34 protein-coding genes and 1 pseudogene are annotated in these 44,444 nt (G+C 72.0%); 14 read left to right on the top strand and 21 right to left on the bottom strand.

Translation table 11 applies throughout. The features are described 5' to 3' along the window. The first annotated feature begins 306 nt into the window (after positions 1-306). Both M3U25_RS20365 and M3U25_RS20360 read left to right on the top strand, forming a co-directional pair. Entirely contained in the window at positions 307-2,316 is a 2,010-nt protein-coding gene (locus M3U25_RS20365; RefSeq protein WP_355503761.1) for an acetyl/propionyl/methylcrotonyl-CoA carboxylase subunit alpha, read from the top strand. A gap of 77 nt (positions 2,317-2,393) precedes the next feature. Then, the gene (locus tag M3U25_RS20360) at positions 2,394-3,134 is read left to right on the top strand and encodes a DUF6065 family protein (protein WP_355503763.1); all 741 of its coding nucleotides are present in this window, start codon (positions 2,394-2,396) and stop codon (positions 3,132-3,134) included. A 7-nt stretch (positions 3,135-3,141) separates the two neighbouring features. On the opposite strand, the gene M3U25_RS20355 is transcribed toward M3U25_RS20360, so the two are convergent. Together M3U25_RS20355 and M3U25_RS20350 are read right to left on the bottom strand one after the other, a co-directional pair. Next, a complete protein-coding gene (locus M3U25_RS20355) occupies positions 3,142-3,522 on the bottom strand; it encodes a hypothetical protein (protein ID WP_355503765.1) in 381 nt (126 codons plus the stop codon). 87 nt (positions 3,523-3,609) lie between these two features. Further along, positions 3,610-4,173 (bottom strand): excalibur calcium-binding domain-containing protein, encoded by a 564-nt coding sequence (locus tag M3U25_RS20350; RefSeq protein ID WP_355503767.1) that lies wholly within the window; start codon positions 4,171-4,173, stop codon positions 3,610-3,612. 748 nt (positions 4,174-4,921) lie between these two features. On the opposite strand from M3U25_RS20350, the gene M3U25_RS20345 reads away from it, so the two are divergent. Then, positions 4,922-6,268, top strand: coding sequence for a hypothetical protein (locus M3U25_RS20345; protein WP_355503769.1), 1,347 nt, complete (start codon positions 4,922-4,924; stop codon positions 6,266-6,268). A gap of 119 nt (positions 6,269-6,387) precedes the next feature. On the opposite strand, the gene M3U25_RS20340 is transcribed toward M3U25_RS20345, so the two are convergent. The 5 genes from M3U25_RS20340 to M3U25_RS20320 form a co-directional block, all read right to left on the bottom strand. Then, a complete protein-coding gene (locus M3U25_RS20340; protein WP_355503771.1) occupies positions 6,388-6,768 on the bottom strand; it encodes a VOC family protein in 381 nt (126 codons plus the stop codon). 58 nt (positions 6,769-6,826) lie between these two features. Further along, a complete protein-coding gene (locus tag M3U25_RS20335; RefSeq protein ID WP_355503773.1) occupies positions 6,827-7,015 on the bottom strand; it encodes a hypothetical protein in 189 nt (62 codons plus the stop codon). Between the two features lie 131 nt (positions 7,016-7,146). Beyond that, positions 7,147-7,485, bottom strand: a complete 339-nt coding sequence (locus tag M3U25_RS20330; RefSeq protein WP_355503775.1) for a hypothetical protein — start codon at positions 7,483-7,485, stop codon at positions 7,147-7,149. Positions 7,486-7,549: 64 nt separating this feature from the next. Next, a complete protein-coding gene (locus tag M3U25_RS20325; RefSeq protein ID WP_355503777.1) occupies positions 7,550-7,960 on the bottom strand; it encodes a hypothetical protein in 411 nt (136 codons plus the stop codon). 14 nt (positions 7,961-7,974) lie between these two features. Beyond that, entirely contained in the window at positions 7,975-10,671 is a 2,697-nt protein-coding gene (locus tag M3U25_RS20320) for a bifunctional acetate--CoA ligase family protein/GNAT family N-acetyltransferase (RefSeq protein WP_355503779.1), read from the bottom strand. Between the two features lie 611 nt (positions 10,672-11,282). Between M3U25_RS20320 and M3U25_RS20315 the strand changes: the two genes are divergently transcribed. Next, on the top strand, positions 11,283-13,121 hold the full coding sequence (locus tag M3U25_RS20315) for a monovalent cation:proton antiporter-2 (CPA2) family protein (protein WP_355503781.1): 1,839 nt from the start codon (positions 11,283-11,285) through the stop codon (positions 13,119-13,121). A gap of 415 nt (positions 13,122-13,536) precedes the next feature. On the opposite strand, the pseudogene zwf reads toward M3U25_RS20315, so the two are convergent. Next, a pseudogene (gene zwf / locus M3U25_RS20310) lies at positions 13,537-15,399 on the bottom strand (glucose-6-phosphate dehydrogenase); the annotation flags it as partial. Next, a complete protein-coding gene (locus M3U25_RS20305; RefSeq protein ID WP_355503783.1) occupies positions 15,396-17,186 on the bottom strand; it encodes a glycoside hydrolase family 15 protein in 1,791 nt (596 codons plus the stop codon). The pseudogene zwf and the gene M3U25_RS20305, both read right to left, overlap by 4 nt. 121 nt (positions 17,187-17,307) lie before the next feature. Between M3U25_RS20305 and M3U25_RS20300 the strand changes: the two genes are divergently transcribed. Beyond that, on the top strand, positions 17,308-18,018 hold the full coding sequence (locus M3U25_RS20300) for a response regulator transcription factor (protein WP_242157083.1): 711 nt from the start codon (positions 17,308-17,310) through the stop codon (positions 18,016-18,018). A gap of 48 nt (positions 18,019-18,066) precedes the next feature. On the opposite strand, the gene M3U25_RS20295 is transcribed toward M3U25_RS20300, so the two are convergent. Further along, on the bottom strand, positions 18,067-19,443 hold the full coding sequence (locus tag M3U25_RS20295; protein ID WP_355503785.1) for an ATP-binding protein: 1,377 nt from the start codon (positions 19,441-19,443) through the stop codon (positions 18,067-18,069). Positions 19,444-19,700: 257 nt separating this feature from the next. On the opposite strand from M3U25_RS20295, the gene M3U25_RS20290 reads away from it, so the two are divergent. Continuing rightward, positions 19,701-21,989, top strand: a complete 2,289-nt coding sequence (locus M3U25_RS20290) for a YadA-like family protein (RefSeq protein WP_355503787.1) — start codon at positions 19,701-19,703, stop codon at positions 21,987-21,989. A 64-nt stretch (positions 21,990-22,053) separates the two neighbouring features. Then, on the top strand, positions 22,054-23,940 hold the full coding sequence (locus M3U25_RS20285) for a S8 family peptidase (RefSeq protein WP_355503789.1): 1,887 nt from the start codon (positions 22,054-22,056) through the stop codon (positions 23,938-23,940). A gap of 293 nt (positions 23,941-24,233) precedes the next feature. On the opposite strand, the gene M3U25_RS20280 is transcribed toward M3U25_RS20285, so the two are convergent. After that, a complete protein-coding gene (locus tag M3U25_RS20280; RefSeq protein ID WP_355503791.1) occupies positions 24,234-27,551 on the bottom strand; it encodes an ankyrin repeat domain-containing protein in 3,318 nt (1,105 codons plus the stop codon). Then, a complete protein-coding gene (locus tag M3U25_RS20275; RefSeq protein ID WP_017909431.1) occupies positions 27,544-27,804 on the bottom strand; it encodes a YcgL domain-containing protein in 261 nt (86 codons plus the stop codon). Before M3U25_RS20275 ends, M3U25_RS20280 begins: the two co-directional genes overlap by 8 nt. Before the next feature lie 218 nt (positions 27,805-28,022). Here M3U25_RS20275 and M3U25_RS20270 point away from each other — a divergent pair, with 218 nt between their 5' ends. The 5 genes from M3U25_RS20270 (at position 28,023) to M3U25_RS20250 (ending at position 34,336) form a co-directional block, all read left to right on the top strand. Continuing rightward, entirely contained in the window at positions 28,023-29,222 is a 1,200-nt protein-coding gene (locus tag M3U25_RS20270) for a beta-ketoacyl-[acyl-carrier-protein] synthase family protein (RefSeq protein WP_242157103.1), read from the top strand. An 8-nt stretch (positions 29,223-29,230) separates the two neighbouring features. Continuing rightward, positions 29,231-30,007 (top strand): beta-ketoacyl synthase chain length factor, encoded by a 777-nt coding sequence (locus M3U25_RS20265; RefSeq protein WP_355503813.1) that lies wholly within the window; start codon positions 29,231-29,233, stop codon positions 30,005-30,007. Then, entirely contained in the window at positions 30,004-30,825 is an 822-nt protein-coding gene (locus M3U25_RS20260) for a glycosyltransferase family 2 protein (protein ID WP_355503794.1), read from the top strand. Before M3U25_RS20265 ends, M3U25_RS20260 begins: the two co-directional genes overlap by 4 nt. Continuing rightward, on the top strand, positions 30,822-32,447 hold the full coding sequence (locus tag M3U25_RS20255) for a tryptophan 7-halogenase (RefSeq protein WP_355503796.1): 1,626 nt from the start codon (positions 30,822-30,824) through the stop codon (positions 32,445-32,447). The genes M3U25_RS20260 and M3U25_RS20255 overlap by 4 nt, the downstream gene beginning before the upstream one ends. A gap of 209 nt (positions 32,448-32,656) precedes the next feature. After that, positions 32,657-34,336 (top strand): tannase/feruloyl esterase family alpha/beta hydrolase, encoded by a 1,680-nt coding sequence (locus M3U25_RS20250; RefSeq protein WP_355503798.1) that lies wholly within the window; start codon positions 32,657-32,659, stop codon positions 34,334-34,336. A 61-nt stretch (positions 34,337-34,397) separates the two neighbouring features. Here M3U25_RS20250 and fabG read toward each other — a convergent pair whose 3' ends face one another. The 9 genes from fabG to xanC form a co-directional block, all read right to left on the bottom strand. After that, the gene (gene fabG, locus M3U25_RS20245) at positions 34,398-35,135 is read right to left on the bottom strand and encodes a 3-oxoacyl-ACP reductase FabG (RefSeq protein WP_355503800.1); all 738 of its coding nucleotides are present in this window, start codon (positions 35,133-35,135) and stop codon (positions 34,398-34,400) included. Between the two features lie 150 nt (positions 35,136-35,285). Further along, a complete protein-coding gene (locus M3U25_RS20240) occupies positions 35,286-35,717 on the bottom strand; it encodes a phosphotransferase (RefSeq protein WP_355503815.1) in 432 nt (143 codons plus the stop codon). A gap of 4 nt (positions 35,718-35,721) precedes the next feature. After that, positions 35,722-38,079 (bottom strand): MMPL family transporter, encoded by a 2,358-nt coding sequence (locus tag M3U25_RS20235; protein WP_355503802.1) that lies wholly within the window; start codon positions 38,077-38,079, stop codon positions 35,722-35,724. A 100-nt stretch (positions 38,080-38,179) separates the two neighbouring features. Further along, on the bottom strand, positions 38,180-38,827 hold the full coding sequence (locus M3U25_RS20230; RefSeq protein WP_355503804.1) for a LolA-related protein: 648 nt from the start codon (positions 38,825-38,827) through the stop codon (positions 38,180-38,182). Then, positions 38,751-39,725, bottom strand: coding sequence for an acyltransferase (locus M3U25_RS20225; protein ID WP_160946961.1), 975 nt, complete (start codon positions 39,723-39,725; stop codon positions 38,751-38,753). Before M3U25_RS20225 ends, M3U25_RS20230 begins: the two co-directional genes overlap by 77 nt. Then, positions 39,722-40,009 (bottom strand): hypothetical protein, encoded by a 288-nt coding sequence (locus tag M3U25_RS20220; protein WP_355503806.1) that lies wholly within the window; start codon positions 40,007-40,009, stop codon positions 39,722-39,724. The genes M3U25_RS20225 and M3U25_RS20220 overlap by 4 nt, the downstream gene beginning before the upstream one ends. 9 nt (positions 40,010-40,018) lie before the next feature. After that, positions 40,019-40,768 (bottom strand): lysophospholipid acyltransferase family protein, encoded by a 750-nt coding sequence (locus M3U25_RS20215; protein ID WP_355503817.1) that lies wholly within the window; start codon positions 40,766-40,768, stop codon positions 40,019-40,021. 55 nt (positions 40,769-40,823) lie between these two features. Next, a complete protein-coding gene (locus M3U25_RS20210) occupies positions 40,824-41,555 on the bottom strand; it encodes a ketosynthase (protein WP_160946959.1) in 732 nt (243 codons plus the stop codon). Beyond that, positions 41,530-41,799, bottom strand: a complete 270-nt coding sequence (gene xanC / locus M3U25_RS20205; protein WP_003470209.1) for a xanthomonadin biosynthesis acyl carrier protein XanC — start codon at positions 41,797-41,799, stop codon at positions 41,530-41,532. The genes M3U25_RS20210 and xanC overlap by 26 nt, the downstream gene beginning before the upstream one ends. 132 nt (positions 41,800-41,931) lie before the next feature. Here xanC and M3U25_RS20200 point away from each other — a divergent pair, with 132 nt between their 5' ends. Continuing rightward, a complete protein-coding gene (locus M3U25_RS20200; RefSeq protein WP_355503809.1) occupies positions 41,932-43,290 on the top strand; it encodes an NAD(P)/FAD-dependent oxidoreductase in 1,359 nt (452 codons plus the stop codon). After that, positions 43,287-44,303: a pteridine-dependent deoxygenase gene (locus M3U25_RS20195; RefSeq protein ID WP_355503811.1), complete on the top strand. Its 1,017-nt coding sequence runs from the start codon at positions 43,287-43,289 to the stop codon at positions 44,301-44,303. The genes M3U25_RS20200 and M3U25_RS20195 overlap by 4 nt, the downstream gene beginning before the upstream one ends. Positions 44,304-44,444 lie beyond the last annotated feature (141 nt).

Here is a 44,444-nt window from a genome sequence, read left to right as displayed (position 1 = left end):
TCCGCGCTGCGCGCTCCGGGTCCGCGTCCATCGCGGGGATCCGCGGAAGGGGCATCCTGCCCCTGCCGCGGACGGCGTACATCCATGTACGCCGCCCTTCGGGTTTTTCCCCGCGACGGCCGCCGCTACGGAAGGGAACCCGGTAAAGCAAAAGCCTGAGCAAAAGCCAAAGCACAGCAACAGCGAAGGCCACGGCAACGGCAACGGCAACGGCAACGGTGGGAGCCTCGCATGCAGCAGCGTGCGTCTCGCCCATCTTCGCTCAGCAACCGCAGCACCCCTGACCTAATTTCCAGGCATCCGACCATGGCCACCCCCGACCTGCCGACCTTCGACAAGATCCTGATCGCCAATCGCGGCGAGATCGCCTGCCGGGTGATCGCCACCTGCCGCACGCTCGGCATCGCCACCGTGGCCGTGTACTCCGATGCCGATCGCGACGCCCGCCACGTGCGCCTGGCCGACGAGGCCGTGTATATCGGCGCCGCGCCGGCACGCGAGAGCTACCTGCGCGTTGAGCGCATCCTCGACGCCGCGCAACACAGTGGCGCGCAGGCCATCCATCCCGGGTACGGCTTCCTGTCCGAGAACGCCGAATTCGCCGAGGCCTGCGCCGCGCGTGGCCTGGTGTTCATCGGCCCGCCGCCAACGGCGATCCGCGCGATGGGCGACAAGAGCGCGGCCAAGGCGCTGATGCAGGCAGCCGGGGTGCCGCTGACGCCCGGCTACCACGGCGAGCGCCAGGATCCGCAATTCCTGCGCGAACAAGCCGCGGCCATCGGCTATCCGGTGCTGATCAAGGCCAGCGCCGGTGGCGGCGGCAAGGGCATGCGCCGGGTCGATGACGACGCCGACTTCGACGCCGCGCTCGCCGCCTGCCAGCGCGAGGCGCAGGCCGCATTCGGCAACGCGCACGTGCTGGTGGAGAAGTACGTGCTGCGGCCGCGGCACATCGAGATCCAGGTGTTCGGCGACACGCATGGCGAACTGGTCTACCTGTTCGAGCGCGACTGCTCGGTGCAGCGCCGCCACCAGAAGGTGCTGGAGGAAGCGCCCGCCCCTGGCATGGATGAGGCGCGGCGTGCGGCGATGGGCCAGGCCGCGGTGGAGGCGGCGCGCGCGGTCGGCTATGTCGGCGCCGGCACCGTGGAGTTCATCGTCGCGCCCGATGGCGCGTTCTACTTCATGGAAATGAACACCCGCCTGCAGGTGGAGCACCCGGTCACCGAGTGCATCACCGGCACCGACCTGGTGGAGTGGCAGTTGCGCGTGGCGGCCGGGCAGCCGCTGCCGCAGCGCCAGCACGAGCTGGCGATCCGCGGCCATGCGCTGGAAGCGCGGCTGTACGCCGAAGATCCGGCGCGCGGCTTCCTGCCCTCGATCGGCACGCTGCAGCACCTGCGCCTGCCTGCCGCCGATGCGCATACCCGGGTCGATGCCGGTGTCGAACAGGGTGATGTGATCAGCCCGCATTACGATCCGATGATCGCCAAGCTGATCGTCTGGGATGTGACCCGCGAGCGCGCACTGCGGCGCATGCAGGCGGCGCTGGCCGCGTGCCAGGTGGTCGGCGTGTCGACCAATGCCGCGTTCCTGCAGCGCCTGGTCGGCACCGCCGCGTTCGCGCAGGCGGATCTGGACACCGCGCTGATCGAGCGTGAGCACGCCGCGCTGTTCGACACCCCCGCGCCGACCACCGACGCGCTGTGGAGCCTGGCGGCGCTGGCCTGGCAGTTGCACGAGCACGCGCCGGCCGCGCACGCCGACGATCCGCACTCGCCGTGGGACCTGCGCGACGGCTGGCGGCTGGGTGCGCCGGCGCCGCGTGCGCTGACCTTGCAGCAGGGCGACACGCAACGCACGTTGCACCTGGCCGCGCACGCCGGCGGCTGGCGGATCCACGCCGCGCAGGCGCAGGACGCGCTGGAGGCGAGCGGCCAGTTGCGCGACGGGCGCCTGTCCGCGTTCCTCGGCACGCAGCGGGTGCAGGCCGATGCGGTGTTCGCCGGCACGCAGTTGCATCTGTTCGTCGACGGCCACGGCTACCTGTTCGAGCGCCACGACCCGGTCGCCGATGCCGACCAGCCGGCGGTGGAAGGCGGCGGCCTGACCGCGCCGATGCCGGGACGCATCGTCGCCCTGCTGGTCGCGCCCGGCACCCAGGTGACCCGCGGCACGCCGCTGCTGGTGCTGGAGGCGATGAAGATGGAGCACACCCTGCAGGCGCCGGCCGACGGCACCGTGCAGGGCTTTCGCGTGCGCGAAGGCGAGCTGGTCGGCGACGGCGTGGCGTTGCTGGATTTCGAAGCGGCGTGAGCGGCGCGCCTCGCCGCGGTCGCCAAGACCGTGGCGAGGCGTCACACTCGGCGCTGGTCCATCGTCCTGCCTGCGCCATGAAGCTCACTGCCCACGTTCTCGACGGCCACACCCTCGACGTGCGCCCGGCACCGCGCGAGCGGCCGTGGATGGACCGCACCGCCGAGCGCTATGCCTACCGCTGCCTGCCGCTGGACATCGCCAATGCGCACGGCTGGGAACTGCTGTGCCAGACCGCGTTCGAGGCCGAGTGGAACGGCGGCAACGCGCTGGACGACCTGCGCGTGCAGCCGGCGCCAGGCACGCACGCGCCGGCGGTCAGCCACTTCGGCTACGGCGTGCTCACCTTCCACGTGCCGTGCCTGTTCCGCACCGAAGCCGGCGTGGACCTGTACGTCACCGCGCCGGTGAACCGGCCCAAGGACGGCATCGCCGGGCTCACCGGGCTGATCGAGACCGACTGGAGCCCGTATACCTTCACCATGAACTGGCAGTTCACCCGGCCCGGCCGGGTGCGGTTCGAGGCCGGCGAGCCGTTCTGCCATTTCTTCCCGGTGCAGCGGCGGGTGCTGGCCGAGACCGAGCCGCGCTGGCAGCCGCTGTCGCAGACGCCGGAACTGGAGCGCGAACACCAGGCGTGGATACACAGCCGCGGGCAGTTCCTGCACGACCTGGAACAGCCCGACTCCGACGCCACCCGCGCAGGCTGGCAGCGCAGCTACTTCCGCGGGCCGGCGCCGGGGCAGTGCCCTGCCGGTGTGGAGCACAGGGTGAAACTGCGGCTGGCGCCGTTCACTCGCAGCGAGGACGCGGAGTGAACGTGACTCAGCGCGCGTGGCGCTGGCGCACGCGGGTGGACAGGCGGAACACGCCGTAGGCCAGCAGCATGCCCAGCATCCCGGCGACGGCATGCGCCCAGTCGAACACGCGCGGGCCGATACCGCCGACCTGGTCGCCCCACAGGTTGAACAGCACCAGGACGATGGCGGTGAGCCCCAGCCCGGCCAGGAACGCGGCGCGGTTGGCGCCCAGTGCGTAGAACAGGAACGGCAGCCCCAGCCCGACCAGGAAATGCACCGGGAAGAAGTACACCGAACCGTAGGGCCGCAGCAGCGACCAGACGATGGCAGCGAACACCGCGACGAAGGCGAACAGGCCCAGCGACAGCGCGCGGGTCTTGGCGGGGGGAAGGCGTGGCTCGGTCATGCGTCACCTGCAGGCAATCGCTGACCCTAGCCGAGGCCGGATCACGGTCCGGTCAAGATCCTGCGCAGCGCACGCGGCTGCCGGTCCTCAGCGCGCGCGCCGGCACCACTGCCGTTCGCACGGCACGCCGTCGTGGTTGCCGTCCATCTCCACGCCCGGGCAGTGCTGCAGGAAGTACACCGCTTCGGCGCACGAGGTCATCTGCGCGCAATGGGTGCGGCCGTCGCACTGGAACGTGGGCGCCGTCGCGGGCGTGACCGGTGCGGTAGCCGTGCGCGAAGTGGGCGATGGCGCCGCCGCCGGGGTGGCGTGCGGTGCCGACACGAAGCGCAGCGCCGCATAGCCGGCGAGCGCGAGCACCGCCAACAGCATCAGCACGCCGCGCCAGCGGCCGCGACGCGCGCGTGATGGGGCGGCCGCGCGTACCGGCGTGTCCGGTGCGCGACCAGGCCGCATCACCCGCAAGGCCCGCGGCCGTCCCTGCCCGTCGGGCTCCAGGTCGAAGGAGATCAGCTCGCCCACGCGCGGCGGCACGCCGTCTGCCGGGAACGCCGCGCGTTGCACTTCCACTTCGGTCTCGCGATGGGCCAGGCGCACCCGGCCGCAGCCGCGCGCTTCGTCCCACTGAATCAAGGTCCCGTGCGTGCGCATGGCGTCACCGCAAGAAGTGCATCGCCGCAGTGGACGCCGCCGTGCCCGGTGCGTCCCACCGTCCCTACCGCGCCTGCCTGCTCCCGCCAGGCGCAGCCCGACGCGCAGCATGCCATGGCCGCGCTGTCCGCGCCGGCCGGTCGCCACCGCGGCATGCAGGAGGCGGGCTACGTCGGCATGCCGCGTCGTCCGCTCACCGCTGCAGCGCCGGCGCGCGCAACTGTCTACCACCGGCTGCGCGGCGCTCGCTAGAGTCCGAAGCGTCGAGCAACGCCGACGCCCGCACACCGCGCGGCGCTGGCGATCGGCGCGCAACCCGGCATCGCGGCCGCCGCATGGCGCCGCCCCTGCAGCATTCGTCCCCCGATGCTGCCTGCCGGGCTCGCGCGTTTCCCCCACGTTCGACGCAACGGGGTCGTTCAACGCAGTTGCCTTCCACACGGGGTCAGGAGAGCGACATGGACATGTCTTCGGTCCGCTAGGCCGTTTTCGCCGCATCGCCGCTTCCACCGCATCGCGTTCGCGCGGCGGCGGTGGACGCTGCACCTCCCACCGCGTCTCCCGCTTCGTCTGCGCGTGCAGGCGGATGCGGACGCCCGTGCCTGCGGCGTGGCCCTGGCGCGGCGGGAGTCCTTTCATCGCGGTCGCGCAGCAGCGCGGGCGTGCGACCGGTCCGGGGCCCGGGGATGTCCGGACACAGGACGCGGCATCGCCCGCACGCATCGACGCACACGACCGGAGGTCCATCATGCATCCGTCCCACACGCGCACCCTCGCCATCGCCGTCGCGCTGACCCTCGCCAGCGGCGCCGCCTCGGCCGGCCGGTTTCCCGATTTCGGCTACGCGCCGCCGTCCACCTACAAGGGGCCGCTGTTCCAGCTCAGCCAGGACTACCCGCAGCAGCCGCCCAGCGGCCCCTTGCCGGCCTTCTTCCAGAAATTGCCCAAGCCGCTGACCAACAACTTCGAGGTCTGGCGCGGCTATGCCGACGCGGTGAAGGCCTACTGCCTGGAAGGCAACGTCGAAAGCGACTGGTACGTGCAGAACAACAAGGTGCGGCGCTGGTACCACGCGCCCTGGCAGCACTATGGCCCGCTCGGGCGCGAAGGCGTGCATGGGCTGACCAAGGAAGCGCAGATCCAGGTCAAGCAACTGGCCCCGACCCAGCTCACCACCGGGCAGACCTTCGCGGTCGGCATCTACAACGACGTGGGCGCCTACACCTTCGGCCAGGTGTGGAAGGATCCGCAGAACCCGGATCCGAGCTTCACCACCAAGCCCAACACCTTCCGCGACGGCACCGTGGTGTGCAAGGCGCTGTTCGCCGACGTGGATCTGAGCCAGGTGCCGTTCCTGCAGAACCCGGTGCTGTGGAACGCCTGGGTCACCAACAACTTCAAGTCCGCCGATCGCGCGTTCAAGCAGGTGGCGCTGATCCAGATGGACTTCGCCGTACGCGACAGCCGCGTGCCCGGCACCGGCTGGATCTTCGGCACCTTCCAGTACAACGGCGCGGTCAGCGGCAAGCCCGGCTGGCAGAACCTGGTGCCGGTGGGCGTCATGTTTGGCAACGACCCGCAGAACACCGGCGACACCTACACCAACAAGCGACCGACCCAGACCCGGATCAACCCGAACATCCTGCAGTCGGCGATCAACGCCAACGTGAAAGAACTGCCGCCGACCCACCTCGGCTGGAACGGCCGCCTCAACGGACCGGTGGACAACCCGATCAGCTCCTGCATGAGCTGCCACATGACCGCCGAATCGCCGCAGCTCTCGCCGATGAATCCGACCTTCCAGGCGCCGGACAAGGTGCCGCCGGTCGGGTCCAAGGAATGGATGCGCTGGTTCCAGAACGTCCCGGCCGGGCAGCCCTTCGACGCGGCCGCCAAGAGCACCGACTACAGCCTGCAGCTGGCCGGCGGCATCGCCAACTTCTACGACTGGAAGTGCACCCAGGACGGGGTGTTCGTCAGCGGCGGCAACCTGTGCGAGCAGAGCAAGACGTCGCTGAAGCTGATGCGCTCCACCACGCCGCCGCCGACCGTGTACCCGATCGAGCGCGGGGTGAGCAACCAGGAACTGGAGTAACCGTCCCCACGCCTTGCCTGTCGCGCGCCGCTCGACGGCGCCGGCAGGCGCGGCCTGCGCAGAGCGCGGCGAAGGACGCAGGGATGCGTGGCGTCGGACGTGACGGCGCGTGCACTCGCTCAGCCGACCTGCTGCCCCACCCACCAGGTCGTGCCGCCGGCATCGCGAAAGCCGCCGCGCCGGTCCGGATCGTCCTTCTGCATCGGCGCCTGCACCGCCGTGGCACCGGCCGCCAGCGCACGCTGGTAGGTGGCATCCACGTCGCGCACGTAGACGTGCACATGCGCCGGTAGCGCCGGCCAGCCCTCCACCGCATCGCAGAACATCACCACCGTGTCGTCGATGCGCACCTCGCCGTGGGCAAGCAGGCCGCCCTCGCCGGGAATCTGCCGCAGGGGTTCGGCATCGAACACAGCGACCAGGAAATCGAGGGTGCGCTGCGCACCGTCGACGATCAGATACGGCGAGACCGAGGTGTAGCGTTCGGGCTTGAACGACATAAAGGACTCCTGAAGTCGGGTGTGGGAGGCGGCACAGCGCGTGCCGTGCGCAAGCGTCTCATGCGACGGGCAGCCACGGTGTCCTTGGGCAATCGACGACGACACCAGGCTTCGGCTTGCCATCCAACCGGAACGGGCCTTCGACGATCTGACCCGGCGCATGGCAGCCCGCGACGCACAGACACAGCGCCCGCAGGCTCAAGACGAGATTGGCCATGATGCGATAGATCCGCTTTTCGTCCCTCATGCGTGCATCCGTGTGTCGGCACGTGCAACGTGTATGACCGAGCAGATCAATCGAAGCCAGTGCCACCACGCACGTAGGAATGTTGCTGAGTTTTCCAGTTTTTCATGAATCGGTCCGCATGCCGTGGCGGCTCATGCATAGCGCCAGAGCAGATAGATCAAGGCGCATAACAGCGGGACTGCGATCAGGAACGCGATGCTGGCGTAACGGGTGAGCAGACGCAGATCGGCGGTCGCCGTGCGCTGCTCGAACGCTGCCACATCGATCCTGGTTGCCGGTTGGTGCCTTGGATCGTGCAGGACCCGCAGCGCGTCCTCGGCCTGGGCGTTGAAACAGACGAAAAGCGCCCATTGCTCGCCCAACCTTCGCGACTCCTCCTGCACGACGTGCGTGGCGATCCCCTTCTCGCGTAGCAATTGACGCGCGCGCAGCAGCGTATCGCCGTCGTAGTACCGCGCGATGTACTTCATGATCGCCACCGAACCCGTGGGGAGCGGTGCCGATGAGCGCCGGGGCCTGCGCGGCCTGCGCCACTTACATCGCGCACGAACTCACCCGCGCCGCCAGGGTGAAGGGCACCTTGCCCAGGCCGTCGAGGCCCTCGACATCGAACGCATACACGCCCTTGGCCACGAGCGTCAGGTGCCCGTCGCGCGCGAGGTTGAAGGTCAGCATGTCGACGTCGACCGGATGGTGCGCGCCGTCCAGGTTGAGCGCGCCGTCGATGTAGCCGTCGTGCGGGTTGCGCGGGAAATCAAAGCGCTGGCCGGCCAGATCGCCGAGCCGGAGCGACGGCAGCGCGATGCCATCCAGGCGGATCGCGGTATCCACGATCTCGCCGTCACGCAGGAACGGGCGCAGCAGGATCTCCAGCGCGGCATCGCCCGGCCCGCCGGACAGGATCGCGTGGCGCGGCTGCAGGACGCTGGGCGAGAACGTCGACATCGTGGCGGCACCCGTCAGTGTTGCGCCACCGGCAACACCACGTCCATCAGCGTGGCGTCGTCCGGATCCGGCGTGGCCTTGAAACCGAGCTGCTGGCACATCGCCAGCATGGTGCGGTTCTCGCGCAGCACCTGGCCTTCGACCACCTTGAGGCCCAGCCAGCCGGCGTACTCGATCATGATCCGCATCAATTGCCAGCCGATGCCGTGGCCCTTGAGGTCGGAGCGGATCAGGATGCCGTATTCGCCGCGATCGTAGTCGGCATCGGCGTGCAGGCGCACCGCGCCGAGCATGTCGCCGCTGCGCGGTTCGATCGCCACCAGCGCGATCGAGCGTGCGTAGTCGAGCTGGGTCAGGCGCGCGATGAACTCGTGGCTGAAATGCTTGACCGCCTGGAAGAAGCGCAGGCGCAGGTCCTCGTCGGTGACGCGGGCGAAGAAGCTGCGGAACAGCGCGTCGTCCTCCGGTCGCACCGGGCGCACCAACGCGGTGCTGCCGTCGTTGAGCACGATGCGCCGCTCCCACTCCTTGGGATACGGGAAGATCGCGAAACGCGGATGGCCGCGGCCCTTGTGCAGGCGCCGCGACGGCGCCACCGCCACCCGCGCATCGACCGCGACCACGCCGTCGCGGTCGGCCAGCAGCGGGTTGATGTCCAGTTCGCGGATCTCCGGCAGATCGGCAGCCAGTTGCGCCAGCTTGACCAGCACCATCGCCACCGCGCGCTCGTCGGCGGCGGGCACGTCGCGGTAGGCCTTGAGGATGCGGCTGACGCGGGTGCGGCCGATCAGTTCGTGGGCCAGGCGCAGGTCCAGCGGCGGCAGCGCCAGCGCCTTGTCGTCGATCACCTCCACCGCGGTGCCGCCGCGGCCGAACACGATCACCGGGCCGAAGGTCGGATCGTCGGCGATGCCGGCGATCAGTTCGCGCGCCTTCGGCCGCAGCAGCGAGGGCTGCACCAGCACGCCGTCGATGCGCGCATCCGGTCGCGCGGCGCGCGCGCGGGCAAGGATGCCCTCGGCCGCATCGCGTACCGCCTCCACGCTGACCAGGTTGAGGCGTACGCCGTCCACGTCGGACTTGTGCGGGATGTCGGCCGAATGGATCTTCACCGCCACTGCCGAGCCCTGCGCCAGCATCGGCGCGGCCACCTGCGCCGCGGCCTCGGCATCGGCGGCGTGCGCCACCGCCGCGGTGGGAATGCCGTAGGCGGCCAGCAGCCGCGTGGTCGCCAGCGGGTCCAGCCAGGTCTGCCCGGCGGCGAGCGCGGCATCGACGATGCCGCGGGCGGCGGCGGCGTCGAAGGTGAAATCGTCGGGCAGGCTCGGCGGCGTTTCCATCAGCGCCGCCTGCGCCTCGCGGTAGCGCACCAGGTGCATGAAGCCGCGCACCGCGTCGGCCTCGGTGGCGTAGGTGGGGATGCGCGCGGCATTGAGCGTGGCGGTGGCGCTCTCGTCGTTGCCCAGCCATACCGCGAACACCGGCTTGTCGCGGTGGTGGCGCGGGCGCTGGCCGAGGATGCGGGTCAGCGCCTGCGCCGCATCGGCCGAGGACGTGAACGCGGTCGGCACGTTGACCACCAGCACCGCGTCGTTCTCCGGATCGTCCAGCAGCGCGCCGGCGGCCGCGGCATAGCGCTCGCCGTCGGCGTCCACCACGATGTCCACCGGATTACGGTGCGACCACTCCTGCGGCAGCGCCGCGTCCAGCCGCTGCTGGATGGGCGCCGACAGCGCGGCCAGGGTGCCGCCGAGATCGGCCAGGGTATCCACCGCCAGGCGGCCGACGCCGCCGCCGTTGCTGAGGATGGCCAGGCGCCGCCCCGGGAAGGTGCTGAGCCGGCCCAGCGTCTCGGCCGCGGCGAACAGTTCGTCCAGCGCGCGTACCCGCAGCAGGCCGGCACGGGCGAACGCGGCGCCGTACACCGCATCGGAACTGGCCAGCGCCTGCACGTGGGTGTCGGCGTTGGGATCGATGCGCAGCTGCCGGCCCGACTTCACCACCACCACGGGTTTGGCGCGGGCGGCGGCGCGCGCGGCGGACATGAACTTGCGCGCGTCGCGGATGTGTTCGACGTAGAGCAGGATCGCGCGGGTGCGGTAGTCGGTGGCGAAGTAGTCGAGCAGGTCGGCGAAGTCCACGTCCAGCGCGTCGCCCAGCGAGACCACCGCCGAGAAGCCGACCGCGCGCGCCACGCCCCATTCCACCAGCGCCGCGGCGATGGCGCTGGATTCGGAGATCAGCGCCAGGTCGCCCGGCTGCGGACAGTGCGCGGCGATGCTGGCGTTGAGCCGCGCATGCGGGGCGATCACGCCCAGGCAGTGCGGTCCGAGGATGCGCAGGCCCTTGGCGCGCGCGGCGCTCTCCACCCGCGCCGCGGCCGAGCCCGGCCTGCTGCCGAGTCCGGCGGTGAGGATGATCGCCGCGGCCACGCCGCGCCGGGCCGCGATCGACACGATGCGCGGCACCATCCGCGCCGGCGCGGTGATCACCACCAGGTCCGGCACCCAGGGCAGATCGGTGAGGCGGCGCACGGTGGGCACGCCATCGATCTCGCGGTAGCGCGGGCTGACCCAGCCGATCTGGCCAGGAAACCCGGCCGCGCGCAGGCTGCGCACCACCGCGCGACCGGCCGAGCGCTCGCGCGGGCTGCCGCCGACGATGGCGACCGAGGCGGGGCGGAACACGGACTGCAGGTGATAGGTGCTCATGGCGGCGGCAGAGGCGAGCGAATGCGCTAACGGTACACGGCTGGCCGCGGCGCGGGGATGATCCGGGTCATCGATGCGGTGGTGCAGCCGATGCAGCGTCTGCGGCGACAGGGGTCGCTGTCGCGATACCGGCATCCGCGCGTCGGGGCCGAAGCCCCTCCCACAAGGTCTCCGGTCGGTCGCTTGGTGCTCACTGCTCACTTGTGTTGCCAGAGCAGGGGCGGCACCGACCGCAGCGCAGCTTTCTTGTGGGAGCGCTTCAGGTCCATCGAATCACCCGTTTCCGGCGCGCTGTCGCGTAGGAGCGGCTCAGCCGCGACGAGGCTCTACCGGTCAGGCACGGTCGCGGCTGAAGCCGCTCCTACGCGTATGCCTCTCGTCCTTGTTAGAGGCGTCCTTCAGCCGCGACGCGACCACGCCACCCGGCCAGGCAACAGGGCGGACCCGGCGCCCCGCTCCGGGGGGCGATCCCCTCCCCCCCACAGGAAGACACGCAGCGCCGTCTCACACTCGCCCGACCCAAGGATTCGCCATGCAGCGGGCCCCCACCTGCCTGCGCGTCAGCAGACGGTCGCCTTGGCGGCCGCATAATGCGCCGATGGAGACGACTCGTGCATAGCGGCGGCCTGGAACTGGCGCTGGTGCTGCTGCTGGCCGCGGTGATCGCGGTACCGGTGTTCAAGCGGCTGGGCCTGGGCGCGGTGCTGGCCTACCTGGCCGCGGGCGTGGTGCTGGGGCCGGACGGGCTGGGCTTCGTGCAGGACACCGAGCGCATCCTCAACGCCGCCGAGATCGGCGTGGTGATGCTGCTGTTCCTGATCGGCCTGGAATTGTCGCCGGCGCGCTTGAAGGTGATGCGGCATGCGGTGTTCGGCGCGGGCTCGGCGCAGGTGGCGCTGACCGCGCTGCCGCTGGGCGCGCTGGCGCTGTGCATGGGCCTGAACTGGAAGAGCGCGCTGGTGATCGGCCTGGCGCTGGCGCTGTCGTCCACCGCGGTGGGCCTGCAATTGCTGGCGGAGCGCAAGGCGCTCAACAGCGACTACGGCCGGCTCGGCTTCGCCATCCTGCTGTTCCAGGACCTGATCGCGATCCCGCTGCTGGCCGCGGTGCCGCTGCTCGGCGGCGCCAAGAACGACACCCTGACCTGGTCGGAAGTGGGCCAGGCGCTGGGCGCACTGGCGGTGGTGGTGCTGTGCGGACGCTTCGTGCTGCGCCATCTGTTCCGCACGGTGGCGCGCACGCGCATGCCCGAGGTGTTCACCGCCAGCGCGCTGCTGGTGGTGCTGGGCAACGCCTGGTTCCTGCAGAAGGCCGGGCTCAGCCCCAGCCTGGGCGCGTTCCTGGCCGGCGTGCTGCTGGCCGATTCGGAGTTCCGCCACGAACTGGAGGCGCAGATCGAGCCGTTCCAGGGCCTGTTGCTGGGCGTGTTCTTCATCGCCGTGGGCATGGGCATCGACCTGGACCGTATCGTCGCCGAGCCGTGGCTGATCGCCGGCGCCGTGGCCACGCTGCTGCTGGTCAAATTTGCGCTGCTCGCAGGCATCGCCCGCGTGCTGCGCCTGCCCTGGCGCAGTGCGCTGTTGCTGGGCAGCCTGCTGTGGCTGGGCGGCGAGTTCGCCTTCGTGGTGTTCACCGAGGCGCAGCGCGTGCGGCTGCTCGACGATGCCACCCATGGCCGCCTGGTCGCGGTGGTCGGCGTGTCGATGGCGCTGACGCCGCTGCTGCTGCTCGGCATGCAGCGCCTGCTCGGCGGCAACGAGGCCGGCAAGGGCAAGCAGCCGCCAACGCCGGCGGCGCAGTACGACACGGTGGAGACGCAGCGCGCGCAGGTGCTGATCGCCGGCATGGGCCGCTTCGGCCAGATCGTGGCGCGCCTGCTGACCGCGCAGCGCATCCCGTTCGTGGCGCTGGAACACAATCCGGACACGGTGGAGGACCTGCGCCGCTTCGGCAACAAGCTCTATTACGGCGACCCCAGCCGCCCGGACCTGCTGCGCGCGGCCGGCAGCGACGGCATCCGCATCTTCGTGGTGGCGATGGACGACCCGGAGACCAACATCAAGACCACGCGGCTGATCCGCCGGCTCTACCCCACCGCCAAGGTGCTGGCGCGCGCGCGCAACCGCCAGCACGCCTGGCGGTTGATGGACCTGGGCGCCGAACCGTTCCGCGAGGTGTTCGCCTCCAGCCTGGAACTGAGCGAGCAGGTGCTGCTCGGCCTGGGCCTGGACGCGGCCACCGCGCGCGACCGCATCGCCCGCTTCCGCGAGCACGACACGCAACTGCTGCGCGCCCAGCACCTGGTCTACGACGACGACGCGGCGGTGGTGCAGACCGCGCGCGCGGCGCGTGCCGATCTGACCCAGCTGTTCGAGGCCGACGTCAACGATCCAACGGCCGGGCCGGCGGAGACGACGGGTGCGACGGGCGCGGAACAGCAGCGCAGTTGATGCGGCTGGGTTGGATGCTGCGGCCGGAGCCACGCGGCCAGCGGTGTCGCAGGCGTGCGCTGCATGATGTGCGCGCGTCGTTGCCGACGACGGCGGTCACGGTGGGTACGCCGTTGCCACGCACGGCGGAACGCGATGGGGACGCCGACGAGTCGCCGAGGCACCTGCCCACTGCAGCGTGGTGCGCGTGCAGTCGGGCGTGGTCGCGTCGGGGCTGAAGCCCTCCCACAATTGCGATCGAAAGCTTCCGGCGCGGTGACGCCTGCTGGCTTCGACAACAGGGAACGATGGAACTCCCATGACCTGCCGGTTCGCCAAAGCCAATGCTCGGCAAGCGCGCTGTATCCGCACGCCATCAAGCCTTGCATTGTGGGAGGGGCTTCAGCCCCGACTGCAGGAGCCAGCCGCCATCGCTGCGCCGCTCCTGCGACATGGAAGCATTTCCCCGAGCACTGGCGCCCACGCCAGCGCCCGGGGCGCCGCTTCAGCGCTTGCTTCAGCGCTTTCGTGCGGGACGCTTCGCGGCGCTGCCGGCCGCACGCTTGACGGCCTTCTTCGCGGTGGGCTTGGCGACCTTCTTCGCTGCCGATGGCTTTGCTGGCGCCGCGGCGGGCTTGGCCCTGGTCGACGTGCGTGCCTTGGGCGAAGCGGAAGCATCGGCCGCCTTGGCCCCGCTGCGCTTCGGCGCCGGCGTCACCGGCCGGGTCTCGGTCGTGGCGGTGGCCTCCGGCGGACGCCGCGGCGGCGGGCGGCGCCCGGCGGTCAGGGTGCGCCAGGTGTGGCCGCCGTTGAGCGCCAGCAGCGCGTCGGCCGCCGCCGGGCCGGCGCTGCCGGCCGGGTACTGCGGGGTTTCGTCGGCCGAGGTCTGCCAAGCGTCGAGGATCGGCTGCACGATGGTCCAGGCCGCCTCGACCATGGTCGCGTCCTGGAACAGGCCGGCCTCGCCGTGCATGCAGTCCTGCAGCAGGCGTTCGTAGCCCACCGTGTATTCCTTGGGGAACCAGTCGCGGTAGCGGAAGTCCATGCGCACCGGCGCCAGGCTGACCCGCGCGCCCGGGCGCTTGACGTCGAACTGCAGCGAGATGCCCTCGTCGGGCTGGATGTGCAGCACCAGCCAGTCCGGGCCGTAGCCGCCGATCTCGGCGCTGCGCAGCGGCGCCAGCGGCGCCGGCTTGAAGCGGATCGCGATCTCGGTGGTGCGCTCGCGCAGGCGCTTGCCGGTGCGCAGGTAGAACGGCACGCCGGCCCAGCGCCAGGTATCGACCTGCAGCTTCATCGCCACGTAGGTCTCGGTGTTGGAATCCGGCGGCACGGTGTCTTCCTCGCGGTAGCCGGGCACCGCGTTGCGGCCGATCGCCCCGGCCGCGTACTGGCCGCGCACCACGTCGGCCGGGCTCAGCGGCCGTACCGCCTCGATCACCTCGGCGCGCCGGCGCAGCATCGCCGCCGGGGTGAACGCCGCCGGCGGTTCCATCGCGATCATCGCCAGCAACTGGAACAGGTGGTTGGGCACCATGTCGCGCAGACAGCCGGTGGGATCGTAGAAGCCGCCACGGCCTTCCACGCCGATGGTCTCGGCCGCGGTGATCTGCACGTGGTCGATGCGGTCGCGGTTCCACACCGGCTCGAACAGGCCGTTGGCGAAGCGGAAGGCGAGGATGTTCTGCACCGTTTCCTTGCCCAGGAAATGGTCGATGCGGAACACCTGGTCCTCGTCGAGCACGCGCCCGACGATGGCGTTGAGCTCGCGCGCGCTCTGCAGGTCGTGGCCGAACGGCTTCTCCACGATCACCCGGCGCCAGCCGCCGTTGGCGCTCTGCTTGACCAGCCCGGCCGCGCCCAGTTGCTCGATCACCGGCGCGAAGAAGCGCGCCGCGGTGGCCAGGTAGAACAGCACGTTGCCGCCGGTACGGTACTGCGCGGCGACCTTGTCCAGCAGCGCGCCCAGGCTGCGATAGGTGCCGGCGTCGTTGAAGTCGCCGCGCAGGTAGTGCAGGCGCGAGCGCAGCCAGCCCCACACCTCTTCGTCCAGGCCGTCGGCCTTGAACTCGGCGTCGCGGTCGGCCATCAGCCCACGCATCGCATCGCCGAGCATGCGCCGCCACGCCACTTCGCTGACCGCGCCGTGGTCCACGCCGATCACCGCGAATTCCTCGGGCAGCGCGCCGCTGTGGCGCAGGTTGTACAGCGCCGGCAGCACCAGGCGCCGGGTCAGGTCGCCGCGGGCGCCGAACACCACGATCAGGCAGGGTGGGGTGGTCTGGGAGGCATCGCTCATGGATGGGTGTCCTGTTCGCCGATCAAGCCATGCAGGCGCAGCGCCGCGTGGACCAGCGCCACGTGCGAATAGCCCTGCGGGAAATTGCCGAGCATGCGGCCGCTGCGCGGGTCGTATTCCTCGGCCAGCAGGCCGACGTCGTTGCACAGGCCGAGCAGGCGTTCGAACAGCGCCTGCGCCTGCTCGCGGCGGCCCAGCAGCGCATAGTTCTCCACCAGCCAGAAGCTGCAGGCGACGAAGGTGCCCTCGCCGGCCGGCAGGCCGTCGCCGCTGTCGTCGTCGGCGCGGTAGCGTTCGACCAGGCCGTCGATGCTCAGGCGCTCGGCGATGGCATCGGCGGTGGCGGCCACGCGCGGATCGTCCGGCGGCAGGAAGCCGACCAGCGGAATCAGCAGGGTTGCCGCGTCCAGCCGCTCGCTGCCGTAGCTCTGCACGAAGTAGCCGTCGCGGTGCACGCCCTGCGCCAGCACCTGCGCGTGGATCTCGTCGGCCAGCGCGCGCCAGTGCGCGCGTTGCGTGGCATCGGCGTCGGTGACGCCGTCGCGCGCGCCGCAGTCGAACGCCAGCCACGCCATCACCTTGGAATGCACGAAGTGCTGGCGCTTGTCGCGGATCTCCCAGATGCCTTCGTCCGGATCGCGCCAGCGCTCTTCCAGCACCTCCAGCAGCTGCCGCGCCAGCGAGCGGCCATGCACCGCCGAGGCCATGCCCTCGTGGTGGCCACGGTGGAACGCGGCGATCACTTCGCCATAGACGTCGAGCTGGAACTGGCCGACCGCGGCATTGCCCACGCGTACCGGCGAGGCGCCTTCGTAGCCGGGCAGCCAGTCCACCTGCCATTCGGCCATGCGCCGTTCGCCGCCGATGCCGTACAGCGCCTGCAACTGGTCCGGCGACCCGGCCACGGTGCGCTGCAGCCAGCCATGGAAGGCGGCGGCCTCGTCGAAGTAGCCAGCCGCGCGCAACGCGGTGAGGGTGAACACCGCATCGCGCAGCCAGCAGAACCGGTAGTCCCAGTTACGCTCGCCGCCCAGGCGCTCGGGCAGCGAGGTGGTCGGCGCGGCGACGATGGCGCCGGTCGGCAGGTAGCTCAGCCCCTTCAGCACCACCAGCGAGCGCCGCACCGCCTCGGTCCACGCGCCCGCATCCAGGCAACGGTGCGACCAGCCATGCCAGAACGCCTCGGTCTGCGCCAGCGCCTGTTCCGGCTCCAGCAAGGGCGGCAGTTCCAGGTGCGAGGCGCCATGGCTGAGCACGAACCAGGTGCTCTCGCCGGCCTCCAGCACGAACTCGGCCTCGGTGGCAAAGCCGTGGCCGTGCATGGCCTGCGGGCTGCGCAACGCGATCTGGTCCGGCCCGGCCACCGCCTGCAGGCCGCCGTCGATCTGCGACACCCAGGGAATGGTGCGCCCGTAGTTGAAGCGCAACTGCAACTGCATGCGCAGCGGCACCCGCCCGTGCAACCCGCGCACGATCCGCACCACGTGGTTGTGCAGCACCTCGTCGTGGCTGGCGACCATGAAGTCCAGCAGCGCCACCGCGCCTGTGTCGGTCTCGAACCGCGTCTCCAGCACCAGGCTGCCGTCGAGATAGGCGCGGGTGCTGGTGAAGGCACCCTGCGGCGCGATCGCCCAGCGGCCGTGGTCGGGTTCGCCGAGCAGGGCCGCGAACAACGCGTCGGAATCGAAGCGCGGCAGACACAGCCAGTCGATCGAGCCGCAACGGTCCACCAGAGCCGCGCTGCGGCAGTTGCCGAGCATGGCGTAGTCTTCGATTCGCGAGGCCATCGTGGGCGCCGGGGCGGAGGAGCCGCGAGTCTGCCAGCGCCGGTGTTTGCGTTGCGTAATCGCCGCGCGGCGCCGTTCAGGCGCGCGCAAGCGACCGGCTGCCGCTACACTGCGCCTGCGCATGACTTCCGATCCCGCTGCCGCCGCCCTGCGCACCCTGGTCCTGGAGGACGATCCGATACTGCGCGATCGCATCCTGGTGCCGGGCCTGCGCCGCTTCGGCTTCGCCGCCGATGGCTGCGGCACCGGCGCGGAACTGCAGCAACGGGTGCAGCGCGAAGGTGCCGAGATCGTGGTGCTGGATGTCGGCCTGCCCGACACCGACGGCTTCACCCTGGCCGGCGCGCTGCGCCAGCAGTATCCGGACCTGGGCATCGTCATGCTGACCAGCCTGGGCCAGACCGAGGACCGCATCCGCGGCCTGACCGGTGGCGCCGATGCCTATCTGTCCAAACCGGTGGAAATCGACCTGCTGGCCGCGACCCTGCACAGCCTGGCGCGGCGTGTGAGCGGGCGCCTGCCCGCGGCGCCGGCGCGCGGACGCTGGCAGGTCAGCGAAGACGGCTGGTGCCTGCTGTCGCCGTCCGGCGCTGCGGCCGCGCTGACCGGCAGCGAACGCCGCCTGTGCCTGCGCCTGCTCGAGCAACCGGGCCTGCTGGTGGCGCGCGAGGCGTTGATCGCCGCGCTCACCGACCGCGTCTACGACTTCGACGCGCACCGCCTGGATTCGATGGTGCACCGCCTGCGCAGCAAGGTGCAGCGCCGCTGCGGCGAACCGCTGCCGCTGGCCGCGGTGCACGGCCAAGGCTACATCTTCGATCCCGCCGGCTGACGCGCCCCTCGCCGGCGCGTGGCGCGGGCCGGCGAGGCCGCCCAGTCCCTACGCCGGCACCGACACAGACGCCGGCACCGCATCGGCATGCGGCAGCACGATGCGGAAGCGCGTGCCCACGCCCACGGTGCTGTGCACCTGGATGCGGCCGCCGGCGCGCACCACCAGGTCGCGCACCACCGCCAGACCCAGGCCGGTGCCGCGGTCGGCGGGCTTGGTGCTGTAGAACGGCTCGAACACCTGCGCGGCCACCTCCGCCGGCATGCCGTGGCCGTCGTCGGCGACCTCGATGACGGTGCCCTCGTCCGCGCTGGACACGGCGATGTCGAACTGGCCACGGTCGGCGATCGCGTCGCGGCTGTTGGAGGCCAGGTTCAACAGCATCAAATCGAACTGGCTGCGCTCGAAGCGGATCGGCGCCGGTGCCGCCGGTAGCGCGCAGCGCAGCACGATCCGCGCTTCCAGCAACTGCCGCAGCATCGGCTGCAGCGCCTCCACCGCGGCCGCGGCGTCGAAACGTTCGACATGCTCGGCATCGCGGCGGCTGAAGCGCAGCAGCCGGCGCACGATGGTCATGCCGCGCTCGGCCGACTCTTCCACCGCCGCCAGGCTGTCCTCCAGTTGCGCGATGCGCTGCGCGTCGCCGGCAAGATCGTCGTCGTGGCGCGCGGCGGCGAAGCCGGACATCACCGCCAGGATGTTGTTGAAGTCGTGGGCCAGGCCGCTGGCCATGCGCTCGGTGATCTCGCGTTTCTGCGCGTGGATCAGCTGGGTCTGCGCGCGTTCGCGCTCCTGCATCTCCTGCTGCAGGCGCTGGCCGCGCGCATTGGATTCGCGCAGGCTCTCGCGCAGCGCCTCGGTGGTGCGGTCCAGCAGCAGCGCCACCAGCAGGTAACTGAACAGCACCGGCAACACGTTGAAGAACGCCTGGGCTGGCGTGTCGGCGAGCTCCAGCAGCGCGTCATGGCCGACGCCGACGCCGAGCATCAGCAGCAGCGCTGCGAACGTCACCCACAGCGCGCGGCGCCCGAGCACCAGGCCGGCCAGGATCAGCACCAGCATCTGCGCCAGTTGGTCCGGCAACTGCCGCTGGAACCCATGGATGGCGGCATTGACCAGCAGCGACCCGAGCATTGCCCCGAGCAGCAGCCGCACCCCACCGCGCAAGGCGCCATGGCGCACGCGCACGAAGCCGATCGCCGCGCACACCCCGATCAACAGGCTCATGGTCAGCGAGATGAGCAGGCCGGGCTGCATCGGCTGCCCGCGCAGCTGTGGCCACGCCAGCACCAGCGCGATCACCAGCGTGGCCGGAATGGTCACCGCCAGGAACAGCAGCAGCAACTGGATCACCCGCGCATTGCGCCGATCCACCTCGTCCATCAGCGGCGCGCGGCCCAGCCAGTTCCAGAACGCCTTCGCCATGCCGCCGTGCTCCATTCCCGTTCAGTGAGAATCCGATGATGATCATGCGAGAACTTGCAGGTGACAAGCCGGTGACGGCGGGCCTAAGTTCGCATGACGGAACGCGCCTGGGGACGACGGCGCGGCTCCCAGATCACTCCTGACCGATGCGGAGGCGCACACGCGCCGCCGACGTCACCTTCTGCCCTGCCGTTTCCCAGCCCGAGATCGCCATGAACGATTGCACTTCTCCGCGCGGCGCCGCCGCCCGTCATCCAATGCCCCGTGCGACCAGCACCCTGGCCCTGGCCTGCGCACTGTGCCTGACCTCGACGGCGATGGCGCAGACGCCCGCCACCACGACAACGGCGGCCGGCACGGCCCAGTCCACCGGCACCGACGCCACGGCCAGCGACGCCAGCGCCACCCCGGCCGCGACCACCTACGATCCCAGCGTCTACTTCAAGGCCACCGGCGGCGCCGACAGCAACGCCGGCGCCGAGGCCGACGGCGACGAAGCGCTGGCCGCCGGCGAGGCCGCCTCGGCGGTGGGGACAGGGGCCATCGCGCTCGGCGGCGGTGCGGTCGGTTATGCCAACCACGCGGTGGCGGTGGGCCACAACAGCTTGGCCACCGAGATCTCCACCACCGCCGTCGGCGGCATGCTCGACGTGGATTATTCGTACCTGTCCGGCGGCGTGACGATCCTGCAGCAGACCTCCGCCACCGGCATGGCCGCGACCGCCCTGGGCGCCGGCGCGCAGGCCAGCGGCAAGTTCAACGTGGCCGCCGGTGCCGGCGCGATCGCCAGCGACCGTTCCAGCGTCGCCGTCGGCGGCATCGTCGACGTGGGCGAAGACAGCTTGAGCAGTGAAGGCATGCAGTTGCAGGCGACCCAGGCCACCGGTCCGATGTCGACCGCGCTGGGCGGTGGCGCGCTGGCCACTGCCTACAGTTCCACCGCGGTCGGCGCCCTGGCCGAGGCCAGCGCCAACCGCACCGTGGCCATGGGCTCCACCGCAGTGGCCAACCAGTATGCGGCCGTGGCCGTGGGCGCACAGAGCCAGGCCACCGCCGAGTGGGCGAGCGCCTTCGGCAACGGTGCGCGCGCCTGGGGCGCCCACAGCGTGGCCATGGGCGCCAGCGCGTTCGCACAGAGCGACGACGGCACGGCGGTCGGCCCAGCCGCGCTCGCCCTCGGCGTCGGCTCCACCGCGCTCGGCAACGGCTCCTGGGCTGGCGGCACCCGCAGCCTGGCCCTGGGCGGGGGAATGGTGTGGAACGGCGAATTCTTCCGCGAGACCCCGGTGCTGTTCTACGACAGCATCGCCGTTGGCACCGGCGCGGACGTGTTCGGCGACCAGTCGATCGCGATCGGCCCCGGCGCCCGCGTCGGCAACTCGAAGTTCGTCAACGACCAAACGACCATCACCAACCGCAGCGTCGCGCTGGGCGCCGGCTCGGTCGCCGAACGCGACAACACCGTGTCCATCGGCGCGGCCGGCAGCGAGCGCCAGCTCACCAACCTGGCCGCCGGCACCCTGGACACCGATGCGGTCAACCTGGCGCAGCTGCGCAACGTCGCCGCCGCATTCGGCGCCGGCAGCGTGGTCGACGCCAACGGCACCCTGATCGGCGGCAACTACCTGGTGCAGGGCAACCACTACACCGACCTGGGCTCGGCGATGGGTGCGCTGGACACCGCGCTGACCGGCTTCGGCAACCGCCTGAACACCCTCGGCGGCTCCGGCGGCATCAGCGTCGGCGACGGCGGCGGCGCGGCCACCGCGCCCAGCACCGGTGCCGGCACCAATGCCGTGGCCGTGGGCTCCGGGGCCACCGCCAACGGCAACAACGGCCTGGCGATGGGCGCGCAGGCGCTGGCCTACGGCCCCAACGACACCGCCATCGGCGGCAACGCCACGGTCAACGCCGACGGCAGTACCGCGGTCGGCGCCAACGCCCGCGTCGCCGCGGTGGCGACCAATGCGGTGGCGCTGGGCGAAAGCGCCAACGCGTCGGCGGCCTCGGCCACTGCGCTGGGCCAGGGCGCTTCGGCCAGCGCCGCGAACTCGGTGGCGCTGGGCCAGGGCGCGGTCGCCAACCGCGCCAACACAGTGTCGGTGGGCAGCGCCGGCAACGAGCGCCAGGTCGCCAACGTCGCCGCCGGCAGCGCCGACACCGACGCGGTCAACGTGGCGCAGATGCGCGCGGGCAACAGCGCCACCCTGAGCAGCGCCAACGCCTACACCAACACCCGCATCACCGCGCTGGACGACAGCTTCAACCAGTTGCGCACCGACACCGAGCGTCGCTTCGACGGCATGGACCGGCGCATGGACAAGCTGGGCGCGATGAGCGCGGCGATGCTCAACATGGCGGTCAACGCCGCCGGCACGCAGAGCCCGCGCGGGCGCGTGTCGGTCGGCGCCGGCTTCCAGGGCGGACAGCAGGCACTGTCGGTCGGCTACGCCCGCAAGCTCGGCGAGCGCGCCTCGTTCAGCCTGGGCGGCGCCTTCAGCAGCGGCGAGTCCTCGGCCGGCATCGGCGTGGGCATTGACCTGTGACCCAACGCGGCGCCGCGTGCGCCGCCGTTTTCTTTCTTCTCACTTCTCTTTCCAGGATCTGCAGATGATGTCTTCCAATACGCTCGCCACTGCCCTCGCCGCCATCCTGTTCGCCGGCGCCGCGCAGGCGGCCACGCCCACCATCGGCCTGGGTGGCGTGCACGGCCCGGTGCCGCAATCGGCCACCCCTGGCGACCTGGGGCAGCGCTTCATCGTCAAGACCCGCGACGGCGGAACCCAGGCGCGCACCCTGCTCGCCACCACCCTGAGCAGCGCGGTGGCGCGCAGCGGCATGCAGCGCGCGCAGATCGCCAGCAACGGCCTGACGCTGCGCAGCGCGGTCAGCGCCAAGGTACTGCGCGACATGGCGGTGCCGGGCTGGCACGTGGTGCAGACCTCGCGTCACCTCAGCGACAGCGAACGCACCGCCTTCATCAACGAACTCAAGGCCGACCCGTCGGTGGTGTCGGTGCAGGTCGACCGCCTGTACCGGCGCTTGGACGAGGCCAGCGTGCGCCTGCCGACGGCGATGGCGGCCGCCGCCTCCACCACGCCCAACGATCCGGCCTACGCCAAGCTGCAGTGGAACTTCCACGACCCGGTCGGCGGGGTCAACGCCGAAGCCGCCTGGACCCGCTCCACCGGCAAGGGCGTGGTGGTGGCGGTGGTCGACACCGGCGTGGTCAAGGACAACCCGGACCTGGCCGCCAACGTGCTGCCCGGCTACGACATGATCACCGACCACCGCGTCTCGCGCCGCGACACCGACGGCCGCGCGGCCGGCGGCTACGACCTGGGCGACTGGGTCGAGGCCGACTACTGCAATGCGCTGGGCGGGTCCGGCAACGCCGCGGAGCCGAGCTCGTGGCACGGCAGCCATGTCTCCGGCACCATCGCCCAGGTCACCAACAACAACCTGGCCACCGCCGGCCTGGCCTACGACGCCAAGATCGTGCCGGTGCGCGTGCTCGGCTCCTGCGGCGGCTTCGGCAGCGACATCGCCGACGGCATGCTGTGGGCCGCGGGCCTGCCGGTGGCCGGCCTGCCGACCAATCCGAACCCGGCCGAGGTGATCAACATGAGCCTGGGCAGCGGTGGCCCGGACACCTGCCCGCAGATCTACCAGGACGCGATCGACCAGATCAACGCCAAGGGCACGATCATCGTGGTCGCCGCCGGCAACTCCAATGCCGATGCCGGGACCTACACCATGTCGTCCTGCAACGGCGTCATCAGCGTCGGCGCCTCGCGGGTCAATGGCGGCCGCGCCAGCTACTCCAACTACGGCACCCGCGTGGACATCGCCGCGCCGGGTGGCGGCGGCGACGTCGACGGCAACCCGAACGGCTACATCTTCCAGGTGCTCAACGGCGGTACCCAGAGCCCGACCAGCGACTGGCAGATCGGCGGCATGGCCGGCACCTCGATGGCGTCCCCGCACGTGGCCGCGGCGGTGGCGATGGTGCAGAGCGTGGCCAAGACCCCGCTCAGCTGGACCGGCATGCGCGACCTGCTGCGCGCCAGCGCGCGGCCGTTCCCGGTGGCGATCCCGACCACCACGCCGATCGGCGCCGGCATCCTGGACATCGACATGCTGCTGCAGATGGCCACCACCCCGCCGTGCGATCCCTCGGACAGCAGCTGCGTGCCCCCGACCAAGACCCTGGTCAACAAGGTCGAGATGCGTGGTGTCGGCAGCCAGGGCGGCGACAGGCTGTACAGCTTCCAGGCCGCGGCCGGCACGGTGGTGAGCTTCATGACCTTCGGCGGCACCGGCAACGTGGCGATGTACGTGGCGGCGGGCAAGACGCCGACCAGCAGCAGCTACGACGCGCGCTCCACCCGCGCCGGCACGACCCAGACGGTGCGCCTCACCCCGTCCAGCGCCACGACCTACTACGTGCGCCTGAGCGGCAGCTACAGCGGCCTGACCGTGGTGGCGCGGCAGTAACGCCAAACCGCGCGGCGGTGCCGCTTGCCGCCGCGCCACGTGCGCGGGAGGCGGCCCTCCCGCAGCGGTTCCGACAGCAGCGACGTACCCACCATGACGCACTCGCCCGCCCTCCGGTGGGCATTTTTTTGGGCGCTGCGGCGCACCGCGCTGCCGCAAGCCCCCTCTCCCACCAGGAGAGGGATCGGGGTGAGGGTGCGGCACGAGACGCGGTGCAATGGGCGAGGCGCGGCGGCGCCCTCCCCTCATCCGGCCCTCAGGGCCACCTTCTCCCGCTGGGAGAAGGAAGAGCGCTAGCGGCTCTCGCGCAGGAACCGGGCCATCGACGACACCCCCGGCAGCGCCGGCTGGAACTGCCCGGCGACGTCGACGAAGCCGCGCATCACCGCGATCTCGCGCGGGGTGCGGTTCAAGGTGTCGCGCAGTTCCGGATCGGCGCCGGCGCGCAGCAGGCGCTGCACCAGCAGCGGCAGGCCGTGCAGCGCGGCCAGGTGCAGCGGGCCGAAGCCGCGCGGATCCTGCACCTCCAGGCTGACGTCCTCGTCGAGCAGGCGCTCGACGCCGGCCAGCACCACCGGCTCCTCACAGGCCGTGCCCGGTTCGGCGCGCGCGCCCAGCAGCAACAGCAGCGGCGTCACCCCGCCGGCGGAGCCGCGGTCGGCCTCGGCGCCGGCCAGCAGCAAGGTGTCCAGCAACGCCAGCAGGCGCGTCTTGTCGCGCGCGGTGAAGCCGTACAGCGCCGCGCAGTGCAGCGGCGCCAGTTGCTGGGCGTCGCCGGCATGCACGTCGGCACCGGCGGCCAGCAGCCGCGCGGCGATGTCGGGCAGGCCCAGCGCGCAGGCCAGCATCAGCACGGTGACCCCGCCGGGCAGGCGGTGTTCGATCTGCGCGCCGGCCTGCAGCAGGGCGGCAACGATCTCGGTCTGGCGCATGCTCACCGCCGCCGACAGCGGCGTGGCGCCACTGGCCGCGGCGTGCTGCAGATCGGCGCCGCGCGACAGCAGCAGCTTCACCGCTGCGGCATGGCCACCGCCGGCAGCGCGCAGCAGCGCGGTGCAGCCCTGCGCGTCCACCGCATCCACCGGCAGGCCCAGGTCGATCAGGCGGCGGATCGCCTCGGCATCGCCGACCATCGCCGCGGCCGGCACGTCGGCCTCGCGCAGCGGGCGCCGCGGCAGCGGCCAGGTGCGCCAGTCCAGCCAGTCGGCCAGGTCGCGGCGGCCGCTGGCCAGGGCCACGCCGAGCGGGGTCTGGCCGTCGGCGGCGCGCGCGTCCGGCGAAGCGCCTTGCTGGATCAGCAGTTTCAGCGAGGCCTCGCGGCCCAGCGCAGCGGCCAGGTGCAGCGCGGTCATGCCGTGGCTGTCGCGGGCCTCGCGGTCGGCGCCGCGCTCGAGCAGTTGCAGTTGCAGGCGCAGCCAGCCCAGCCGCACCGCCAGCGACAGCGGCGGATCGCCGGCCGGCGACGGCGCGAACGGATCGGCGCCACGCTCGAGCAGTTCCAGGGCGAACTGTTCCAGCGCGCGCGAGGCGTGATCGTGCTGGGCGCAGGCGGCGAGCAGGCGGGTCAGGCCGCCGCGGCCGGCCGGCGACACGCCGTGGCGCAGCATCGCCTGCAGGCTGGGCACCGCCTCCACGCCACGCGAGAGCAGCGCGAACATCGGGGTATCGCCACAGGCATCGAGCACCTCCGGCTCGGCGCCGTGCGCCAGCAGCCAGTCCACCGCCTGCGCGTTCAGCGCCAGCGGCGCATCGTGCAGCAGCGCGCCCAGTTCCTCGGCCGCGCACAGCCGCGCCAGCGCGGCCAGGCCGTCGCGCGGCTGGCCCAGTTGCAGGCCTTCGCGCAGCAGTTCCAGCGGCGGCCGGTCGGGCAGGCCGGCGGGGCCGGTCTCGCCCTGGCCGTCGCTGACCGCGGCCGGCAGCGGATAGTCCGGGTCCAGCGCGGACACGATCGCCCAGCGCCCGGCCTCGGCGGCCAGGTCGACCGCGCGGCGGCCGCTCTGGTCCGGCTGCGCCGGCGCCACGCCCAGCTCCAGCAGGCGCCGGATCAGGCCGGGGGCGACGTGGTCGGCGGTGCAGGCCAGCAGGATCGCGTTGCGGCCGTCGCCATCGACCGCGACCACGTCCGGCTTGTGCGGCAGCAGCCGTTCCAGCACCGCCACGCGGCCGTGGCGGGCGGCTTCCAGCCACGGCGTGCGGCCCAGCGCGTCGCGCGCTTCCAGATTGGCGCCGGCGCCGAGCAGGGCCTGCACGATCTCCACGTGGCCGGCCTGCGCCGCCTCGTGCAGCGCGCTGCGCCGCTGGCGATCGCGCGCATCGACCCGCGCCTTGTGCTTGAGCAGCAACTGCACGCCGGCCGGATCGTCTTCCTCGGTGCCGGCGGCGGCCAGCAGCACTGGGCTGGCGTCGGCCGGCTCCGGCTTGGCGCCGCGCTCGAGCAGGAACTTGGCCATGCGCCAGTTGCCGACCTGGCAGGCCACCGCCAGCGGGGTCAGGCCGTCGCGGTTGGCCGCGTCCAGTTCGGCGGCGGCGTCGCGCAGCAGCGCGGCCACGCCCGGGTCGGAACTGCGCGCGGCGTGATGCAGCGGGGTGTTGCCGTCGCCGTCGCTGGCGCGCGGGTCGGCGCCGTTGGCGAGCAGGGTCATCACCGCTTCCGGGCGGCCGTGCCAGCTGTCGCGGGTGGCGGCCAGCAGCGGGGTCATACCCAGGTGCGGGCGATTGACGTCGACCCCGCGCACGATCAGTTCGCGCAGCAGGCGCAGGTCCGGCAGCACCGCGGCCAGCACCGGCAGGCTGCGCTGGTCGCGCCACTCGGCAGCGGGCAGCGCATGCGGATCGGCACCGGCCTGCAGCAACTGCAGCGCGCGGTCGACGCGGCCGCCGCGGGCAGCGTCGTACAGCGCCGCATGCAATTCGTCCTGTGCGGGCGCCGGCTCGTCGGCGCGCGGCGCGGTGTTGGCGCTCAGTTCGGCGAACAGGTCGGCGGAGGACACCGGCGGGGTCAGCGTCTGCGGCGGTGCCACCCGTTGCAGGCCGGCATGCAGCAGCGGCGACAGCAGCGCATAGGCCAGCGCCAGCGGCCAGCGCGCAGCGTCGGCGAGCAGTCCCGGCCAGGCCAGCACCACGCCGAGCCCGGCCAGCACCAGCACCAGCGCGGCCACCGCCAGTCCGCGCCAGGCCTGCACGTCCTGCTGCGCCAGCGCGTGCCAGCGCGCGCCCAGCGCGCCGTCCTCGCCGTCGCTGGCGTGCCACAGTGGCCAGGTCCGCCACAGGCCGAGCAGTGCGGCACTGGCGGCCACGCTCAGCGCCAGCGCGGCCGCCAGGCTGCCGCTGTCGTGCAGGGCCGCCAGCGGCCAGGCCACCAGCACCGCGACCAGCGCCATGCCACCGGCCCACAGCGCCAGCAGCGGCGCCACCGCGCCGATCAGCTCGCGCGCGGCACGCGGACGCGGCCGGCTGCCGCGGTGCCAGGACAGCGCCAGCGCGAACGCCGGCTGCGCCAGCCAGGCGCCCAGGGCGGCGGCCAGCGGGCCGAATCCGGCGGCCAGCGCCAGCACCGCACCCAGCGCGGCGGCGAGCATCGGCGCGCGCGCGCGGAGAAAGGAGTCAGTCATCGTGTCGATCGGTGGTGCCGGGCAGAGACGGCGGCAATTGCAGATGGAAGCCGCAGCCGGCGAGGTTGGCGCGCACCGCGGCCGGATCGGCGCGGGCCAGCGTGCGTTCGGCGGTCAACGCCACCTCGAGCACGAACGCCAGCGGCTGCAGCGACGCCAGCAGCGCCGGCGGCAACCGGCCGAAGTCGTCGCGGGCGGCGAGATACAGATAGGTGTCCGGCTTGCGTTGGCTTTTGTAGACGTAGGCTTGCATGCCCGTGGCGTGCGCCTGGCGTGGAAAGGCAAGCGATTGTGGAGGAAATGCGCCATCGGCGAAAGCGCACGCCGGCCGTGCGCTGAACGGATCCAGGGCAAGCGCGCCATTCACGTTCGCGTCGTTGGCGTTTCACGGCATGACCGAATGCGTCGATATACTGCGGTAATTGTCCTTGTATGGAATACCGCGTGACCGAAGCGTCCTCGTCGCCCCGCATGGCTCCCGTGGCCATCCGTGCCTACACCGCGACCAATGCGCTCGGCAGCGGGCTGCAGGCCCAGGCCGCGGCGCTGCGCGAGGGCCGCAGCGGCCTGCGTCGCAACGATTTCGGTCCACAACCGCTGGAATGCTGGATCGGCCGGGTGGACGGGCTGGAAACCGCCGCGCTGCCGGACGCCCTGGCCGCATGGGAATGCCGCAACAATCGCCTGGCCTGGCTGGCGCTGCAGCAGGACGGCATGGCCGACGCGGTCGCCGCCGCAGCGCAGCGGCATGGCGCCGACCGGGTGGCGGTGGTGATGGGCACCTCCACCTCCAGCATCGGCGCCAGTGAGGAGGCCTACACCCGGCTCGATCACGATGCGGACGGCCCGCGCCTGCCCGCCGACCTGGATCGGCCGATCGTGCACACCCCGCATTCGCTCGGCGACTTCGTGCGCGCCGCCACCGGCCTGCGCGGCCCGTGCATCACCGTCGCCACCGCCTGCTCGTCCAGCGCCAAGGTGTTCGCCCAGGCGGCGCGGCTGATCGCCGCCGGCGTGGTCGATGCGGCGCTGGTCGGCGGCGTGGACACGCTGTGCGGCAGCGTGCTGTTCGGCTTCAACTCGCTGCAGGTGGTGTCGCCGGAGCCGTGCCGGCCGTTCGACGTGCGCCGGGTCGGGCTGTCGCTGGGCGAGGCCGGCGGCTACGCGCTGCTGGAACGCGCCGATGCCGCCGACGCGCCGCCGGCGCAGGCGCTGCTGTGCGGCTACGGCGAATCCAGCGATGCCCACCACATGTCCGCGCCGCATCCGCAGGGGCTGGGCGCCGGCCTTGCGATGCGCGGCGCGCTGCAGCGCGCTGGGGTGGATCCGGCCGAGGTGGGGTATCTGAACCTGCACGGCACCGCGACCCCGGCCAACGACAGCGTCGAGGCCGCCGCGGTGGCGGCGCTGTTCCCGCCCACCCTGCACGCCAGTTCGACCAAGGCCTGGACCGGGCACACGCTCGGCGCCGCCGGCATCGTCGAGTCGGTGTTCGCCCTGCTGGCGCTGCGCGACGGCCTGCTGCCCGGCACCCTCAACAGCGAACTGCCCGATCCCGCCTGCGGCCCGCAGATCCGCTTCGCCACCGCCCATGCACAGGTCCGCTACGCCATGAACAACTCCTTCGGCTTCGGCGGCAACAACTGCTCGCTGCTGTTCGGCCGCGCATGAACATGCCGATGCTGAGCGCGACGATCGAAGGCATCGGTTTCTGGGCGCCCGGGCTGCCGTCGTGGACGCTGGCGCAGGCGTTCGCCCGCGGCGAAGGCGCGCTGCAGGAGACGCCGGCACGGCCGTCGCCGCAGTTGCTGGCGCCCAACGAGCGCCGCCGCGCGCCGGACACCGTGGCGGTGTCGCTGGACGCGGCGCTGGCCGCCTGCCAGCACGCCGGCCGCGACCCGGCCACGCTGCCGTCGGTGTTCACCTCCACCCACGGCGACCTGGCGATCACCGACTACATGTGCACCACCCTGGCCAGCGAACCGCTGTCGGTCTCGCCGACCAAGTTCCACAACTCGGTGCACAACGCCGCCGCCGGCTACTGGACCATCGGCGCCGGCGCCACCGCCGCGGCGACCGCGATCAGTGCGCACTCGGGCAGCTTCGCGCAGGGCCTGCTGGAAGCGCTGTCGCAACTGGCCGCGGGCGAAGACGCAGTGCTGCTGGTCGGCTACGACAGCCGCTCGGTGGGCGCGCTGGGCCGCATCGCGCGCAGCGAGGGCCTGCTCGGCGGTGCGCTGGTGCTGAGCGCCGGCGCGCGCGACGGCAAGCCGCAGCTGCAGGTGCAGCTGCGCGACGGCACCGCCCCGGTCGGCGATGGCGCGCTGGCGCGGCACGCCGCGGGCAATGCGATGGCGCCGATGCTGCCGCTGTTCGACGCGCTGGCGCTGGGCGGCAGCGGCTGCGTGCTCGACGCCGGTGGCGGCCGCTGCCTGCAGGTGGAGCTGCGCGCATGAGCCGCACGCCGCTGACCGCCGCCGACGCCGCGATCCTGATTCCGGCCCTCAACGAACGGCTGCGCATCCGCGAGGTGGTCAACGCCGCGCTGGCGCACTGCCCGCGGGTGATCGTGGTCGACGACGGCTCCGACGACGGCACCAGCGACTGCATCGCCGACCTGCCGGTGACCCTGCTGCGCCACCCGCAGCGCCGCGGCAAGGGGGCGGCGCTGCGCAGCGGTTTCGCCGAGGCGCAGCGCCAGGGCGCGCGCGCGGTGATGACCATGGACGGCGACGGCCAGCACAGCGCCGCCGACTTCCCGCGGCTGCTGGCCGCGGCCAACCGCCATCCCGGCTGCGTGATCGTGGGCGCGCGCCTGCGCAAGCGCGCCAGCCAGCCGCCGATCCGCCGCATCGGCAACGATTTCGGCGACTGGGGCATCGCCTGGGGCTGCGGCTTCCGCCTGGTCGACAGCCAGAGCGGCCAGCGCCTGTATCCGCAGTCGGTCTACACCCTGCCCGACGTGCCCGGCGAAGGCTTCGTGTTCGAGGCGCAGCTGCTGATCTCCGCGGCGCGCCAGGCCGGCGCGCGGGTGGTGGCGGTGCCGATCGAGACCCGCTACGCCAACCAGACCCCCGGCACGTTCCGCAAGAGCCACTTCCGGCTGGTGCGCGATCTGTGGAAGATCACCTCGCACGTGATCGTGCAGGTATGGACCTATGGGCACGTGGTACGCGAGTACCGACGCACCCGCGCCAACCCGGTGCTGATCGACGACGCCGACGGCACCCTCGACACGGCCCCCCTGGCCGTCGCCAAGGAAAAGACGACATGAATGCAGCGCAGGCGGATGTGGCGATTCTGGGCGGCGGGCTGGCCGGACTGACCCTGGCGCTGCAGTTGCGCCAGCGCGACCCGCAACTGCGCATCCGCGTGCTGGAACGGCGCGCGCACCCGGTGCGCGAGGCCGCGTTCAAGGTCGGCGAGTCCTCGGTGGAGATCGGCGCGCACTACTTCGCCGAGGTGCTGGGCCTGCGCGAACATCTGGATGCCGAACAGATCCGCAAGTTCGGCTTCCGCTTCTTCTTCTCCGACGGGCGCGCGGACATCGACCAGTGCACCGAGCTGGGCGTGAGCCAGTTGCTGCCCACCCCGTCGTGGCAGATCGACCGCGGCCGCTTCGAGAACTTCCTCGGGCAGCGCGCGCGCGAGATGGGCGTGGAATTCCTCGACGGCAGCACGGTACGCGGCGTCGACCTGGCCGAGGACGACGGCGAGCACTGCGTGCGCTACAGCCGCGACGGCGTCGACGCCCGCCTGCAGGCGCGCTGGGTGATCGACGCCAGTGGCCGCGCCGGCCTGCTCAAGCGCAAGCTCGGCCTGGCCCAGGACAACGCACACCAGGCCAACGCGGTGTGGTGGCGGGTGGACGGGCTGGTCGATCCCAACGGCTGGTCGCAGGACAGCGCCTGGCTGCAACGCTGCACGCCGCCGGACCGCTGGCGCTCGACCAACCACATGTGCGGCCCCGGCTATTGGTTCTGGCTGATCCCGCTGTCCTCCGGCGCGCATTCGCTGGGCATCGTCTGCGATGCCGCGCTGCATCCGCTGGAGACCATGAACACCCACGCCAAGGCGATGGACTGGCTGCGCGCCCACCAGCCGCAGGTGGCCAGCACGCTGGAGCGCAGCGAACACACGGTGCAGGACTTCCTGTTCCTGCGCGACTTCTCCTACGGCTGCAAGCAGGTGTTCTCGGCGCAGCGCTGGGCGCTGACCGGCGAGGCCGGGGTGTTCCTGGACCCGTTCTATTCCCCGGGCAGCGACTTCATCGCCATCAGCAACACCTACATCTGCGAACTGATCGGGCGCGAGCGCGCCGGGCGCGACATCGCGCCGTATGCCGAGCTGTACCAGCAGTTGTACTTCTCGTTCTACGAGAACACCCTGACCCTCTACCAGGACCAGTACCCGCTGTTCGGCGACGCCCAGGTGATGCCGGTCAAGGTGATCTGGGACTACACCTACTACTGGTCGCTGCTGGCGCCGCTGTACTGCACCGACCGCATCGCCGACCTGGCGGTACTGGGCCGGCTGCGCCCGGCGCTGCAGCAGGCCCGCGCGCTCAACCTGGGCATGCAGGCGCTGCTGCGCGACTGGGGCGCGGCCAACCGCGCGCAGGCCGCGGCGGTGGCCGACGGGCGCCTGCTGGACCAGTACCTGATCGGCTGGTTCCACGAACTCAATCGCGCGCTGAGCGACAGGCTGGACGACGCCGCGTTCGTCGCCCGCCTGCACGGCAACGTCGCGCGCATGGCGGAACTGGCCGGAGAGATCCTGGCGCGTGCCCGCCAGCAGCATCCCACGCTGGCCGACCACGGCCTGCTGGACGCCTGCCGCGATGCGGCGACGCCGCTGCCGGTGCTGTCGCCCGCCTGGTACGCGGACGCCGCCTGATCCACGCGCAGGGCCATGCCGCCCTGCAACAACACGCGCTCCGCCCGCCGCCGCAACATGCCCCGCGTGGGCCTCCATTGCGCGGCACACGTCACACGGGGCGAATATCGCCCACGCATTCGTGTTTTCGCACGGGTGCCGGTTGACGCCCCGGCGCCACCGGCGCGACACAGTCCCGCCGCGCCCGGCGCGTCCCCCAGGAGAACTGCATGCGCTCCACGCTGCTCGCATTGGCCCTGCCCCTGGCCGCTCTTGCCGCCACGTCCACCACCGCCCACGCGCAGGCGGCCCCGCGCGCACCGGCCACCCCGGCGCCGCTGCAACAATCCTGCGACGCGCTGGCGAGCCGGCTCGCCTATCCCGGCACCCGCTTCACCGCGGTGCGCAGCGTGGCCGCCGGCACCCTGCAGGTGGCCGGCCAGCCGATCGGCGCGCACTGCCAGGTCACCGGCCTGATGCACGAACGGGTCGGCACGGACGGCCAGTCCTACGCGATCGGCTTCGAGATGCGCCTGCCGGCGGCGTGGAACGGGCGCTTCTTCTACCAGGCCAACGGCGGCCTGGACGGCAACGTCGTCCCCGCGCTCGGCGACATCGGCGGCGGCGGCCAGCGCGACAATCCGCTGCGCATGGGCTTTGCGGTCATCAGTTCCGATGCCGGGCACAGCAACGCGCAGAACCCGCTGTTCGGCCGCGATCCGCAGGCGCGCCTGGACTACGGCTACCAGGCGGTGCAGGCCCTGACCCCGATGGCCAAGCGCGTGGTGCAGATCGCCTACGGCAAGGCGCCGGACTACAGCTACTTCGGCGGCTGCTCCAACGGCGGCCGCCACGGCATGGTCGCCGCCGCGCGCGGCGCGCAGGACTACGACGGCATCCTGGTCGGCGATCCCGGGTTCCACCTGCCCAAGGCGGCGATCGCCGACCTGGCCGCGGCCCAGCAACTGGCGGCGCTGGCCGGCGGCAGCGACACGCGCAGCGGCCTGACCGCGGCCGAGCGCAGCCTGGTGGCCGAGCGCATCGTCGCCACCTGCGATGCGCTGGACGGCGTGCGCGACGGCATGGTGCAGGACGTGCTCGCTTGCCAGCGCCGCTTCGACCTGAACCGCGACGTCGCCACCTGCGGCAGCGCCGGGCGCACCGGGCAATGCCTGACCCCGGCGCAGAAGCGCGCGCTCGGCGCCATCCACGCCGGCGTGCGCAACAGCGCCGGCACGCCGCTGTACGCGCCCTTCCCCTACGACCCGGGCATCGCCAGCGGCGACTGGGCCGGCTGGCGGCAGGACGCCTCGCTGACCCTGGTGCCCGGATCGGTGGCCTTCGGCTTCGTCACTCCGCCGGAGGATCCGGCGGTGCTGCAGGACCTGAAGCGCTATGCGCTGCAGTTCGACATGGACCGCGACGCGCCGAAGATCTTCGCCACGGCCGGCGCCTTCCGCGAATCGGCCTGGTCGTACATGACCCCGCCGAACGAGACCCAGCTGACCACGCTGAAGAAGCGCGGCGGAAAGCTGCTGATCTACCACGGCACCGGCGACGGCATCTTCTCCTTCGCCGACACCGCGGCCTGGTACGACCGCCTGCGCACGGCCGATGCCGACGCCGCCAGCTACGCACGCCTGTTCGCGGTGCCGGCGATGGCCCATTGCGCCGGCGGACCGGCCACCGACCAGTTCGATGCGCTGAGCCCGCTGGTGGCCTGGGTCGAACAGGGCCAGGCGCCGGCCGCGATCGTCGCCAACGCACGCGGCAGCGGCAGTGCCGCGCCCAACAACGAGGTGCCGGCCAGCTGGAGCAGCCAGCGCAGCCGGCCGCTGTGTCCGTATCCGCAGGTGGCGCGCTACGTCGGCGGCGACGTGGAGGCGGCGTCCAGCTTCGTCTGCCGCTGAGCCCAGGCCGCGGTTGCGCCGCCGGCGTGGCGGCGCGACGCTCGCGTCCTCGTCTGTGCGGTCAGCCCATGCCGCCGTTGATGCCGATGACCTGGCCGTTGATGTAGGCGGCCGCGTCCGAGCACAGGAAGGCGACCAGCGCGGCCACTTCCTCCGGCTTGCCCGGGCGCCCGGCGGGGACCATCTGTTTGATCGCCTCCGGCGGGAATGCGCTCTCGGCCATCGCGCCCTGGATCACGCCCGGCGCGACCACGTTGACGCTGATCCCGCGGCTGGCCATTTCCCGCGCCAGCGAGAGGCTGGCGCCGTGCAGCGCGGCCTTGGCCGCGGCGTAGTTGGTCTGCCCGCGGTTGCCCAGCACCGCCGCCACCGAGGACACGCTGACGATGCGGCCCCAGCGCGTGCGCGCCATCGGCAGCAGCAGCGGCTGGGTGACGTGGAAGAAGCCGTGCAGCGAGACGTCGATGACCTTGTGCCACTGCGCCGCGCTCATGCCCGCCATCGGCGCGTCGTCGTGGATGCCGGCGTTGTTGACCAGCACCTGGATCGGGCCGGCCTCCAGTAGCGTCGCCAGCGCCTGCGCGCTGGCCTCGGCATCGGCCACGTCGAAGGCCACCGCCTCGGCGCTGCCGCCGGCGGCGACGATCGCCTCCACCACTGCCACGGCCCGCGCGACGTTGGCGTTGGCGTGCACGATCACGTGCAGGCCCTGCGCGGCCAGGGCGCGGCAGATCGCGCCACCGAGATCGCCGCTGCCGCCGGTGACCAGGGCGCGGCGCGGTGCGGGGGATGCAGACATCGAAACTCCTCGGTCGCAATGGGATGGGCCGTCATCCTAACGGTTCATCCGCGCCCTCGTAGGCAAGGCGTCAGGCCCCACGACTTCCCGGGAAGACGCGTCGCGACGGAAAGGCACGTTGCGGCTGCAGGGCAGTGGCCGCCGACGCTGTCATGCCACGCGCAGCACCACCGTGGCGCGGCCCTCGGCCAGCAACTGCCCGGCATGGGTGATGCGGAAGGCGTACTGCTGGCTGTCCTCGGCCTGCAGCAGCACCTCGGCCTCGCCTTCGATCGGCCCGGCCAGGTCCTGCAGTTCGCTGACGTGCAACTGCACCCCGCGCAGCGCCACCAGCATGCCCGGACGCACCGGGGTGTCGCTGGCGCGGCCGAGCAGGCCGCCGTGCACCGCCATCGCCTGCGCGCCGTATTCGCACAGGTGCAGCGCGTGCAGTCGGCCGCCGCTGCGCAGCGGATGCGCGGCCTGGCGATGCGCGCCGCTGCGCACCACCACGCGCTGCGCGTCCCAGGCCACCACCTCCTCCCACAGGCACATCAGGCCCTGGTGCGGCACCAGCGCGGCGATGGCGTCGCGTCCGTGCAAGGGTTCAGTGTGCATGGCGGCTCTCCAAGGCTTCGCTGACGGTCTCGCGCGAAATCAGCAGCGCCAGCACGAAATTGAACAGTACCCCCAACGCCACGGTGCTGCCGATCGCACGCAGCACCGGGATGCTCGAGGCGGCCAGCAACGCGAACACCAGCAGGGTCATCAGGCTGCACACGATCAGCGCATGCAGGGTGCGCAACTGGTCGGCGCGGTCGTCGCCGGCGTGGTCGAAGAACAGCGCGTAGTCCAGGCCCAGGCCGGCGGCCAGGATCAGCGCGATCAGGTGGAACAGGTTCAGTTCGACCCCGCAGCCACGCAGGATCGCCAGGATCAGCAGCGTGGTCAGCGCCATCGGCAGCAGCACGCGCACGATCCGCCGCGGCGCGCGCAGGGCGATCGCCACGGTCAACGCCAGCAGCACCGCGGCCACGCCCAGCGCGGCGAGCACGCGGCCGCGATAGGCGGCCACCAGCGACTCGGACGCGTCCTTCAGGTCCAGCAGCTGCGCACCGCTGCCCTGCACCGCGCGCGCCAGCTGCGCCGGATCGCGCAGGCCGGTCAGCGACACCAGCGCGGTGGCACGGTCCGGGCGCTCCAGCAGCAGGCCGCCGACGGTGGTGGCCAGCGGCGTGCCGTGCAGGTCGCGCGCGGTCAGCAGCGGCGCGCTGCGCGCGACCTGCAGGTCGGCCAGGAACGGCGCGAAGGCGTCGGCGCGGAACGGCGTGGCGGCGACCGCCGCGGCGGTCATCGCCTGCGCCTGCGCCGGATCGGGCAAGGCGGCCTGGCGCCGGCGCTGGGTGGCGGCGCTGGGCAGGTAGCGCGCGGCCATGTCGTAGCCGGCCAGTTCGCCCTGCGCCACCAGCGCGTCCAGGCGCGGGCGCAGGCGTTCGGACGCGGCCAGCGCGGCATCGGCGGAGGCGGCCGGCAGGGCCAGCACGTAGCGCACGTCCGGCGCGCCCAGTTCCTGGCGCAGGTGCGCGTCGCGGGCCAGGCCCTCGGCCGGCACCGGGGTCAGCTTGGACAGGTCGTTCTGCCAGAACGGGCCCGGTGCGAACACGATGACCGCAGCCGCCAGCAGCGCGAGCGGCAGCAGCGACCAGCGCGGCCGCGGCAGCCGCGCGATGCCGCGCCACAGCCGTTCCAGCAGTGGCGAGTCGGCATGGTCGCGCGGCGAGGGATCGATCAGCGCCGGCAGCAGCAGCCGCGTGGTCAGCGCCGCCACCAGCAGCCCGGCGATGGTGAACACCGCCAGCTGGCGCAGGCCGTCCACGCCGGAGAACAGGAAGGTGACGTAGGCGATGCAGGTGGAGACCACGCCGGTGGCCAGGGTCGGCCACAGATGGCGTGCGTTCTCGCGCGGGTCCAGGCCCGGGCGCTGATGGCTGAACAAGTGGATCGGGTAGTCCTGGACCACGCCGATCAGGGTGAAGCCGAACGCCACGGTGATGCCGTGCACGCCGTCGAACAGCAGCGCCACCGCGCCCAGCCCGGCCAGGCCGGCACTGGCCAGCGGCAGCACGCCCAGCACCGGGATCTTCCAGCTGCGGTAGGCCACCAGCAGCAGCACGATCAGCCCCACCGTATCCAGGGTGCCGATCCACTGCGCCTCGTTCTGGGTACGCCCGCCGATCTCCACCGAGAACGCACCGGGACCGGTCAACGTCAGCTTGCTGCTGGTGCCGGCGCTGACCTTGGCGAAGGCGGCGTGGATGGCGTCCACGGCGCGCTGCTGGCCGGTGGGGTCGAAGCCGGCGGCGCGGGTCTGCGCCACCAGCAGCGCGTCCTTGCCGGCGCGGTCGAACCAGACCCCGTCGCGCTGCTGCGGGCCGCCGGCCGGCTGCAGGCGCTCGGCCAGGTGCAGCACTTCCAGGGTCGGATCGCGCGGCAGCAGCGGCTCCACCATCGCCGCCGCCGGCGAGCCCAGGTCCTGCAGCCGCGCCTGCAGCGCATCGCGCAGGGTCGGTGCATCCAGCGGCGTGGCGTCGAAGCTGTCGCTGAGCAGGTAGCGGTACGGCAGCAGGCGCGGCGGGATCGCGTCCAGGCCGGCATCGGCACCGTTGGCGACCAGCTCGAATACGGCGTGCTGGGCGGCCAGTTCCGCATGCAGCGCCTGCGACTGGCGCGCCAGCGTGGCCGCATCCGCTCCGGACAGCGACATCAGCAGCAGCCGCGAGCCGGGGCCTTCGCCGAGTTCGTCGAGCAGGAGTTTTTGCGCGGGGGTCTGCGCTTCCGGCATGAATTTGCGCAGATCGCCCGATACCTGCAGCGCGTTGCCCAGCCAGATCCCGGCCACGGTCAGCACCGCCAGCCACAGCAAGGCCAGCGAGATGCGCATCTTCGAGCTGAGGGCACGTGTCATCGCCGCGTTCCCGCGCATGCCTGCGCCGCGCGATCGGCGAGCGCGCGCACCGCCGTCAGGCCGGCAGCGCGCTGCCGGTCCTGCTCAACGCGTGCGGGGATCACGCCGCGTCGCCGTGGCACAGCGCGGTCAGCGCAGCCCCGTCGGCGAGGGTGCCGGCGGCCTGCGCGGCGCCGGCCAGCAGGGTGCGCTGGACGTCGCCCTTGGTCGGGGTGGTCTCGATGCAGCGCAGTTCGGCGCCGCGGCCGTACAGGCGCAGGCTGCGCACGTGCGCGGCCATCGCCGGATCCTTGGGTTGCAACTGCAGCTGCCAGCGCTCGCGGGTGCCGCTGCTGCTGACGCTGAACTGCTGCTGCAGCACCGCGCGGTCGCCGGACAGCAGCGCGCCGAAGCCGCTTTGCAAGCCGGCCAGTTCCGGCACGCGCGCCAGCGAGAAGCGCCGCGGCGGCTTGCCGTCGCGCTCCAGCGTGGCTTCGCCGCCGCGCAGGGTGGTGGTCTCGTGATACGGCGCGGTGACCTCGCGCACCAGGGTCTGCGCGTCCGGGCGGCGGTACTCGCCCTGCACCCGCAGCGGCGCCTTCAGCAGCGCCGAGCCGCGCAGTTCGACGAAGGCGGTGCTGACCGGCGCCGGCCGCGCCAGCTTCTGCAGGATCCAGTCGGCGTCCGGCGCCTCAGGCGATGCGGCGCACAGCGGTGCGGCGCTGCACAGCAGTATCAGCATCCACGGCAAGGTGCGGCGCATCGGCATGGCGGTTGTTCCAGAAGTCGTAGAAGTTGAACCAGTTGTAGGGCGCGGAGCGGGTGTAATGCTCCAGCCTGGCGGCGTAATCGCGGATGAGCGCCGCCAGCACCGGCGCACGCTGGCGGCGCGGCAGGTCCAGGCCCTCGCTGAAGGTCTCGAACACCAGTTCGTAGCGGTTGCCGCCGCGGTACAGGCCGAAGGCCAGCACCACCGGCACCTTGAGCGCGGCGGCGATCAGCCACGGCGAGGTCGGGAACAGCGCGCCCTGGCCGATGAACGCAGCCGGCAGCGCCGGATCCTCCGGGCGCGGCCGGTCCACCAGCAGCGCGACCAGCGCGCCCTCGTCGGTGGCCTGCTTGATGGCCATGACGATCGAGGTGCTGTCCATGCCGGCGTCGATGATGTTGGCGGCCAGTTGCGGATTCAGCGCGCCCAGCAGTTCGGTCATCGCCGGGTTGTGCGCCTTGTCCAGCACCACCTTGACCTGCACGTCCGGGCGCTCGGTGGCCAGCACCCGCAGCGCGTCGAAGCTGCCCAGGTGCGAGCCGAAGATCAGCACGCCGCGGCCGCGGTCCATCTGCGCGTGCAACTGGTCCAGGCCGCGGATCTGCACCCGGAACCGGTGCATCTGCCCGCACAGCATGAACACCCGGTCGAGGATGGTGGAGGCGAAGGTGTGGATGTGCCGGGCCACCTCCAGCAGCGTGGCCGGGCGGTCGAACACGCGGCTCAGGTAGTGCCGCGAATCGCGCCGCTCCGGGCCGCGCACCAGCAGGAAGTACAGGGTGATCGGATACAGCAGCAGGCGCCCGACGGCGCGGCCGCCATAGCGGGCGATGCTGCGGATCAGCCACAGGGCGAAACGGCCGCCGCCCTCCGGGCGGTGCTTCCAGCCGGCGCTCACGGCGCCGCCTCGGCGGCCAGCTCGCCGCTGACCAGCAGGTCCTCGCCGCGCAGCACGCGGAAGCGCCAGCGCGGTGCATCACCGTCCAGTTCCACCCGCGCCGGCTGCCCGGGAAACAGCGGCTGCACGAACTTCACCTGCGGCAGGCGCAGCGGCGCGCGCGCGCCGTGCGCCGCCTCGACGGCCTGCAGCACGTGGTCCAGCACCACGACGCCGGGCACCACCGGGCGGCCGGGGAAGTGACCGGGCAGGCTGGGATGATCATGCGGGACGACGAAATGCATACAGGCGACTCATATCCTGGGTTCGAGCATCGCACGGACGGCCTGGTGCGCGCGCTGGGTCACTTCCTGGCGATTCAGCGGGCCATCCTCGCCGTTCACCCGGATCGGCGTGCCGATCCGCACTCGGATGACGCCGGGCCGGACCCGGAACAGGCTGGTCGGCGGCAGCACCTTGCCCGCCCCGTCCAGCGCCACCGGCACCACGTCCACGCCCGCGTCGATCGCGGCCTGCAGCAGCCCGGCCTTGAACTCGGCCAGCGCGCCGCTGCGGCTGCGGGTGCCTTCCGGGAACAGGCACAGGTCCTCGCCACGGCGCAGCAGCGCCGCCGCCTCGCGCCGCATCATCGCCCCGGCGCGGCGGCTGTCGCGGTCCAGGAACAGCATGCCGGTATCGCGCGCATACCAGTTCACGAACGGCACCTTCAGCATCTCGTCCTTGAGCAGGAAGCGCAGCGGCACCGGCAGCGCCATGAACAGCGCGCAGATGTCGATGATCGACTGGTGGTTGCTGACGAACAGGTGGTTGCGCGACCAGTCCACCCGCTCGCGGCCCTCCACCTGCAGCCGCGCCCCGGCGCCGAACAGCAGCACCGGCGCCCAGAACCGCGCGCCCATGCGCAGCGGCAGGCGCGGGCCGACCAGCCGCAGCAGCACCAGCGCGACGACGATGCCCAGCGCGGTATGCGCCAGGGTGAAAACCAACTGCAGGGCGTTCCACACGGCCCAGGCCATGCGCGAGGGCATCCCTGCCTGCGGCAACTTGCTGTTTTCCTTGATGATCTGCACGACCCTTGCGTCCCCTGCACTGCGCGCGTCAGCGCAACAGATCGCGCCAAAAAACCGGCCCCAGCCGCGCCAGCTGGTGCAGGAAGTCGGGCAGATTACGGTAGGGACGCTGCGGAAACCAGCGCCCGCGCAGCAGGTACTCGCCGACGAAGAAGCCGCCGATGACCCCATAGCCCAGCAGGTTGGCGAACAGCGAGGCGCGCGCGTCGCTGATCGGCAGCGGCGCGGCCAGGCCCAGTTGCGCCAGCACCCCGCTGGGCTGGGCGCACAGCGCCAGCACCAGGTTGAGCAGGGTCAGCCCGACCAGCAGCAGGGTCCAGGCCAGGGTCAGGCGGCGGGTATAGCGCAACTGCTCCGGGGTGATCGGCATGCCGGCCTGGCGGTACAGGGCCTCGACGATGCGGGTGATCAGCGGCGTGCGCCCACGCTGCAGGCTGCGCCCGAAGAACCAGGCCACCCAGGCGGTGAACAGCACCGGTGGGGCGGCCAGCAGCAGCAGGGCGTGCGGCGAGCGCCACAGCGGCACCAGCGCCACCGTCGCGGCGATGGCCAGCGCCCAGGCCCAGGGCCGCCAGCGCGCCATCGGCTCCACCAGCACCATCAGCACCAGCGCCGCGCCGGCCAGCACCGCCAGGTCCGGGCGGTGCGCGGCATTGGCCCAGTGCGCCAGCGGCGAGTAGGCCAGCGCCAGCAGCACGCCCAGGGCCAGCGCCCAGGGCGCGGCGTCGGCCGGCTCAGCTGGTCTTGTTGGCTTCGACATGCGCCGACAGCGCGCGCAGCGAGGCGAAGATGCGGCGGTTCTCGTCGTTGTCCGAGCGCAGCTGGAAGCCGTAGCGCTTGCTGATCGCCAGCGCCAGTTCCAGGGCGTCGATCGAGTCCAGCCCCAGGCCGGTATTGAACAGCGGCGCCTCCGGATCGATGTCGCCGGGCTGGACGTCTTCCAGGTTCAGGCTCTCGACCAGCAGCTCGGCCAGTTCACGTTCGGCGGCGGTTTGCGAAGACATCCAGGGGCTTCCAGGCGAAAGGACGGGTGCGACAAAGATGGTGCATCGGGCGCTGCGGCGCAACCATCGGCCCGCGAACAGCACGCTATCATGCCGTTTCGCCCCGCCGTTGCGCCCGCAGGTTCCCTCAGGATGACGTCCCCCGCTGTTGCTTCCCCTCCTCCCACCGCAAGCGCCATCGAGGCGGAAACGCCCGACGTGCTGGTGATCGGCGGAGGGCCGGCCGGCTGCGCGGCGGCGATCGTCCTGGCGCAACGCGGCTGGCGGGTGACCGTGCTGGAAAAGGACCACCACCCGCGCTTCCACATCGGCGAATCGCTGCTGCCGATGAACATGCCGATCCTGCAGCGGCTGGGCGTGCTCGACCAGGTGCGGGCGATCGGCGTGCTCAAGCTCGGCGCCGACTTCCCCAACGACGCCGGCGGCTACAACACCTTCCGCTTCGCGCATGCGCTGGGCGCGCAGTCCGACTTCGCGCTGCAGGTGCCGCGCGCCGACTTCGACCGGGTGCTGTTCGCGCAGGCGCGCGCGGTCGGCGCCGACGTGCACGAGGGCGTCCGCGTCGAGGCGGTGCAGCTGGACGGCGAGGCACCGACGGTGCAGGCGCGCAGCGCCGATGGCGTACGCCACTACCGGCCGCGCTACCTGATCGACGCCAGCGGCCGCGACACCTTCCTCGGCAACAAGCTCAAGCTCAAGCGCGCCAACCCGCGGCACCAGTCGGCGGCGCTGTTCAGCCATTTCCGCGGCGTGGCGCGGCGCCCGGGCGAGGACGCCGGCAACATCAGCATCTACCGTCACGCGCACGGCTGGATGTGGCTGATCCCGCTGCCCGACGACGTGATGAGCGTGGGCGCGGTGTGCGACCCGGAATACATGAAGACCCGCCAGGGCTGCGACAGCGAGGCGTTCCTGCTGCGCACCCTGGCGCTGAACCCCGACGTGGTCGAGCGCATGGCCGGCGCGCAGCGCGTGGCGCCGGTGCATGCCACCGGCAACTACGCCTACGAATGCACGCGCATGAGCGGCCCGCGCTGGCTGATGCTCGGCGACGCCTACGCCTTCGTCGACCCGATGTTCTCCTCCGGCGTGTACCTGGCCATGCACAGCGCCGAGCGCGGCGCGGCGATGGTCGACGCGGAGCTGCGCGACCCGGCCAGCGAGGCGCGGCTGCAGCGGCGCCTGGAGCGGCACCTGCGCGGCGGCCTGGACGAGTTCAAGTGGTTCATCTACCGCTTCACCTCGCCGACCATGCGCGAGCTGTTCGCGCAGCCGCGTAACGTGCTGCAGGTGGAACAGGCAGTGGTGGCGATGCTCGCCGGCGACGTCTTCGACAACCGTGCGGTGCTGCGCCGCCTGCGCGTGTTCCGCGCCATCTATGCGCTGTCCGCGGTGGCGATGCTGCCGCGGGCGTGGCGCGCCTGGCGCCACCGCCGCCGCCAGGCCCGCGAACAGTTCCACGGCGACACCTTGCACGGAGATACCCCATGAGCCGCCCGCACCTGCAGTTTCCGCACAACACGCAGGGCCATCCGCAGTTGCAGGTGGACTACGTCGCCGAGACCGATCCCGGCCAGCTGCTGGGCGAGGACCACGTGCTGGCGGTGTTCGGCTTCGGCGAGACCGCGCCCTACCACGAGGACCCGCGCTACCTGCGCGTGCCGCTGCAGCCGCACGGCCCGCGCATGCTCGAGGTGTGGCGCACCGACGCGCCGGTGCACAGCGGCCGCGACGGCGCCATCGCCTGGGCCAGCGACGGCCGCCTGCAGTTCGGCGTCATCGAGATCGACGAGCGTCAGGTCGACCTGGACATCGAGGAAGCCGCCGCGCTCGCCTACGCCCAGATCACCGCCTTCGTGTCCGGCAGCGCCACGCCGCGCCTGCTGCGCATCTGGAACTACCTCGACGCGATCACCCTGGGCAGCGGCGACCGCGAGCGCTACCGGCGCTTCTGCGTGGGCCGCGCGCGCGGGCTGGGCGATTTCGACGCCACCCAGCTGCCCGCGGCGACCGCGGTCGGCCGCTGCGACGACGCACGGGTGATGCAGATCTACTGGCTGGCCGCCGCGCAGGCCGGCACCCCGCTGGAGAACCCGCGCCAGGTCAGCGCCTACCGCTACCCGCGCCAGTATGGCCCGCAGCCGCCCAGCTTCGCCCGCGCCATGCTGCCGCCGGCCGGCAGCGACATGCCGCTGCTGCTGTCGGGCACCGCCAGCGTGGTCGGCCACGCCTCCATGCACCAGGGCCAGTTGCTGGCGCAGCTGGAAGAGACCTTCGCCAACTTCGACGCTCTGCTGGCGGCCGCCCGCGCACACGCCCCGGACCTGCCGCCGCAGTTCGGCGACGGCACTCGCCTGAAGGTCTACGTGCGCGAGCCCGGCGACCTGCCGTTGGTCGCCGATGCCCTGGATGCCCGCTTCGGCGAGCGCGTGCCGCGCCTGCTGCTGCACGCGGTGATCTGCCGCGACGAACTGGCGGTGGAGATCGACGGCGTGCATGGTTGAGGCAGCGCTGCGGCGCGCGCTACGTCCCATGGTGTCGTAGGAGCGGCGTGCGCCCGCGCGGGGGGTCGCGGATATGCGCGGCGCCGCGGGATCGCGGGGCAGGCGGGGGCCGGGGGGGGGGGGGGGCGGTGTGGGGGCGGG

Source organism: Xanthomonas sp. PPL134 (assembly GCF_040595915.1).
Classification (GTDB): domain Bacteria; phylum Pseudomonadota; class Gammaproteobacteria; order Xanthomonadales; family Xanthomonadaceae; genus Xanthomonas_A; species Xanthomonas_A indica.
This window is presented reverse-complemented; position numbering and strand designations above follow the sequence as displayed.

Bases quoted from the DNA above. Each gene is read 5' to 3' on its own strand.
- M3U25_RS20365 (WP_355503761.1), top strand. From the start codon at position 307: ATGGCCACCCCCGACCTGCCGACCTTCGACAAGATCCTGATCGCCAAT.
- M3U25_RS20360 (WP_355503763.1), top strand. From the start codon at position 2,394: ATGAAGCTCACTGCCCACGTTCTCGACGGCCACACCCTCGACGTGCGC.
- M3U25_RS20355 (WP_355503765.1), bottom strand. From the start codon at position 3,522: ATGACCGAGCCACGCCTTCCCCCCGCCAAGACCCGCGCGCTGTCGCTG.
- M3U25_RS20350 (WP_355503767.1), bottom strand. From the start codon at position 4,173: ATGCGCACGCACGGGACCTTGATTCAGTGGGACGAAGCGCGCGGCTGC.
- M3U25_RS20345 (WP_355503769.1), top strand. From the start codon at position 4,922: ATGCATCCGTCCCACACGCGCACCCTCGCCATCGCCGTCGCGCTGACC.
- M3U25_RS20340 (WP_355503771.1), bottom strand. From the start codon at position 6,768: ATGTCGTTCAAGCCCGAACGCTACACCTCGGTCTCGCCGTATCTGATC.
- M3U25_RS20335 (WP_355503773.1), bottom strand. From the start codon at position 7,015: ATGAGGGACGAAAAGCGGATCTATCGCATCATGGCCAATCTCGTCTTG.
- M3U25_RS20330 (WP_355503775.1), bottom strand. From the start codon at position 7,485: ATGAAGTACATCGCGCGGTACTACGACGGCGATACGCTGCTGCGCGCG.
- M3U25_RS20325 (WP_355503777.1), bottom strand. From the start codon at position 7,960: ATGTCGACGTTCTCGCCCAGCGTCCTGCAGCCGCGCCACGCGATCCTG.
- M3U25_RS20320 (WP_355503779.1), bottom strand. From the start codon at position 10,671: ATGAGCACCTATCACCTGCAGTCCGTGTTCCGCCCCGCCTCGGTCGCC.
- M3U25_RS20305 (WP_355503783.1), bottom strand. From the start codon at position 17,186: ATGGCCTCGCGAATCGAAGACTACGCCATGCTCGGCAACTGCCGCAGC.
- M3U25_RS20300 (WP_242157083.1), top strand. From the start codon at position 17,308: ATGACTTCCGATCCCGCTGCCGCCGCCCTGCGCACCCTGGTCCTGGAG.
- M3U25_RS20295 (WP_355503785.1), bottom strand. From the start codon at position 19,443: ATGGCGAAGGCGTTCTGGAACTGGCTGGGCCGCGCGCCGCTGATGGAC.
- M3U25_RS20290 (WP_355503787.1), top strand. From the start codon at position 19,701: ATGCCCCGTGCGACCAGCACCCTGGCCCTGGCCTGCGCACTGTGCCTG.
- M3U25_RS20285 (WP_355503789.1), top strand. From the start codon at position 22,054: ATGATGTCTTCCAATACGCTCGCCACTGCCCTCGCCGCCATCCTGTTC.
- M3U25_RS20280 (WP_355503791.1), bottom strand. From the start codon at position 27,551: ATGACTGACTCCTTTCTCCGCGCGCGCGCGCCGATGCTCGCCGCCGCG.
- M3U25_RS20275 (WP_017909431.1), bottom strand. From the start codon at position 27,804: ATGCAAGCCTACGTCTACAAAAGCCAACGCAAGCCGGACACCTATCTG.
- M3U25_RS20270 (WP_242157103.1), top strand. From the start codon at position 28,023: ATGGCTCCCGTGGCCATCCGTGCCTACACCGCGACCAATGCGCTCGGC.
- M3U25_RS20265 (WP_355503813.1), top strand. From the start codon at position 29,231: ATGCTGAGCGCGACGATCGAAGGCATCGGTTTCTGGGCGCCCGGGCTG.
- M3U25_RS20260 (WP_355503794.1), top strand. From the start codon at position 30,004: ATGAGCCGCACGCCGCTGACCGCCGCCGACGCCGCGATCCTGATTCCG.
- M3U25_RS20255 (WP_355503796.1), top strand. From the start codon at position 30,822: ATGAATGCAGCGCAGGCGGATGTGGCGATTCTGGGCGGCGGGCTGGCC.
- M3U25_RS20250 (WP_355503798.1), top strand. From the start codon at position 32,657: ATGCGCTCCACGCTGCTCGCATTGGCCCTGCCCCTGGCCGCTCTTGCC.
- fabG (WP_355503800.1), bottom strand. From the start codon at position 35,135: ATGTCTGCATCCCCCGCACCGCGCCGCGCCCTGGTCACCGGCGGCAGC.
- M3U25_RS20235 (WP_355503802.1), bottom strand. From the start codon at position 38,079: ATGACACGTGCCCTCAGCTCGAAGATGCGCATCTCGCTGGCCTTGCTG.
- M3U25_RS20230 (WP_355503804.1), bottom strand. From the start codon at position 38,827: ATGCCGATGCGCCGCACCTTGCCGTGGATGCTGATACTGCTGTGCAGC.
- M3U25_RS20220 (WP_355503806.1), bottom strand. From the start codon at position 40,009: ATGCATTTCGTCGTCCCGCATGATCATCCCAGCCTGCCCGGTCACTTC.
- M3U25_RS20210 (WP_160946959.1), bottom strand. From the start codon at position 41,555: ATGTCGAAGCCAACAAGACCAGCTGAGCCGGCCGACGCCGCGCCCTGG.
- xanC (WP_003470209.1), bottom strand. From the start codon at position 41,799: ATGTCTTCGCAAACCGCCGCCGAACGTGAACTGGCCGAGCTGCTGGTC.
- M3U25_RS20200 (WP_355503809.1), top strand. From the start codon at position 41,932: ATGACGTCCCCCGCTGTTGCTTCCCCTCCTCCCACCGCAAGCGCCATC.
- M3U25_RS20195 (WP_355503811.1), top strand. From the start codon at position 43,287: ATGAGCCGCCCGCACCTGCAGTTTCCGCACAACACGCAGGGCCATCCG.